Origin of the sequence: Frigoribacterium sp. CG_9.8 (assembly GCF_015751965.1) — a bacterium.
Lineage (GTDB): Bacteria > Actinomycetota > Actinomycetes > Actinomycetales > Microbacteriaceae > Lacisediminihabitans.
Genome location: NZ_JADOVH010000006.1, coordinates 1 through 56,767, shown reverse-complemented (window position 1 = coordinate 56,767; position 56,767 = coordinate 1). Strand labels below are relative to the sequence as shown.

Below are 56,767 nucleotides of genomic sequence, written 5' to 3'. Positions count from 1 at the left end.
GGGGCGGCGATCGTGTAGATCAGCACCAGGTTGTAGTCGAACGCCGTCCCTGAGCCGCTGAGCCGATCCATCCGATCTGCGATTAGAAAAATGGTGAGCACCCCGGCTGAGACGAACGCGACACTGAGTGCCAAGAGGCTGGCGAGGTAGGGATCGAAACGCCGAGCAATGCGAGGCTGCTGCCCGGGGATGCCTCCCACGGCAAGTGGCCACTCGTCGACTGTGACCGAACCCGCCGGATCCTGCGGAAGCGGATGCTCAATCAGCTCCGGTGCGGAGGTCCGGTTCGCAACGGAAGGCGGCTGCGGCTGCACGTTCGAATCCTGCGCGTTCGAATCCTGCACGCTCGGCTCGCGCAACCTGGGGTCATAACCGGGCTGGAAAGCCGGATTGAAGCGGGGGTCGAACCGGCCGCCGGTGGGGGAATCCGTCATGGTGACACTGATCCTAAGCTCCCCATAATCCAGCGGGTCCGAATCGCAGGACTTTAGACCCGCGAGGCCTCGAATCGCAGATGTTAGGGTTGCCTAAGTTGGGCCTGCAAAAACACGCTGGTCCTGTTACCGAAGGGGTTCACGCAGATGGGCTACGTCAAATCCGCACTCCTCGATGAGAAGGGCTACGTCATCCTCGATGCGTATGACCAGGCCGCGGATCCGCAGGAGTGGACGGATATCGAGTACGTCGACTGGAAGTCATCCGGCGTCACCCGTTTCGCACCCCTGGCCAGCGCGTTCGGCAACATCGAGGTCAACGGATTCTGGAACCACACCCCGCCGCGCACCGACAAGGACGGCGTCTGGATCGACTCCCAGGTCGCTAAGGCCCCGCGACTTGCCGCTCGCGCACTCGAGCCCGGGGCCAACGTCGGTCGCTGCCGCGTGATCGAACTGCAGCCGAACGTCTACTCCGACACGCTCTACAACCTCCACCAGGACGACAACAATCGACTGAACCCGGATGGCTCGGGCTGGATCGTGCGCGGATTCTTCAACCTCAGCGACGATGCCGAGTCGTTTATGACGTTGCGCGAAGACCGTTTCGACCCGACCAACGAGGTGCGCATCGCGCTGCCAGCGGGGGCACAGATCATCGTCGACACCCAGCGGTTCTGGCACGCGGTCTGGCACAAGGGACCGGAGCCGCGATACTGCCTCATCACCTCATGGGAATCCGGCCCGCAGCTCGATTCCTATATCGAGAAGCACCACGGCACCAACGTGCACGAGAACCCGTACCTCGCCCCCGAGGTAATCGCATCCGCCCAGGCAGACGTGCAGCGCCGACTTGCCGAGCGTGCTGCGGCACTTGCCACACGGGGTGCACACGAGAGCGAGCTCGACGACGGCTCGATCGATCCCGAAGCTTAACGGCTACGGCGATCACTGGAGGACACCGGATGCTGCCACTCGCCGCGCTCGACGGTCAGGTCTCGAGTTGGCTCGACCTGTTCGGCCCGATCCTCTTCTACGCGATCGTCTGGGGACTCGTCTTCGCGGGCACCGGACTGTTCGTCGGCGTATTCATCCCCTTCATCACCGGGGACTCCCTGCTCTTCGCCGCGGGCATCCTCTCGGCCGGACACGGTGGGGTCAACATCTGGGTGCTCGCAATCGGCGTGGGAATTGCGGCCTTCCTCGGCGACCAGGTCGGATTTTTGCTCGGCCGCCACTACGGGCGCCCCTACCTGGATCGGCGCACCGGAGCGTGGGTGCAGCGCAGCATCCGCCGCGCGGAGAAGTTCTACACCGATCTCGGATGGTGGGCGGTGGTCGTGGGGCGGTTCATCCCGTGGGGCCGAGTGCTTGTACCGCCGATCGCGGGAATTGCGCGCATGGACTATCTCAAGTTCGTCGCGGCCAATCTGGTCGGTGCGCTCGTCTGGGGAGTCCTGCTCACCGTGACCGGGTATTTCGCCGCGAGCATCCCCGTGGTCAAGTCAGCCGCCTATCTGATCGGGGGCGCTTTCATCCTCGGCGCGATCATTGCCGGAATCATCTCGTGGCGACGCAACCGGGCAGCCTTACGATTCCAGTGAGAGAAAAAAGCAGTTTTTGACCGTTTTTGTGCAGTGAAATGCAGCTTCCGATCGTGGTGCTCTCCTCGTTGCGGCTTGTGCCGCGCAAAGTCGAGGTACACACGGGATAATGAAAGCGAGGGGAGGTGCGCAATGGAGAAGCTGGTTTACGCAAACGCGGTGGAGTACGAGATTCCCGAGTCTCTCGGATCCCTGTCAGGGCCATCGGCCGGTGTCATTGAGCTGCCCCGTTCGCTCTATTGGGGACCCGAGAAAACTGTTGACCTGGCGAATCCGCCGGACGTGCAGCGCATGTACCAGGCAGTTGTGCGCATCGGAACAACGCAGCAGCAGGCCGAGTGGCTGAATCGCGACATCCTTCTCACCTCATGGCACTACCTCGTTCTTCCGGTGCGTTGCCTTGCACTTTGGGAGACGGCATTCCCTGAGTTGACGAGTCGCTAGAGGTGGCGCTGACCGAGTCACAACGGGCGGTAATAGTATCTGGTCTTGGCGCAGCGCGAGGGTTCGGTTTCGCCCTGGCGGGACCTGGAGCTCTCATCGAGCACGGGATCGCCTCCCGCCCAACAGATGATGCTGATTGGTTCAGCACCATGGAACACGCCGGATTCTTCGACTTGGCAGTGGAGGCGGTGACAGAGAGATTGCAAGAGGATGGGTTTGCCCTCCTTCCCGTGAAGCGGTCTAGCACATTCTTCAAATTCAATGTGAGCACCCCTGGCGGCGAGGTCGTCGAAGTGGACATGAGTCTTGATTGGCGCAGGTACAACCCGGCGGAAATCGCTATCGGTCCAGTCCTCGATATTCAGGATGCAGCGGCTGCGAAGGTTGCGACGATATTTTCTCGCGGCGAAGCCCGTGACTTCATCGATCTGTGGTGTATCCGGAAGACAGGCCTGTGGTCAGACACCGAGCTCTTCGCTATGGCCCAGGATCGCGATGATCGTATCAACGTCCCGATGTTCCGCACGATGTTGGCTGAAGTCGGGAGGTCTCGGGACCAGCGGTTTGCTGACTATGGACTCACCCTCGACCAAATAGCTGATATTCGCAGTGCGGCGACCGAGTTCAGCGCGCATATCGAAGACGCCGAGCCGGGCGATTTCATTCTCCCCGACCACACGGGGGCGGTTCACGTCAAAGCCCATGCAAATGGTCGGGGCGGTTTCACCCGCCATCACTGGCGGACGCTACCTCCCCGGAATTAGACCTTTCCCGTTCCCGCACCGCTACTCTCCGTGCTTGGGCCTCACGGATCGCGACCCGTGCCTGGACACCCCAGAGGCTAGTGAATTGCTGGGTTCCGGCCTCATCGAACTGTGAGTCGTATGCCTCGCGGTAGCTTCGCTCGGGTCTGCCATTGTGTGGTTCGAGGTAGCGGCGGATGTCCGTGGAGTAGCCGGCGACCCGGTGCACCTTCTGATGTAAAAGCCGCATCAGTTCGAGCAGATTGTTGAGCCGGACCTCCCTCTGTCTACCTGCGTAAAGTTGCGTCCAGGTGCTACCGCAGAGCCTGCGGCAGCAGGGCGATGACGACGAACGCTGCCGAGAGAATTCCGGTTACCACCACGGCGATGCCCAGGCGAATGAGATGCGGATCGCGCCAGGCGATGACGGCTCCAGCGAGCAGGGTCAGAGCCGCGACCAGCACAGCCGGATAAAACGTGAAATAGCTGAGCACCGCACCGGCATCGCCAATCAGGCCGATCTCCGGGTTGACCGTGGCGAGGATCACCGCCAGCGCGGTGAACCCCAAATCTGCTGCAGCAAGCACCGCTAGCGCGAGAACGGCTCTGGTTGCGACGGTCGCTATGGTTGCGATGGTCGATGCCGATACCGATGCCGATGCCGATATCGATACCGAGCGCCGACGCGGAGCGCGGAGTGCTGTCACTGTGCCATGCCATCCACGGCTATGGTCTCCACCGCCGCGGCATTCACCGCCACGGTACCCACAGCCACTGTACCCACAGCCGTGTTCAGCATCAGAGAGCTCACCGCCCCCGAGGCTTGCGGGGGCGTGAACGCTGCGATGCGCGCGTTTTTGCTGTGGCGACGTTACGTTTGGTATCCGATTTCGGTCGCGGCGTCTTGGGGGTCGGAATCGCGCGGGAACTGGCCTGGGTGCGACCACGCACAATACCGACGAACTCGTCGATCTGGGCGGTCGTGCGGTCCTCGAGCCAAGCGATCGCGATGGTTGTGACCGCGGCATCCGTCACCGCACGCGCGACGACGTCCTTGCGCGCGTGCATGCGGGCGATCGACTGCGGCAGGATCACGATGCCACCTCCGACGGCGACCAGTTCGATAGCATCCGGGGCAGACAGAGCATCGGGCACCCGGTCCTCTCCCGCCAGATCGGCGAGAATCACGCTGTCGACCGCAGACAGCGGATGCTCCTTCGGCACGATCACGACGGCGATCTCGTCGTACAACGGGATGATGCTCAGATGTTCCCGGACAACGGGGAGCCGAACAAAACTGACATCCGCGAGACCCTCGTGCAGCGCGGAAACCTGGTTCGCATCATCCGTCTGGAGAAAAGCGAGAGGGATACGGCGCTGACGCTGCTGCCAGGCACGGGTCCAACGCGTGAGGGTGACACCTGCCGCGAAGGCAATGGTGAAGTCGGCGGGAGCGTCGTCCACGGGCACCTCCCTTCGCTTGCGGGCTCACACGCAGCGGAGCGCTGCAGGCGTCTCAGGCTATACGCTGGGCGCATGACTCCGGCGAAATCCTCCCTGTCGACGAAAAACCCGCAGACCATGAAACCTGCCACGGCGGCCCAGAAACTCGGGGTCTATCTGCCCGCTACGCCCGAATCCTTCCAGGCCGAGCCCGTCTCCCGCCAACAGCTCAACCAGTGGATCGCCGATCCGCCCGAGTGGCTGGTGGAGTTGCGCAAGACTGGGCCGCACCCGCGTCCCGTTGTCGCCCACAAGCTCGGCGTCTCCAACGCCGGACTCGCCCGCGGCGACGTCACCGAGCCCCTCACCACTGATGAGATCTCCGCACTGCTGCAAAAGCCGCCGGCGTGGCTGGTGCGCGAGCGCGCTACCCATGCCGAGGTCAACGAAGAGAACGCCCGCGTGAAGGCCCTCAGGGCGTACAAGCGCTCCCAGCGCGACGAGGGTGCCGCGCGCGCCTAAAGTGCTCGCTCGCCTGCAGCACCGCAACGTTACGCGGGCGGCAAGGCGACCATGCGGCCGTTCATCAGCCATGCGGGCCAACGTCGGACGGCATGGCTGACAAAGAGGCGCGCGGATCCGGGTGGAGTTACGGGCGCGGAGCCGGGGCATTGGCGAAAGCCGCCAATAGCTCACCGATGCGGTGGTCGCTGTCCAACGGATGGCGCAGGGGCATGGCGGTATTCAGTAGATAACTGTTGCGGCGACCTTCGCGGACGCGATCAAGATAGCCGGCATCCTCGAGCTCGGTGACGATGCGTTGAGCGGCGCGCTCAGTGATGCCCACCATTTCGGCGATGTCTCGCAACCTGGCGTTCGGGTTTTCCGCCACGCACAGCAGAACGTGGGCGTGATTGGTCAGGAATGTCCAGTGCGCCATGGCGACACTCTACCGTTCACGGCGAGATATCTCCCTAAATGCATCTCGCGACTTCTTTAACGTGCTACGTTTTTCCTGTATTAAAATACGGGTTATAGAAAAGGTGCGTATGGTCGAAACGATGCTCGCGGTGGGTGCGCTCGCGGCCACCGTTTTCGCGGCGATCGGTGGAGCCGTAGTGGGACGCTGGTCCGCGGATCTGGGGTCGCGAATCGCCGTGTATCTCACCGCAATTGGCTGGATTGCCGCGATCTGTCTCGCTCTGCTGCGCATAGTGACACCCGGCGTGAAAGGTACCGCCGGGGTGGCGCTGCCCGGTCTCACTATCGACCGGTTGGCGGTGCTGATGCTGGTGCTGGTGTTGGGGCTGAGCACCCTGATCCAGTTCTTCGCCGTGCGTTATCTTCGAGGAGACCCCCGCCAGGTGTGGTTCGTCGTCACCGCCAACCTGGTGACAGCCGCAACCGCACTGATGGTCTGCGCCAGTACCGTCCTCGGATTCGGTCTGGCCTGGATCGCCGCGGGTGCCAGCCTCATCGCATTGTTGGCTACTTACTCACACCTGCCCCAGGCTCGCGACGGAGTACGCCGCACCGCCATCCGCTTCGCCGTGGGTGACCTGCCGCTGATTGTGGTCGTGGTCGTGTTGTTGGTGATAGCGGGCGGGGATGTGGCCTTCGCCGATCTCGGCAGATCGATGGCCGCACTGCCCCCCGCCCTGGCCACTGCGCTCGCGATCCTGCTGGTAGTTCCGGCACTGGCCCGATCCAGCCAGGTGCCGTTCCACGGCTGGCTGCCGGCGACACTGGCCGCACCGACTCCGGTGTCAGCGCTGATGCACGCCGGAGTTGTCAACGCCGGCGCCATCCTCATACTGCGTTTCTCCCCCGCGATCGGCGAGTCCGTCATCGCGATGGCAGTGGTCTTCTGCGCTGGCGCACTGACGCTGGGGTTCGCATCCGCCGTGCGATTGGTGAAGCCGGACGTGAAGGGTCGCCTGGTCTTCTCGACCATGGCGCAGATGGGCTTCATGATGCTCGCCTGCGGGATGGGCGCGTTCGCAGCGGCCGTGTTCCATCTCATCGCCCACGGCCTCTTCAAATCCACACTCTTTCTCAGTGCCGGATCCGGGATCGCACGAGACGCACAGCAGCGGGCCTGGCCCAGCCGTCAACGTGTGCGCTGGCCTCAGGCGACCGCGTCGCTCGCACTGGCGGTGGCGGTGCCAATCGGGTCGATTATCGGGGCCCGCGTACTTCTCGGTATCCAGTTGACACCCGCAAGTCAGGCGCTTCAGATCTTCGTGGTTTTCACCGCCGCGGTGGCACTCGGAACTACCCTCCTGGCACATTTTTCGACGACAACGGCAACCCTGGGGAGCCTGGGGATTGTCATGTTGACTTTCGGATACACGGCTCTCATCAGTGTTTTCGATTCCACCCTGAGGTTTGCGCCTGCACCGGCCGCGGTGAATGCCTGGTGGCTGATTGTGCCGGGCGGAGCGCTGCTCGTGTTGCAGCTGCTGCAACACGTGCGATCGGGTACCCGCATCAGCCACCGCCTCTATGCCCGCGCTCTCGCCGCTGGCACCCCCATCACCGGTGCGAGCCGGCACCCGATCAACAGCCCTGAAGGAGCGTTGTTATGAGTCTCGAAATCCGGGCGGCAGTGGCCCGCGCCACCCGCACGGTCACTCCGTTGTGGCCGCTGTCATCGTTTATTGCTGTCAACCCGTTGGGCGCCCACGAATCGGAAGACTTTGCGCTGGCCACGGTGGCGCGGCCGCGAGCCGCATTCCTTGCTGACTATGACCGGGGACGCATCACCGACGCTGACCTGATCGCTGCGGTACTCGAGCGTGTTCCCGAATTGGCCGGCGCAGCAGCTGTCACTCTCGGTCCCCGCGTCTGGACCGCAGCCGAGCTCGTCGCGTTCGAGCTGGTTCAGGCCGACCATTCCAGGCTGCCAGCACCGTCGGCACCGGAGCCAGACCTCGTGGATGAGCTGGTCTCGAAATGGGTCGCCGCGTACCTCGATCCGCACCCGCTCTGGCAGATGCCACACCGCGACCGGGGGCCCTGGGCCGCCTGGACCGCGCTGGCCCGTTACGATCCCCACCTCCCATCGGCGGCACGGCGACGACTGCATGATCTCCCACCTACTGCCGATGACGGGCTCGCCATCGCGCTCGTGCGACTCGGTGTGCACGAAGGAGATTCCGAGCTGGTTCTACAGCGGGAAGCGCAGCGATTGCCCGGGTGGGTGGCCCACATCAAGTGGCGTGCCGGCCACGTCGGAGACATCGACATGACCTCTTACCTGGCGATCCGCATCACCCTGCGATGGTCACTCGGCCTGCCATTACCGCTGCCGCTCCCACTACCGCTGGCTCTGGCTCTGCCGATACCGCTGCGGGGGACCGAGCCAACAGCCGACCCAGCCGGCGCCCGGGAGCGGGCCGCGACACTCATCTTGACGCTGTCGGGGCATCCCGGACCCTCTGACACGGTCGCGCGGGTGGCGCGGATCCTCGCGCTGCACCCCCCGCAACTGCACGCGTTCGCGTGGCAGAGCGCCTACGACGAGCACTATCGGCGGGAGCTCGTGACGGCGCTGGCCCGCACCACGGCTGTCATGACCACCACCGAAACCAGCACCGAAACCACCATTCCGAGCCTGCAGGTGGTGATGTGCATAGACCCGCGCTCAGAGGGAATGCGCCGCCACCTCGAAGCCGACCCCACCGTCGAGACCTACGGTTTTGCCGGATTCTTCGGTGTGCCGATCCGCTTTGCCAATTACCAGGCTCGAGGCAGTATTGACTCGCTGCCGGCACTGCTTTCCGCCCGCCATTCGGTGACTGAGGTCCCGACCGATGCACGTCAAGCCAAGCGGCACACGACCGCCCTCCGGGTTCGGGATGCTTTCGCTGCCGGCTTGCACGCGAGCGAAACCACCCCGGCTGCACCGTTTGCGCTGGCCGAGACACTCGGCTGGTTCCACGGTGCGACTTCGCTCCTGCGCACGCTCTGGCCAGATAGCATCCGAATTTCCGAGCGGTTGCGGCGAAGCACCACGCCCGAGCTCACCACAGAGGTGACGATCGCCGATGCCTTCTCCCTCGGCGAGCGCGCCGCGCTCGCCGAAACCGGCATCCGCATGATGGGCTTGGATCGCTGCGCTCCCCTCATCATCCTGACCGGTCACGGATCGACCAGTGCGAACAACCTGTATCAGTCAGCTCTGGACTGCGGAGCCTGCGGCGGAAACCCGGGTGCAGCCAACGCGAGAGCCGCTGCCGCAATCTTCAACGACCCTCAGGTGCGCCGCATCCTTGCCGAGCGGGGGCTCCCCATCCCTTCGACGACTCTCTTCGTGGCGGCAGAGCACAACACGGTGTCCGACCGCATCGAAATTCTTGACCGGCAGATGATTCCCGACAGCCATTCGATCGCTATCACCGAATTTCTGCATACCCAGATTATCGCAGCGGATCGACTGGTGCGGGAGCGGGCAACCCAGCTGCCCGGTGCTCAGCGACACTCTCTCAAGCGGCTGCGCCAGCGCGCAACCGACTGGGCGGAGGTGTATCCCGAACTCGGTCTCGTCGGTAACGCCGCGATGATCATCGGGCCTCGAGAGATGTCGAGGGGAGTGGATCTGGAGCGCCGTGTTTTCCTGCACTCCTACCGACCCGAATCTGATCCCGATGGATCCGCGCTGGAAACGATCATGACCGCTCCCCTGGTTGTCGCCCAGTGGATTAATCACCAATACTATTTCTCCACCGTCGACCAGAAGCGATGGGGGGCAGGCACCAAGACCATCCACAATGCCATCGGGACGATCGGTGTGATCTCCGGTCACACTGGCGACCTCAAGCGTGGGCTGCCTCTTCAATCGGTGGCCGTCGGCAACCGAGACCTACACGAAGCGATGCGGCTCAGCGTGCTGATCCAGGCACCACTCGAGCGAATAGGAGCGATAGTCTCCCGCAACCAGGTTCTTCGACACCTGTTCGACAACAACTGGATCACCCTCACCGCGCGCGACGAACCGAACAGCCCCTGGTACCGATACGGCTCTTACGGGTGGACTCCGGATCTGCAGCTCGGCACAACCCAACAAGGAGAATAACTATGGATCCGCTCACCAAGATGACCCGAATCGAGATCGTCATCCCCGGCCGCGAGGCTCAGCCGGTGAGGGAACTCATCGTCTCCGCAGGAGCCACCGGCTACACGTCCGTCTCCGGTGTCTCGGGAATCGGGCACCACGGACCACACTCTGGCGCCCTGCTGTTCAACGAGTACGACACCCTGACGATGCTCATCACCGTGCTGCCACCCGACAAAGCACCCGACCTCATCGGTGCAATCAGGAGGCTGCTCGACGGTGGTCCCGGCGTGATGTTCGTCGCCGACACGTATGTCAGCAGGCCCGAATACTTCGCATGAGAACCCATCCCTACACGGGGGCAACGGTTGCGTTCGCAACCATGCACGGCAAGCAATATCTCGCCCAGCAGGCATTTCACGAGATCCTTGACGCCGACGTTATCGCCCCGGCAGGGCTGGACACGGACCAGTTCGGCACCTTCTCCGGAGAAATTACCCGCACCCTCAGTCCGCGCACAGCGGCCCAGGTGAAGGCACGCCTCGGTATCCAATTAGCGGGCACTCCCTACGGGCTCGCCTCCGAGGGCAGCTTCAATTCTGGATTCGGATTCCTGGTCGAGCACCACGAAGTACTGCTGTTCATTGACCAATCCCGCGGCATCGAACTGGTCGAAGGTGTCATCGCCACATCCCCACTACCCCCCGCACGAGAGATCAGCACTGTGGATGACGCGCTCGGCTACGCGGCGGCCGTCGGACACCCTGAACAGGGCCTGATGCTCCGCGGCGGTGCGGTCGGGGAGTTGATCGAGAAGGATCTCATCTCCGTCGAGTCACTACCGGGCGTCGTCGAACGGACGCTTCGCCTCAGTGCCGGCTACCCGCTCACCATCGCGCCTGACTATCGAGCACACCGCTGCCCCTCCCGTGCCGACGTGATCACCACACTCGCCTACCGGATGGCGAGACGGCTGGCTACTGCCTGCCCGGAGTGCCATACCCCGGGATTCGGGCAGCTCGACGTCGAGCGCGGACTGCGCTGCTCCGACTGCGGGCAACCCACCCGGGTCATTGCAGCCGACATCCACGGCTGCGGTCTCTGCCCCCACACCGTTCGCATCCTCCGACCGGACCGGGTCGCGGCACCCCAGTGGTGCGACTATTGCAACCCCTGATCACTCGGATCACGGGCGTTGCAACGACCTCACGCATAGACTTTCATCTATGAATTTCGCAGACTCTCCGACCGAGCATCCCCGTCTCGATCGTGCAGCAGCCGAGCGGATCGCGCGCGGGCTGCGAGCGATGGCCGACGCGACGCGAGTGCAGATTCTGAGCCGGATCGTCGACGCACCAGCGGGGCGTCGGGCGGTCACCGAACTCGCCGCCGAACTCGGCCTCAGCCAACCCACGGTAAGCCATCATCTCCGCCTGCTGTCCGATGCCGGCATCCTCGAGAGCACGCAGGACGGACGTCTGGTCTGGTATTCGATCGTGCCGGCGAAGCTGGTCGACGTGTTCGATTCCGTGCAGGGTGATCCGATCGCGGGTGTCATCGCACCGCCGATTCTCAAGCGAATCTCCCGGGACCTTGCGACTCGATTCGCTGGAACCTTCTCGCCACAGACCGTCTCGGACTATGTGCACGACAGCTACCAGCTACTGGCCGAGCGTGCTCGAATCACCCGCTACCTGCCCTCGCTCACCTCGAGATTCGCCGCCGACCGGCTGCGGTCGCTGGCGGATGCCGACGGCATCCGCCGCGATTCGATACCGGATGTTCTCTTCGTCTGCGTGCAGAACGCGGGGCGTTCCCAACTCGCGTCTGCGATCCTGCGCTCACTTGCCGGCGATCGGGTGCGAGTTCTCACCGCCGGATCCGAACCTGCCGGTTCAATAAACCCCAAAATCGTCGCAACACTCGACGAGATCGGCGTCTCGATCGACGGCGAATATCCCAAACCGCTGACCGACGAGGTAGTGCGGGGTGCGGACTACGTCATCACGATGGGCTGCGGCGATGCCTGCCCGATCTATGCGGGACGCCGCTATCTGGACTGGGACCTGCCCGACCCCGCCGGGATGTCACCGGAACAGGTGCGGGCCGTGCGAGATGACATCGACGCCCGCGTGCGTGAACTCCTTGCCGATATCGACGCTGCGAACGCGGCCTGACGCGGCCTGACACGAACCATGACCGCGCCGGGCAGGTCGTCCCACCAATGGACAGACCACGGGTCGATCCATTGGGAAAGCAGGGCAGGTGACGACCGAACTACCCCGTGGCTTTGGTGACCGAGTTCGAGAACACGCTGTCACCCTGCGCTGTGCGTGCCGCAACCTGAAACTGGTACAGCGTGCGTGAGCGCAGGCCCGACACCGTGATGCCCGTGGTTGCCTTCGCGGTGTGCGCAAACGTGGTCCAGGCTAAGCTGCCGCTGATGCGGAACTGGACAACATAATCCGTGGTGATGCCACCGTTCAGTGTGAGTGGCGCCGTCCACACCAGGGCTACCGCCGACTTCGTTGCCGTTCCAGCTGACAGGATCCGCGGCGCGCTCGTGATGCCCGTCAGCGTCGGCACCGTGACTGTCGACGAGAAAGCACTGTCACCCTGCGCCGTTCGCGCAGCGACCTGAAAGTCGTAGCTTGTGCCTGGCATGAGGCCCGACACTGTCTGGCCGGTCGTCGCTGTCGCGGTGTGGGCAAAGGTCGACCAATTTGACATGCCCGACACGCGGTACTGCACCAGGTAATCCAGGATGGTGGCGCCATTGAGCGTGCTGGGCTGCACCCACGTCAACGGCATAGTCGTTGTCGTGGACGAGCCAGCGGCCAGGCTCCGGGGTTCGGTGGGGACACCGGTCTGCACATTCAGAAATGAAATGTTGAGAAGCAGGTTGGGCGTGCGGGTGGCACGGCTGGACGGATATCCGGCAATATACCGAGGCCAGAATTGGTCGGCATACTGCACCTTGTTTTTCGCAGCGCTATCGACAACTGCGCTCTGAACCTCCGCAGGCCGTGCCGACGGATGCGTCGCGAGATAAAGCGCCGCAGCACCGGCCACGAGCGGCGTCGCCATGGAGGTTCCACTGAGCGTTCGGGATCCCGTGCCGGCAAAGTCGAGGGACGGGATCGCCGCGCCCGGAGCGAGGATGTCGACGCAGGTGCCGTAGTTCGAGAAATACGTTTCGAGATCTTGCGTGTACCCGGACGGTGCAGCCCCAGATCCGTCATCGTAACCAGTCGCACCCACCGTGATTGCGTCGACGACACGGGCAGGCGATGTTCCGTTCTCAAAGACGCCCTGGGAGTTGGTCGACCCCAAGCACGCATCGTCGCCGAAGCCGTCCGCGCCACCGTTACCCGCGGCCACGACGACGGTGATGCCCGCATTGATCGCAGCCTGGGTGGCACTGTCGACGAGAGTGTCGCCGCCGATGGCGCCAAGACTCATGTTGATCACCGCGCCACCGCTGGAGGGTCTGTTCGCGATCACCCACTCGATTCCGGCCACGATCGTGGACGAATAGGTGCTCCCGCTGCAGTCGAACACTCGCACTGGAACAATTCGGGCGAGCTTGGCAACCCCATACGTCGTGGAGGCCACCGTTCCCGCGACATGGGTTCCATGTCCGTTGCAGTCTTTGGTGCTGGTGTCGTCGCTCAAGTCCATAGGCGTGCCATGGTCTCCACCGGCCAAGTCGACGCCGGGTGCGACGCGCCCATCGAGTTCAGAATTCTGTCGGATAAACCCCGAATCGAGAATAAAGACCGTCGCACCCGCACCGGCGGAGCTCGGATAGGTGTAACTTCGCGCAGTGCCACTCGGCGTGTAGTCAACCTGATCGATCCGATCGAGATTCCACGGCGCAGGATTCTCGGTCTGGGTATCGAAGAGTACGACCAGGGAATCCACCGAGACGGCGGCCGCTGGGATACGCGCTCGAATCGCGGCGAGCTGCTCCTGAGTCACCGTCACTGCGGCCGCGGACGCGACGGTGGTGAACTCCTCCGTGACGGACACACCCAGGGCATTCAGCTGGCTCACGAGCGCGCGGGTATTCCCGGGCTGCGTCGTGATGACGAGTTTCTGTGTTCCCTCAAAGGAGTCAGCGACGGTCTTTCCCGACGGTGCTGCCGTCTTCGCCGGTACCGGTGTCGCTGTCGGCGCTGGTGTCGGCGCTGGTGTCGGCGCTGCTGTCGGCGTAGCTGCCGCTGTCGCTGTCGCTGTCACTTCGAGTTGCGACGCACCCATCTGCCGCGCAGGCGAGGGGTCGATCGCCCGGGCGGGCGATGAAGCGGCTGCATCACCGAAGACCAGCGAACCAGCCAGAGCAGCCGCGACGAAGGCGGCCACTACGGCCGCACCACCAGCAACACCAGCAACACTGCGACGCATCTCAAGGCTCCTTGGCAACGCTCTTCAGACCGCCACCACAGAGCGACCCGACAACTATCAGTGGCAGTCGACCCTGTGAAGGTCATTCTTTATACTGTTTGACCACGTGCCGATCCGCTGAAAATTTATCTGCGCCCTCAACACCGCCACCGCAGGGCGAAACCCGGGCACCGGCGTCGTATTGACCATCACAGCTTCGCGTCGACGTGCCAGCCTAAGATGCTCAAATCGCCGATCATGGCGCAACATCGTGGGCCGGCGAAATCACAGTGCGACACCACACACTGTCCGCTCGCTGCTTGCCCCGCCGGCCACCCACAGAAGAGACCTTTCATGCGCTTTCGCTCGATCGCCGTAGTTGTGCTGCTGTTCGCTTCCTTCATGGATCTTCTCGACACCACAATCGTCAACGTCGCCCTACCGTCGATTGAAAAGGATCTGAACGCCACCTCGGCTCAGCTCGAGTGGATCGTGTCTGGCTACGTTCTCTCCTTCGCGGTGCTCATCATCACCGGCGGCCGGCTCGGTGACATCTACGGTCGCAAGCGGCTGTTCCTGATCGGTGTCGCCGGGTTCACCCTCGCGTCGGCGTCCTGTGCGGCCGCAACCAGCGGCGATATGCTCGTCGTCTCCCGCGTGGTCCAGGGGATCTTCGGTGCGATCATGATCCCCCAGGTGCTTTCGATCATCCAGGTGCTGTTCGCTCCTAAAGAACGCGCGGGGGTTTTTGGAGCGCTCGGTGCGATCTCCGGACTCGCCGCCGTCGCCGGACCGCTCGTCGGTGGCATCCTCGTCACCCAAAATGCTTTCGATCTTGGCTGGCGCAGCGTGTTCATCATCAATGTGCCCGTGGGCGTCGCGTTGTTCATCACCTCAGCCTTCTGCATTCCCGAGTCGCGGGCGACCCAACGTGTGCGGCTCGACGTGCTCGGAGTAATCCTGATTTCAGCGGTTCTGTTACTGCTCGTCTTCGGGCTGATCGAGGGCCGCGCGCTCGGCTGGCCAATCGGGATCTGGATCATGATGGGCGCCAGCCCCGTGCTGCTCGCGGTCTTCATCTGGTACCAGAGCCGACGCGATAAGAAGACCGGCTCCGCCCTCGTGCCGCCCTCGCTGTTCCACAGCCGTGGCTACTCTGCCGGCGCGCTCACCCAGTTCTCGTTCAGTGCCTCCATCGGCGCTTTCTTCCTGATCCTCGTGTTGTACCTGCAAATCGGACTCGGCTTTTCTGCGATCGAGGCCGGGCTCACCACCCTGCCATTCAGCCTCGGTGCTCTTCTCGGCAGTGGCATCGCGGTGCCTCTCGGCCCGCGCCTTGGCAAGGGTCTGATTCTGCTCGGTGCTCTCGCCCAGATCGGCGGCTACCTGTGGATTGCGCGCGTTGTGGATGCCCAGTCCAACGCTCTCATCGGAGCGGATCTGATCGCGCCGATGGCGCTGGCCGGTCTCGGGCTCACCCTCCTCGTCGTGCCACTGACCGACGTATCGCTTGCCCAGACATCCGTCGCGAACGCCGGGGCGGCATCCGGAGTGCTCGGCACGTTCCAGCAGGTTGGCTCCGCGATCGGGGTCGCTGTGGTGGGGGTCGTCTTCTTCGGCGTCGTCGGCGATAAGTTCTCGCCAGGCGCGTTGCGTGACGCCTTCCTCGCGGGAATGTGGATCCCGATCACGGCCCTCACGCTGGCCGCGTTGCTCTGCTTTCTGCTCCCGAGCGTGAGTCAGGTCGCCACGCACAAAACTGAGAGTGAGCTCGCCGACACCGAGATCCCGTCAACAGAGGATGCGATCCCCGCCTGATCCTGGCCTGATCCCGGCTACGCCGCGCTGGCTGCCGGCACCTCGCTGAGACGCCCGGTCGTCACGTCGTAGATATAGCCGTAGACGGGGATTGTGCTCGGCACCAGCGGGTGCGCCTTGATGCGTGTGACATCTTCGAGCACGCTTGCAGCCTGGTCGGAGATGGTCAGCCAGTCGATGTACTGCGCTTCAGCGGAACCCGGCCCGGTGCCGACTTCGTAGAACCCGGCATCGCCAAGCGCTGCAGTCTCCAGGCTGTTCGCCAGCAGTCCACGAATGACCCCGTCGGTGAAGAACTCCATTCCGCAATTCGTGTGGTGAATGACGAACCATTCCTTCGTGCCCAGGAGCTTGTGGGAGATGACCAGCGAGCGGATGGCATCGTCGGATGCCCGACCGCCCGCATTGCGGATGACGTGTGCGTCCCCCTCGCTCAGACCGGCATACTTGGCCGGGTCGAGGCGGGCATCCATGCAGGTGAGGATTGCGAAGCCGCGGGCAGGAGGCAGCGCGAGCTCGGACTTGCTGCCAAAGTCTGCTGCGTACGCGGTGTTTGCGGAGAGAACTTCGTCGAGCACTGACATGGCAGATTCCTTCAAGGTCGATACCGTTGGACTTCGTGGCCACGGTGCTTTCAGCCTACGGATCGCCTGCAGCGGGATCGCGAATGTTGCGTAATGTTCCGTCAGATTGGGAGCGCCGCGAGTGTGCCGATGGGGTGGTCCACGTGACAGTGCCGTGAGGGTTCTCCCGGCTGGGCCGTTGCGTCAAGGCCTGGGGGTCGTTCCGACCTAACTCGCGGCCCGACAACGACCTGAAACAGCATTTTATTGGCGGAACCGGTGGGATTTGAACCCACGGTGGGCTCTCACCCACACAACTTTTCGAGAGTTGCACCTTCGGCCGCTCGGACACGGTTCCGTCGTTGATTCTAGTACACCGTCGAGATCGGTCACGGGACACGGTACCTAAAATGGGGTGGTGGACGCATTGCCGTGGATTGGTGCCGGAGCCCTGGTCGTGGTCTCAGCCTCTGTCGTGGTCTCAGCCTCTGTCGTGGTCTCAGCCTCTGTCGTGGTCTCAGCCTCTGTCGTGGTCTCAGCTTCGGCCGTGGTCCTCATCCGCTCCCTTGTGCTTCGCCGTCAGCGCGGAGGAGCGGACCGGCTGGCGCGAACCCTGCACCTCAATGCCCGCTGGTGGCAAGAGCAGCGGACCAGCCATGGCGAGTTACTCTATGTGGCAATCGGGGACTCGGCAGCTCAGGGAGTTGGCGCGAGCCAGCCGGGCCGCAGCTACGTGGGACTGATTGCGCAGCATCTGCATAAACAAACCGGGCTCTCGGTGCGGGTAGTGAATCTGAGCAGTTCCGGCGCCCGCGTGCGCGAGGCAATATCACTGCAGCTCGCACCGCTGCGACTGCTCGCCCCCGACATCGTCACGGTCGCGATCGGCGCGAACGATATGGCGACCTTCGAGCAGGATCGCTTCACCCGCGAGCTCACGGAGCTCTACGACTGCCTCCCGCCCGGCTCGATCGTCGCTGAAGTGCCCTCCTTTTATCTCGGCCCCTCCGAAAAAAACGTGCGGTTGGCCAACTCGATAGTGCATCACCTTGCCGCCGCGCGAGGCTTCGAAGTCGCACCCCTCTATGCAACGACCCGGCGTCAGGGTGCTGCGCTCTACGCGCTCAACCGGGTGGCAGCCGACTTCTTCCACCCCAACGACCGCGGCTACCGGGTGTGGGCATCCGCATTCCTCCCCCTCATCGATCGGATTGTGCTCTCCACCGGTGATGACCGGCCGAACCGCAGTGACGGCGGCCTCGCCTAGGCTGTCGAGCATGGCACGAGTCCAGTCCAATTTCCGCTGCACGGAGTGTGGCTGGACCACCCCGAAATGGGCTGGTCGCTGCGCAGAATGCCAAGCCTGGGGCACGATTGCGGATGCTGCGGACTCACCGTCCCCTGGCGGCCGCGGTCTGCGTGCCATCACCCTGAGCGAGGATCGCGTTGCTAAGTCGATCGTTGCGATCAGCGCTGACGAGGTAGCTCATCGGCCGAGCGGTATCGCCGAATTCGACCGGGTGCTCGGCGGTGGAATCGTTCCTGGCGCCACCATCCTGCTGAGCGGCGAGCCGGGGGTCGGCAAATCCACGCTGCTGCTCGAAGTCGCGTCGAAAGCCGCTGCGAATGGCATGCGCGTGCTCTACGTGACCGCCGAAGAATCCGTGAGCCAGGTGCGACTTCGCGCCCAGCGCACCGGTGCGCTGCAGCCACTGCTGTTCCTCGCCGCAGAGGTGGACCTCGCCACCGTGCTCGGACAGATCGACCAGGTGAAGCCCGACCTGCTCATCGTCGACTCAGTGCAGACCGTGGCATCATCGCTCGTTGATGGGCTGGCCGGTGGTCCGTCCCAAGTTCGGGAAGTGGCATCCACTCTCATCCGTGTGTCGAAGGACCGCAACCTGCCCGTGCTGCTCGTCGGTCATGTGACCAAGGACGGCTCGATCGCCGGCCCCCGACTGCTCGAGCACCTGGTGGATGTCGTGTGCCAGTTCGAAGGCGACCGTCAGACCTCGCTGCGCTTCATCCGTGCCCATAAGAATCGCTTCGGACCGACGGATGAGGTGGGCTGCTTCGAGATGACCGGCGACGGTATCGCCGAAGTCGCCGACCCGAGCGGGCTGTTTCTCTCCCGCGGCACAGTGGCCGTCAGCGGCACGTGCGTCACGGTCGCGGTCGAGGGGCGCCGTGCGCTCCCCGTGGAGGTGCAGGCACTGATCGTGAAATCCAGTGCACCGAATCCCCGACGGGTCACCAACGGGGTCGACTCCTCCCGGGTGGCGATGTTGCTCGCGGTGCTCGAACGTCGCGCGGCCCTCACACTCAGTGAGTGCGATGTGTATGTCTCGACGGTCGGCGGCATCACGCTCACCGAGCCCTCCGCGGATCTCGCCATCGCGCTGGCTATCGCCAGCGCATTCAGCAACCTGGCTCTCCCTGGTTCGCTCACCGCCGTCGGGGAGATCAGCCTTGCCGGCGAGATCAGGGCGGTGTCACAGGCGAAGCAGCGCATCGCGGAAGCACGGCGGCTCGGCTACACGACGGTGATCGATGCCGAGCACGGGCTGTTGCGCGAGGCCATGCGCAAGGCGTTTGACCTCGCCGGCACCCAGCAGCCGGACGTTCCCGCGTTCTGAATCGCAGTGGCCTGCCCGCCGGACACTAGTTGAGCAGGAACTGTGCCGTCACCTTGGAGCTGAGCGATCCCACCTTCACTCCGAGGTGGTAGCTCGCGCCACCGGCGGTCACCGGTGGACGGCTCGCGTCACAGGTGCTCGTGGCGGAGCGCGTGCGGTCCCAACCAATCGCCGGGGTCGTGCGCACCTCGCCGGCCTTCAATGTGACCGGGGTGTCAACGGCCGCCGTCTGGCAATCCTTCGAATTCCAGATGGTTTCCGAACCGCTCGTGATGATCAGTTCCTGCTGGGTCGAGCCGAGGTTCATCGTGCACGCCACGGTGCCGGTATTGGTGATCGACATGCTGATCTTCGGCTGTTCGGTCGAGGCGTAGGTCGTTTTATCGGTCACAGCAAGGAGTGTGATTCTGGCCGGGACGCAGGCCGCTCCCGCCGCGGGGACCGACGCAGCAGTGCTCGGCTTCACCGAGGGTGATGAGCCGGGCTTCGTCGTGTCTGCGGGCGTTGGACTCCCCGAACCCGGCCGTACGACGATGAGGATGATGATCACGATCACTGCGAGCACGCCAAGACCGAGGATCAGGCGGCGGCGCCAGTACACCCTCGGTGACTGCGGGCCGACAGGGGTTCGAAACGTCGACATGGCCTAAGAGTAGCCAGCGCACTCGGTTTTCCCCGGTATTTGCGGGGGTGTTCCCAGCGACATTCTAGAAACCGGGCACCGGTGAATTCAGGGGGCTACACCACACGGGATCCTAGGCACCAGGCATCCCAAAATTAGGCCCGCGACGGAAACGATCATGCTCTCCATCACCGCCATGCCTTACGCTGCCGACGGTCGGAAGGTCGAGACCGATGATGACCGGATCGTGATCGCTCGACCGATACGGGCTCACCTCATAGAGGTTCGTGAGGTTGGCGTTGAACCGGCTGTACTCCAGGCCAACCGACTCGACTGAGTTGATGTTCCAGACATCCGCCCCCGAGACACTGCTGTTGGCCGCCGACGAAGCCAACACGTGGTCGAGCGAACCAACCATGCCACCGAAGGCATAGGTCTGCTTGCCCGTCTTGGCAACCTGGTCGATGTACCCGGCGGCGGCAATCGTGAGGATCGGGTCCTCCTGCCCATAGGAGTTGAAGTCACCGACAAGGACCACCCGGTCGGTCGTCGCCGCGGTCTTTTGCTGGTCGGCAAACGCGAGCAGCGCCTTCGCCTGCCGAGTGCGATCCCCGTTGTATGCGCCCTGGCCGGCATCCACGTTATCGCCGGTGGCGCCTCCCGGACTCTTTGACTTGAAGTGGTTAGCGATCACGAGAACAGTGGATCCCGCGACGGCCCGCACCGGCTGAAAGGCTTGCGCAAGCGGCTCGCGGGCGTTGGTGAAGTCAGGTGACCCGATGAGGATCGTCGACGCCCCGACCGGCTTCGCGGTGGCCGTGCGGTAGATGAAGGCGGTGCGGATGACATCCTCATCAGCTGTTGCCGGCACCGCTGACGGCGAGCGCACATAGTCCCAGACAGGCGCCGTCATTTTCCGGTCGGCGTTCTTCTGATCGGCGTTCTTCTGATCGGCATTCTTCTGGGCAGCAGCATTTTGATCGGCATTGAGGGCGGCAACGAGAGTCGCGACCGCGGCATCCCGATTCTGGCCGAGCCGTGCCGAGTTCTCGATTTCTTCGAGTGACACTACGTCGGCACCGAGTGCGCCGATTGCCGAGACGATCTTGGCCTGCTGCCGTTGGAAGCTCGCCTCATTGGCCGCACCCCGCACACCACAGCCGGGATCGTTGCTGTTGTTGACCGTGATGGGAACGCCCGCACGGTCGGTGTAATAGGTGCAACCGGTGCGTTTCTCCCCCGTGGTGGGAAAGTAGTTGAGCACGTTGAAGGTGGCTATTGACAGCGTGCCGCCGACCTCTTGCGGTGCGGCTGTGCGGGTGCTCGCGAAAGTGGCTGGCTGCACGGTCGACGCATTCGCCGGGGTCAGCTCCGTGGTTGGCTGCAGCTTCCACGAACTGTTGCGGAAGTCGAGAATCACCGGCCGGGTGAAGGATACCGGCGCTCCGATTCGTAGGGGTACCGCCAGGCTCAACCAGGGCAGCGGCTTCGAGGTGTTTGCCGACGCGAGAAAATTGGTGCTCGCCCCATCGTCGAGAGCCACGCGGATCGCCGCATTCTTGGCGATTACGGCCTGGTAGCCGGGCGAACCGACCGGTGCAACCGAAGTGGGCTGCTGCAGTGGTTTTGTGTCGTGGGCCAGCCCAATCTGGCCGTATTGATTCGTCGAATAATTATCGGTCACCGTATAGGCCCCCTGCGGGGCCACCAGCATGCCCTCGAGTGATTCGCGCGCGGCATCCGTCGCCGGAAAACCGACAGTGGCCGGCAGCGGCGCGACGACACCCGTGCGATCGAGCTCGGTAAGCCCGGCGGCGGATGTGACGGAGAGCTCGGTGAGGTTGCTGAACTCGCTCACCGCGCCGGTGACCCTCACGTAGTCGCCGATCGTCACGGATGCCACGGTGCTCGGGGAGTAGACGAAGATGCCATCCGACGCGGTGTGGGTGTCAAGGTCAAGTGCTCCCCCGGTGCCAGCGGTTTGCAGATAGAACCCGGCGAACCCGCCCGTGGGGTAGGCCGCGGTCACTACGCCAGTGGTCTCCACTGTGTTGCCGACTTGCGGGCTGACATCCGTCGTGCCCTGGATCTGGGCAATCAACAGTGCAGGCGGTGAACCGACGGTGCCCGAGGCGTGCGCCTCACTCGATAGCGGAGCCAGCGGTGCGGCCACGAGGGCAGCCACCGCCAGGAATCCGATTCCGGTCCGTCGAATGAATCCCGGTATTGCAGTCATAATTACCCTCTCCGAGTGAACACAGCAGCGTGGTCAACGCACGCGACGCCCAGCCAACGATCCTCTGATGACAGGAACAGGGCGTGAAAGCGAACGCAGGGTAAAGACTAGGTGACCACCCTCATTCGGGGGCAGAATTTACAGTATTTTAATCATCCTCGTGTTGCCGAGGGTGTTGGGTTTCACCCGGGCGAGATCGAGGAACTCGGCAACCCCCTCGTCGGGCGAGCGCACAAGCTCGAGGTACACCGCCGGGTCGATCGGCTCCTCAGTCATCGGCTCGAAGCCGTGCCTGGTGAAGAACGGCACTTCGAAGGTGAGGCAGAACAGTCGGCTGAGACCCAGATTGCGAGCATCCGCCTCCAGCTGCTCCAGCAGGGCATGGCCCACACCCCGGTGCAGCCAGTCATCGGTGACGGCGAGGGTGCGCACTTCGGCAAGATCCTGCCAGATCACGTGCAGAGCACCACAGCCGATGGCTCTACCGGCCGCGTCTTCGGCAATGCGGAATTCCTGGATCGCCGCATAGAACACAACAGAATCCTTGCCGAGCAGGATGCGCCGCTGCACGAGCGGTTCGACGAGGGCCTGGATGAACGGCACGTCACTGGTACGCGCTGCTCGAACTGAAAAGGTCATCCGTAGAGTTTAAACGCACAATCGAGCCTGCCAAAATTCCGACAGGCTCGATTGGTGATGTGCGTCTTAGGCTTCCAATGCCGCGATCTCCGCTTCGAGCGACTCGCGACCCGGCTGGCGCCCGGTCGTGAAGACGAATGCCCCATCGACATAATCGACATGCACGTGGTCGCCCGCGTTCAGGTCACCGGTGAGGATGCGCTCGCTCAGCTGGTCTTCAACCTCGTGCTGGATGGCACGGCGCAACGGCCGGGCTCCGAGCGAGGGGTCGAATCCGACCTTGATCAGCTGTTCCTTGGCGGGAACCGCGATCTCCACGGTCATGTCTCGATCCAACAGGCGCTCGGAGAGACGCTTGATGAACAGGTCCACGATCTGCAGCAGTTCGTCCTTGGTCAGCTGCGGGAAGACGATCGTCTCATCGACCCGGTTGAGGAACTCCGGCTTGAAGTTCTTCTTCAGCTCTTCGACAACCTTGCCGCGCATCCGGTCGTACCCGGTGGCAGTGTCGGCGGAGGAGGTGAAGCCGAGCGGTGTGCCCGAGATGTCCCGCGTTCCGAGGTTGGTGGTCATGATGATCACCGTGTTCTTGAAGTCGACGACGCGACCCTGGCCATCCGTCAGACGTCCCTCTTCCAAAATCTGGAGGAGCGAGTTGAAGATGTCGGGGTGAGCCTTCTCGATCTCATCGAACAGCACCACGGAGAACGGCTTGCGACGCACCTTTTCGGTGAGCTGGCCGCCCTCTTCGAAGCCGACGAACCCGGGAGGGGCACCGAACAGTCGAGAAACCGTGTGCTTCTCGCCGTACTCCGACATGTCGAGCGCGATCAGCGCGTTCTCGTCGTCGAAGAGGAACTCGGCAAGTGCCTTCGCGAGCTCCGTCTTACCCACACCGGTCGGACCGGCGAAGATGAACGAACCGCTCGGGCGCTTCGGGTCCTTGAGTCCGGCGCGGGTGCGACGGATGGTCTTGGACAGGGCCGAGATGGCCTCTTCCTGACCGATGACGCGCTGGTGCAGTGCCTTCTCCATGAAGACGAGACGGCTGGTCTCCTCCTCGGTGAGCTTGAACACCGGGATGCCGGTGGCCGCAGCAAGGACTTCGGCGATGATGCCTTCATCCACTGTGCCTGTCGATCCGGCCTCGCCGCTCTTCCACTTCTTCTCCAGGCGCAGGCGCTCTCCGAGCAGCTTCTTCTCTTCGTCACGAAGGGATGCAGCCTTCTCGAAGTCCTGGTCTTCGATCGCACCTTCCTTGAACCCACGCACCACGGCGATCTTGTCGTCGAACTCGCGCAGCTCCGGCGGAGCCGAAAGGATCGACAGCCGAAGGCGTGCGCCGGCCTCGTCGATCAGGTCGATCGCCTTGTCCGGTAGGAAACGGTCGGCCACATAGCGATCGGCCAGGTTCGCGGCCGCGACGATAGCGCCATCCGTGATGGAGACCTTGTGGAACGACTCGTACTTGTCGCGGAGTCCCTTGAGGATATTGATCGTGTGCGCGATGGAGGGCTCGTGCACCTGAACGGGCTGGAAGCGGCGCTCGAGTGCGGCATCCTTCTCGAAGTGCTTGCGGTACTCGTCGATTGTGGTGGCTCCGATGGTCTGGAGCTCACCGCGCGCGAGCAGCGGCTTGAGGATGGATGCGGCATCGATCGCGCCCTCGGCAGCTCCCGCACCGACGAGGGTGTGGATCTCGTCGATGAAGGTGATGATGTCACCGCGGGTGCGGATCTCCTTCGTCACCTTTTTCAGACGTTCCTCGAAGTCACCGCGGTAGCGGCTCCCAGCGATGAGCGAGCCCAGGTCGAGCGTGTAGAGCTGCTTGTCTTTCAGCGTCTCCGGCACGTCACCGCGCACGATGGCTTGGGCGAGTCCCTCAACGACAGCCGTCTTTCCGACGCCGGGCTCACCGATCAGCACGGGATTGTTCTTGGAGCGGCGGGACAGGATCTGCATGACCCGCTCCATCTCCTTCTCGCGCCCGATCACCGGGTCGAGCTTGCCGTCGCGCGCCGCTTGGGTGAGGTTGCGCCCGAACTGGTCGAGGATCTGGCTCCCGCCCTGGGCTGCAGCCTGGGTATCACCGCCGACGGAGACCTGCTCTTTGCCCTGGTATCCGGAGAGCAGCTGGATGACCTGCTGGCGCACCCGGTTGAGGTCGGCACCCAGCTTCACGAGCACCTGGGCTGCGACACCTTCGCCCTCGCGGATGAGACCGAGCAGGATGTGCTCGGTGCCGATGTAGTTGTGACCGAGCTGCAGCGCTTCACGAAGCGAGAGCTCGAGTACCTTCTTTGCGCGGGGCGTGAAGGGGATGTGGCCGGTCGGCTGCTGCTGACCCTGGCCGATGATGTCTTGGACCTGCTCGCGCACGGCGTCAAGCGAGATGTTGAGCGACTCGAGCGCCTTGGCTGCGACGCCCTCACCCTCATGGATGAGACCCAGCAGGATGTGCTCGGTGCCGATGTAGTTGTGGTTCAGCATCTTGGCTTCTTCTTGCGCCAAGACGACGACCCGGCGGGCTCGGTCGGTAAATCGTTCGAACATGTTTACTCCTCTGGCACCTATGCAGGTGCGGTGCCGTTATAGAGAGAATAACCAGCGAACCCTGCGATTACTGCCCCTGTTCGCCGCAGGCGTGACGAGTTTTGCCGCCGGGTGCGTGAGGGCATCCGAATCCTCATTTCCGGGCTGGACGACGGATGCGTGACCTACGGCTCCGTCCCCAGTGAGATTAACGGTGGTGGTCGTTGTCGATTTTCGTTATGAGGCCGGATGTAGCAGGCCAACCAACTCACCGGGAATCGGTCGCTGGTGCGAATCGCTCGCGCGGCGGCGGCGGTGTTGATCGCGTTTCGACACCGACGGGCTCACCTGATCGTCGGTGACGAAGACTCTGGCATCCGCTGCAGGCTCGATGAGCTGCTCGAGGCGCGTGGGATGACGCTGACCCGGCTGAGCGAGCTGGTGGGCGTGAGCATCGTCAACCTCAGCGTGCTGAAGAACAACCGGGCGCGCGCCATCCGCTATTCGACGCTCGCCGCCATCTGTCGGGCGCGGTCGCGCTCTTGAGTGCGAGGTGGGAGAGCTGCTCGTCGTCGACTGACGCTGCGAGTCACCCGTGACTGGCGCGGGGGTCGTGGACGATCATCGATGCCCGCACGACTTTGATTCAGACTTTTTGCAGACTATGAAAGAATGCACTCATGAATGAGTTGCCGGATGCAGGAATCCGGGAGCGCAAACGAGCCGCTACTTTCCGCACCATCTTTGTGGCGGCTGCCGAGCTCGCTCTCGAGGTCGGACTCGAACACGCGACCGTTGACGCCATCAGCGACCGGGCGAACGTGTCATCCCGGACCTTTTTCAACTACTTCGCATCCAAGGAGGATGCCGTGCTCGGCATCGACTCGCGCGGCGCAAGTGACCCGGCGATCGAGCACCTGTCCACGCATCGCAGCGGCGACGTGCTGCACGACGTGGCGTCCCTCGTCTATTCCGTGATCGCCGACTCGAGCATCATCGAAGAGTCCCGCGACCTACGAAAACTCGTGCTCGAGAAGTACCCCCAGCTTCTCACCCGACAGATTCTGCGGGTGAGCGCAATGGAGGATCGTCTCGACGCTGTGGTCGCCGACTGGCTGAGGACCGAACCGAATTTTGCGACCGACACCGACGAGCAGCGCGAGGAAGCCGCACAAATCCTGCTCGGCGTCTGCCTGTCGGCGATGCGGGTCGCGATGAAGAATTGGCCGCATTCCAGCTCGCGTGATCCACGCGAGAACTACACCAAGGCGGTGGATCTGCTTCGCTCGGTGATGGCGGGAGTTTCGTAACGACCGCCCCAGTTGGCCTCCTCTCGAGAGACCATCTCCCGTTTTTGCGACCACCCCCCTGTCGATACCGGTGGGTGGTCGGAAAAACGGGAGATGGTCGCGCGGGAGATGGTCGCGCGGGAGGGGGTCGCGCGGGAAGGGGGGTCAGGCGGGAGGGGTGCGGGCGGGTGGCACTGGTGGGTGCGCACGCTCGGCCGCCGCACCCTCAGCCGCCGCACCCTCAGCCGCCGTTCGCTTGGCCACCGTTCGCTTGGCCACCTTCTACTTGGCCACCGTTCGCTTGGCCACCTTCTACTCGGCCGCCGTTCGCTCGGCCACCGTTCGCTCGGCCACCGTTCGCTCGGCCACCGTCTGCTCAGCCGCCGTCTGCTCAGCCGCCGTCTGCTCAGCCGCAAAGCGGGCGCGCTCTTCTACCTCGATTGCGGCATAGACCGTGCGCTCGGTGCGGTCTGCGCGGAAGATCGCGCGCATCATGAGCCAGAAGATCAGCCCCACCAGCAGCGTGGGAATCAACGAGTACGCCGCGTTGGCCCAAAAGTTTTCGATCACCGGTCAAGACTACGACTCACGGCTGGGCGAACGGCGGCCGAGCTGTTGGATGCCGATAGCGCGCTGATCAGGCTGGGCACCCTTCTTCTTAGCGACCGGAGACTCCCTATTTGACCAGGGGAAAGAGGATTGTCTCGCGCACACCGAGCCCGGACAGGGCCATGAGCAGGCGATCGACACCCATCCCCATACCCCCGGATGGTGGCATCCCGTACTCGAGGGCGCGCAGGAATTCCTCGTCCAGACGCATGGCCTCTGGATCGCCCGCAGCGGCGAGTTTTGCCTGCTCGACGAACCGCTCACGCTGGATCACGGGATCCACCAGTTCGGAATAGCCGGTCGCGAGCTCGAAGCCGCGCACATAGAGATCCCACTTCTCGACGAGACCGGGCTCGGTGCGGTGGTCGCGTACGAGAGGCGAGGTGTCCACCGGGAAGTCCATGACGAAAGTGGGGCGGGTGAGGCCAGGCTTCACGAAATGCTCCCACAGCTCCTCGATGAATTTGCCCGGGGTCGGCTGGCCGACCTCCACACCCACGGAGTCGGCATAGCCGCGCAGCTCGTCGAGGGGGGTGTGCGCGGTGATCTGCCAGCCGGATGCCGCATTCAGCGAGCCGAGCATGGTGATGCGATCCCACTCACCGCCGAAGTTGTACTCGGTACCGTCGGCGAGCGTCACGGCCAGACTGTCGCCGATGGAGAGCGCGGCCTTCTGGATCATCTCCTGGGTGAGATCCGCCATCTGGTTGTAATCGCCGTAGGCCTGGTAGGCCTCCACCATGGCGAACTCGGGCGAGTGCGTGGAGTCCGCACCCTCGTTGCGAAAGTTCCTGTTGATCTCGAACACCCGCTCGATACCACCGACGACGGCGCGTTTGAGGAACAGCTCGGGGGCGATACGCAAGAAGAGTTCGGTGTCGAACGCGTTGCTGTGGGTGACGAAGGGCCGTGCGGATGCCCCGCCGTGCATGGTCTGCAACATCGGGGTCTCCACCTCGATGTAGCCGTGCTCATCGAAGGTCTTACGCAGGGAGGCGACGGCGGCCGAACGGTCGCGCACCATGCGGCGCGCACCCTCCCGCGCTATCAGGTCGAGGTAGCGGGCGCGCACCCGGGTCTCCTCATTGAGCTCCACATGAAGGTTGGGCAGCGGGCGCAGCGTCTTCGCTGCGATCTTCCATTCCTTCACAAGCACACTCAGCTCGCCTCGGCGGCTGGAGATCACCTCTCCAGAAACGAAGAGGTGGTCGCCGAGATCGACGAGATCCTTCCACTTCAGGAGCGACTCCTCACCCACCTCGGCGAGCGAGACCATGGCTTGGATGCGCGATCCGTCGCCGGACTGCAGCGACGCGAAACAGAGCTTGCCCGTGTTGCGGAGGTGCACTACGCGGCCAGCCAGTCCCACGGTGACGCCGGTGACGGCATCCGTTTCCAGGTGCTGGTACTCAGCCCGCACGGCGGGAATCGTGGTGGTGATCGGCAGCCCGACGGGATAGGCCTCGGCGCCGGAGGAGATCAGGCGCTCACGCTTGCCGAGGCGCACCCGGGTCTGCTCGGACAGCTCTTCTTCCGTCGGTTCTGGCGGCGTGGTCTGCTCGGTCATGCGGGTGTACTCCTGAAGGTAGCGGCTCGCCCAAGCTTACGGTCGCACGGTCGAACGCTTTCGCGGGGGCGGGAGGAGTCCTGCCCATACACCATGGCGGTGGGATGCCTCGGCGTCAGGGCTTCCCCGCGTCGCGCACCAGCCACGGCGGGCGTATACGGACAATCCGGGGCAGCTTGCCGACCCGGATTGTCCGTATACGCCCGGGGTGGGGCGGGGCGAGGCGGGGGGTGGGGCGGCAAGAGGTGGGGGCGGAAGGAGGCCCCGGCGCTAGGACCGCGCGGTTGCGAGGAAGATCGCCGCGTTATCGATGAGACGCGTTGAGCCGACACGCGCCGCGACCAGCACGATCGCTCGCCCCTGATAAACATCGTCGACCGGGAGGAAGGTCTGGGGGTCGACCACCGCGAGATAGTCGAGCTGCACGAGGTGCTCCCCCATCAGCACCGACTGCGCGGCGGCGAGAACCGCATCGATGCCCCGGTCAGCGGATGACTCGGCCGCCTCGAGCGCGATGGATAGCCCCCGTGCGGCCCGCTTCTCCTTCACGTCAAGAAACCGGTTGCGACTCGAGAGGGCGAGACCGCCGTCTTCGCGCACCGTCGGCACGATCTCGACCGCGACGGGCAGGTTGAGGTCAACGATCATCCGCTTCACGAGGAATACCTGCTGGGCATCCTTCTGCCCGAACAGCACGACCGCGGGTTGGGCGACGTTCAGGAGTTTCGACACCACCGTGAGCACGCCGTCGAAATGTCCCGAGCGGGTGTGACCCTCGTAGAGCGAGCCGACCCGACCGGCAGTGACACGGGTGTCGCTCGAGCCCGTCGGGTACATCTCGGCAACACTCGGGGCGAAGACCGCGCTGACGCCGAACGGCTCCAGCTGCTTCAAGTCTTCCAGCAGGGTACGCGGATAGCGGTCGATGTCCTCGGTGGGACCGAACTGCATCGGGTTGACGAAGATGGAGACGATCACCAGGTCGGCGATCTCGCATGCCCGCTGGGCGAGCGCGAGATGGCCCGCGTGAAGTGCACCCATCGTGGGCACGAGGGCTATGCGTTTTCCTGCAAATCGGGCTTCAGCGGTTATCTCTCGCAGCTCGGAAATTGTCTCGGCTACGGCTATCGGCATCCCTCGATGCTAGTGCCACGAGTGTGCAGCCAGCAGATGTCGCTGCCCATTACACGTGTTGTCAGTTGAGACCTGTGTCAGTGCGAACGGCGCAGCGCGTTCTCCACCGATGACCGCACAAGCGGCCCGAGCACAGCCCCTGGCGATTCGATGCCGATCGAGGCAAGCAGGCTCGTGGCCTGGTCAACGATGGCGCTCGAGAAGCTCGTCGCCGTCGCGATCGCCTCCGCGTAGGCGGGGCGATCCTCCTCCGCGATGATGATTGGCTCGCCGCCCATCTCGACAACGAGCGCCTGCCCGATCGGCTGCACCGGGCCCGGCGCGGTCACCGCGAAGTATGCTCCGACAAGTTGCGCGATATCGATGGTGGTACCCGTGAATGATACGGCTGGATGAATGGCAAGCGGAATAACGCCGGCCGCGATAGCGGGAGCGAGCACGGCCGTGCCGTACTCGGCCGCCGTGTGCAGCACGAGCTGCCCCGGCTGCCACGCGCCCGTTGACGCGAGCCCAGCAACCAGCGCCGGGAGCTCAGCGGCGGGCACCGCAAGGATCACCAGTTCGCTGCGCTCGATGATCGCCGGTACATCGAGGATCGGCACACCGTGGAGCATCGCCTCCGCACGTTCGCGACTGGATGCCGAAATCGCGGAGATGCCGACAACCGCATGTCCGGCACCGGCGAGGGCGGCCCCGAGCACCGGGCCGACGCGGCCGGCACCGACGATCCCCACTCCGAGGCGGCCTGAGCGGCGGCGGGCATCCTCCTCGCGGTCAGAGGCGGGCCGGGAATCAAAGGTCATGCGGAAAGCTCCCCAGAACGCCAGCGGTGAGAGGTGTCAGCGTAGCCGGAGCGCACTGCGACCTCGGCCACTTCGGTAAAGAATGCCAGAGCGGCAACCTGATCCACGGCTCCGAGGTTTGCCGTGATTGGCCCGTGCACCGTATGCAGTTGAATCGAGGCGAGGCGCAGTCGGCGCAGAAGCGGCCCCTGGTGCAGCCCGACGCTCTGCAGTCGCGGCTGCGGCACGATGATCAGGCGTCGCCAGATGGCTCCCTTGCGAAGCAGCAGCGAGCCGGGAACGATTGCGAATCCATTGCGACGCCAGGACAACGGCCGCAGCCAGATCGCGCGACGGGGCGAGTTGGTGAAGCCGTCAGAACCACCCGAGGTCATTCCGCTTTCGATGAACGAGCTCGCCTCCTCGCCGACGAATTCCGGCAGTATGAGCTTCAGCACGGCCGTGACATCCGCTAAATTACCCACCGGAAGGATGGTCGTGTTCGCCTGGTTTGCCGAACCCCGACTCGAGGTCTGGCTGGCGCGATTGACCCGAATCTGCCACCAGCCGGCCGGGCGCCAGAGCAGCGACTGGCTGACCTCGATCGAGTGAATACGTCCGGGCGGCAGCGTCTCGTTGCTGGTGGACAAGAGGCCGAAACCGATGCGTACGCCATCCGGTGTGCCCGCGATCGTGTAGCGCAGCGACTTGGAGAACCGGCGCACGTAATAGCCGCCGAACCCGATAATGCTCGGAAGCGCGAACACCAGCACGAACAAGCGGCCGGTCACTGAAATCCAGATCGCGGCCCCAATGATGACCAGCACTGCGATCACAGTGCCGGTACCGAGGAACATCGACCCGAACAGTCGACCGAGATGGATCTTCACCACGGACTCGGGCGGTGCGGCATCCGGATCCAGTTCGGGCGCGCGGAATTCGGTTATCCGCCGGTCCAGCAGCGTGCCCGTTGGTGCTACCGCGGGCTGATCGATAGCGGACTGGGCGATAGCCGACTGGTCGACAGCGGACTGGGCAACAGCAGACTGGGCAACAGCGGCACTCCCGGTCGCTGACTGCCCCGCCGTTGATGCCTCTGTGACGCGGGTTCCGGATGCCCGGCGCAGTATCTCGCGGCGCAATTCATCGGCCGCAACCGAGCTGAGATAGGAGAGCTGCACATTCGCGTCGTGACCGGCCTGGCTGATCTCCAGCTTCGCCGCACCGAAGAGCCGGGCGATGAATGGCCGCACGATGTTGATGCCCTGGATTCGGTCGAGCTGCGCCTTGCGATTGGTACGAAAGAGCACGCCGGACCGCACCTCGACCACTTCGCTGGTGATGCGAAAGGTGTGCATCCGCCAGGAGACAAAGAAGCCGCCGATCAAGACGACCAACAGCAGCGCGAGCACCCCGAGCACCTGCAGAATGATGCCGTTTCGCACGACGTAGTCCACGGGATCCCCGCCGTTGTCAAACCGCGGAAGAAACAGCCCGAGCAGCCGCTCGCGCAGGTTGCTTGCGACGTAGCCAAGCACGACGATGAGCGCGAAACCACCCTTCAGCAGCGGGGTGGCGGGGTGGAGTCGATGCCACTCGCCGTCGGTGAGATGCGCGACGACCTTCGGCACCCCGACCAGCCCCGAAGCGGGAACAGAGGCTGGCACGGAAGCGGGCCCAGTAGCAGGAGTCGAGGGCTCGGTCACAGTCCCGCCCGACGACTCTCCGCAACCGACACAAGGTGGTCACGCAATTCTTCGGCTTCCGCCTCGGTAAGGCCGGGGATCGTCACTCCGGCAGCAGCCGCAGCCGTGACGAACTTCAGTTCGCTCAGCCCAAGCCCGCGGGCGATCGGGCCGCGATTGATGTCCACAAGTTGCATGCGTCCGTAGGGCACCGCGACAAAGCGCTGCCACATGATGCCGCGACGAAACAGCAGGTCATCCCCTCGCAACTGGTAGCCGATGGAACGCACCCGTCGAGGGGTGAGCGCGAGGTTCACGATCGAGACGAGTGCGAGGACGGCGAGCACCACCACGGCAATCCAGACCTGAAGCAGAAACATCACCACTCCTGCGGCAAGCAGTACCACGAGGGATCCGGCGCCGCCCGCCAGTTCGACCCAGACCAGCCGCGGAGAAACGCGACGCCAGGTCACCCCGGGCAGTTCGAGCCGATTCATGCTGGTCCTCGCCATCCTCACCGTGTCACTGCTGTACCGGCACGGCCCGATTGCCCGAGCCTTCGTCATCGTCCGGCGGGATGCTGCACATATTTTCGGCTATCAACCCACCGACCAGCAGGCCTGCCGCCCCGACGAGCGTCACCACCACCTGCAGAACCGAGCCTACTGCGGGCATGACGGAGCGGCTGAGAAGGTAGACGAGCACGCCAGCGCCAAAGCCGGCAATAAGCGAACCACCCAGTGCGCTTGCCTTGGCGAGCACGAGCACTCGCGTCGAGTAGTACGGATCGATCGGGTGCACGGTTTTGCCACGAGTCAGTCGGCGGATCGGCAGTGCGAGCACCACGACCATGACTCCGATGGCCAGAAGCGCGAGTCCGAGGGTGAGCGGTGGCAGCACGATTCGGCGCCCGGATGTAGCGAGTGCGGCTTCCAGAAATCCGCCGCCGACGCCGCCGATCAGGGCGAGCAGCACGGGAGTCAGGACGCTCGTGCGCTTCATCTGCGTGGCCGTTTCAACTGCGCCGCCGTTTCAACTGCGCTGTGCGTTTCATGGCCGCGTCCACAGTGGCGCCGCTTCGAACAGCCAGACCTCATCGGAGAACGCGACCGTGAGCGAATCGATGCGGCCATGCCCGCGGATCTCGGCATCCGGATCCACTTGCAGCCAGGGCACAATCACGAAAGCGCGCTTAGCAGCGAGCGGATGCGGGAGGGTGAGGTCGACCGTCTCCCGCAGCAGCCCGGCGAAGTCGATGATGTCGAGATCGAGCGTACGATCACCCCACCGTTCAACCCGCACACGACCGTGGTCGGCTTCGATGCGATTCAGCTCCGGAAGAAGGTCTTCGGGATCCAGCGCACTCTGCACGAGCATCACCGCGTTGAGGTAGGCAGGCGCCTCGGCATCCGTCCCCGTTGTTTTGACCGCGTGAGACTGCACAATTGCCGAGGCCGCAGTCACCGTGACATCAGCGAGCGCGTCGATATCTCGAACGGCGGCCCGCAGGTTCTCTTCGCGGTCACCAAGATTCGACCCGAGCGCGATGACGGCCGGGAGCACAATCCGGCGTCTCACGCGCTCGGGTGAGGCGCTCGGCCGCGCGTGATCGTCACCGAGACGTCGCCGAAGGGCACCGTGATCGGCGCAGAGGGCTTGTGGATGGTGACGGTCGTCCGCACGGCGCGCTCGTAACCCAGCGCGATTGCAGCGACCCGCTCGGCCACGGTCTCGATCAGGTCGACCGTATTTTCCTGCACCGCGGCATAGATCGCCTCGGCCAACTCTCCATAGTGGATCGTCTTGGTCACGTCGTCGGAGGATGCAGCCGGTGCGAGGTCGATCACGATCTCAAGATCGATAATGAACTCTTGGCCGTTCTCGCGCTCGAAATCCAGCACACCATGGTGAGCGAAGATGCGCAGCCCGGTGAGGCGGATGTTATCGACCGGAATGACTTCACCCGTCGCGACCCCGTTCGCGACCCCGTTCGAGACTCCATCTTTTGCCACTGTGTCGCTCATGGTTGCATCGCCTCCCAGACGTCGAGGGCGTCCCGTGTGACCGCCACATTGTGAACACGTACGCCCCAGACCCCGGCCTGAGCGGCCAGGGCACTGATCGTTGCGGTGGCGGGGTCCCGCGCCGAGGTGGGAGCATCCGGCGCGACGAGAGCTCCGAGGAAGCGCTTGCGGGATGCCCCGATCAGGATCGGATAGCCGATCGCGTTGAGGGCTGCGATGTTGGAGAGCAGCTGCCAGTTCTGCTCGGCCGTCTTGGCGAACCCGATGCCGGGATCGAGGATGATTCGATCCGGACGCACCCCGCTCACAATGAGCTCGGCCACCCGGTTCCTCAAATCGTTGCGCACATCACACAGCACATTTTTATCGTGGGTGCTCGGTCGGCCCGCATCGCCCGACGCATTCGGCCCGCGCCAGTGGCTGGCCCTCCAGTGGCTTGCGACGAAATGCAGGCCGGTCTCAGCGGCAACCTTCGCCATGGCGGAATCGGCGAGTCCGGCCGACACATCGTTGATGATCACCGCACCGAGTTGCGCCGCCGCCCGCGCGGTGGATGCATTCATGGTGTCGACACTCACCGAAATTTTACGATCGACCAGCGCTTCGATCACCGGGAGCACACGGCGCTGCTCCTCGATCGCTGCCACCCGTTTCGCCCCCGGACGGGTCGATTCTCCCCCGACATCCACGAGCTGGGCGCCGGCGGCCACGAGCTCTTCTGCGTGTGCCACGGCGGCATCCACCTCGAGGTAATCGCCGCCGTCGCTGAATGAATCCGGCGTCACGTTGACGATCCCCATGATGCGCGGGCGGATGAGGCCGATCGGACGATCGGGCCCACGGGGGGCACGTTCGTCATTCACGGCGTGACCCCGATCAAAACCATGATCTCGGCGCGTTCGACGGGGCGGGAGAGGATGCCGCGGCTCGCGAGCGTGACGATGGAGCTGCGCGTCTGCCGGCTACCCCGCGCGGTCACACAGCCCTGCGTTGCATCGAGCACCACGAGAACACCACGAGCATCGAGGCCGGTCTCGAGGGCATCCGCGATCTCCTCGGTGAGGCGCTCCTGCAGTTGCGGACGCGATGCAAGCGTCTCCACCACCCGGGGAAGAGCGCCGAGCCCGACGATGCGATCGTCCGGGAGGTAGGCGATGTGCGCAACCCCGGTGAATGGCAGGAGGTGGTGTTCGCACATGGACCGGAATTCGATGTCCCGCACGAGCACAAGCTCACCGATCTCGGACGAATCGGGTACGAAGTCCACACTCGGCGCGAGATGATCGAGCGGATCCTCTGCGAGCCCGGCAAAGAACTCGCCGTACGACTGCGCGATCCGCTTCGGGGTACTCGACAGTCCCGCCCGGGCCGGATCCTCGCCGATGGCGGCGAGGATCTCGAGCACGGCCGCTTCGATCCGTGCGGTGTCGATGGTCACGGTAGCGAGCGCACGGGGACTAGGCGGTGGCGATGTCGGGACTCTTGCGCGGACGAGGCGTGCGGGCCTTCTTCACCGGTTCCGAGGTCACGCCACCGTCGACCACTCCAGCATCGATTGGCGCCTTCTGAGGCACGACCACGGGCGGCAGAGCCGACACCGGACGGTTGGTGCTCGACAGCCACTGGGGCCGTTCCGGCATCTTTTTCACGTCCTTGAAAATCTCAGCGAGCTCGGTGTGATCGAGCGTCTCCTTCTCGAGCAGAGCCGTAGCGAGCTTGTCGAGAATGTCGCGGTTCTCGTTGAGAACCTCCCACGCCTCGTTGTGCGCGTTCTCAATGAGGGTGCGCACCTCGGCATCCACCTGCTCAGAAAGTCGCTCGGAATAGTCGCGCTGGCTGCCCATATCGCGGCCGAGGAACATCTCGCCCGATCCGGAACCCAGTTTGACCGATCCGATGTTCGATGACATCCCAAACTCGGTGACCATCTTGCGCGCGGTCGAGGTGGCTTTCTCGATGTCGTTGGAGGCCCCGGTGGTCGGATCGTGGAACACCACCTCTTCCGCCACGCGCCCACCCATTGCGTAGGCGAGCTGGTCGAGGAGCTCGTTGCGGCTGATCGAGTAGCGATCCTCGAGCGGGAGCACCATCGTGTAGCCGAGGGCGCGCCCGCGGGGCAGGATGGTGACCTTCGTCACCGGGTCGGTGTTGCGCATGGCGGTCGCGACGAGCGCGTGCCCGCCCTCGTGATAGGCCGTGATGAGCTTCTCGTGGTCGCGCATCACCCGGGACCGTCGCTGCGGACCGGCCATCACGCGGTCGACGGCCTCATCCAGCGCCCGGTTGTCGATGAGCTGGGCGTTAGAGCGGGCGGTGAGCAGTGCAGCCTCGTTGAGCACATTGGCGAGATCGGCGCCGGTGAACCCGGGCGTCTTGCGTGCGAGCACTTCGAGGTCGACTCCGGCGGCCAGTGGCTTGCCTTTACCGTGCACCTCGAGAATCTTCTTGCGGCCGAGCAGGTCGGGAGCGTCCACTCCGATCTGGCGGTCGAAACGGCCGGGTCGCAAGAGTGCCGGGTCGAGAATGTCGGGACGGTTGGTCGCCGCGATCAGGATGACGTTCGTCTTGACGTCGAATCCGTCCATCTCGACCAGGAGCTGGTTGAGGGTCTGCTCGCGCTCGTCGTGCCCGCCCCCCATACCGGATCCACGGTGGCGTCCGACCGCATCGATCTCGTCGACGAAGATGATGGCCGGGGAGTTCTCTTTGGCCTGTGAGAAGAGGTCCCGCACGCGGCTCGCGCCGACGCCGACGAACATCTCGACGAAGTCCGATCCGCTGATCGCGTAGAACGGTACGTTCGCTTCGCCGGCCACCGCGCGAGCGAGCAGGGTCTTGCCGGTGCCGGGAGGGCCGTAGAGCAGCACGCCCTTCGGGATGCGCGCGCCGACGGCGAGGAACTTGGCCGGATCCTTCAGGAAGTCCTTGATCTCCTCGAGCTCTTCGATCGCCTCATCAGCACCCGCAACATCAGCGAACGTGACTTTCGGGCTCTCCTTCGACACAAGCTTCGCCTTCGACTTTCCGAACTGCATCACCTTGGAGCCGCCGCCCTGCATGCTCGAGAGCAGGAACCAGAAGATCAGACCGATGATGATGAACGGGATGACGAGGCCGAGGAGCGACGACAGCCAGTTGCCCTTGTCGACCTGGTCGTCGAACTTCGTGCCTGAGGCGTCGACCGCTTTCACGATGTCGGCGCCGCGGGCCGTCGCATAATAGAACTGCACTTGCTTGCCATCGGCACCTGCCGTGGCGAGCGTGAGGTCGACGCGCTGTTCGGCATCGACGATCTTCGCGGAGGAGACTCTGTTGTCCTGAAGGAGGGCGAGACCGTCCTTGGTCGTGATCTCCTTGAATCCGGATCCGCTCAGAAGGCTGAAACCGACTGATACGACGATGACCGCCAAAAGTACATAAATGAGGGGGCCGCGGAGAAATCGCTTGAAATCCATAGTGTTCCGGAGGTTAATCCCGGCACCTTTCTGACGAAGAATTGTGTCTGAAGGCTACCCGAGGGGCACTGGGTGGCTGCTGCATGTTTGCCGTAGGCGTAATCCACGCCGCGGGTCTCGAGACCCGCCTACGCGTAGACGTGCGGCGCCAACACGCCGATGTCCCGATAGTTGCGGTATTTTTCCGCATAGTCGAGCCCGTAACCCACCACGAAGGCGTTCGGGATCTCGAATCCGACGTACCGCACTTCAACGGCCAGCTTGGCCGCGCCCGGCTTGCGCAGCAGCGCGCAGATCTCCACCGAATCCGCTCCGCGCGTGCCGAGGTTTGCCCGGAGCCAGGTGAGCGTGAGTCCCGAGTCGATGATGTCTTCGACGATGAGCACCTTGCGACCATGCAGGTCGGTGTCGAGATCCTTGAGAATACGCACAACACCGGATGACTCGGTGCCGGAGCCGTATGACGAGACAGCCATCCAGTCCATCTCGATCGGCAGGGCGAGCTCCCTCGCAAGATCTGCCATCACCATCACTGCGCCGCGAAGCACTCCGACAAGCAGCAGCCGCTCCCCGGCGTAGTCCACCTCGATTCGGCGGGCGAGTTCGGCGATCTTGTCGCGAATCTCCTGCTCGGTGATCAGCACACTCTCGAGGTCATCGGCGATATCGCTGTATTCCATGGAGACATTCTTTCATCGGCGGGGCAGGTCGTCGGCACCCTCTTCGGCCCGACTCACCCCCGGGTCGAACGAAAGTGAAGCAGTCCGCCGACTCTCTCAACGCAGATACCCGGGAGGTCGACGCCAGCCTGTCCATGCCAGTCGATCACCAACCGGCCCACCTCGAGCGTCTGCGATCTGGTGAGACTCACACCGAACTCCGCAAGCACCGTGGCGCGGATGATCCGCTGCCGTAGCGCCGGCGGATTGTGCTCGAGCGCCCGGGCCGCGAGCGAGATACCAGCCTCGGCATGATCGGCCAACTCTTCGAGTTGATCTGCTGCGAACCGGTCGAGTGCGTCACTATCTTCCCTGGCGAGGTCGGCCGTGCGGGCAAGCGCCTCGGCGAAACCGGGACCAAGCTCTCGTTCGAGCAGCGGCAGCACGCTCTGACGAACGCGCACCCGGGCGAATCGCTCGTCATAATTTTGCGGGTCGTCCCACGGCTGCAGCCCGGAATCGGCGCAGAACTGAACGGTCGTCGCCCGAGCGACAGCGAGGAGCGGACGACAGTAAATGCCGCTCTGGGCCGCCATCCCCTTGATGCTCCCGAGCCCGCTGCCGCGTGCCAGCCCGAGTAACACGGACTCGGCCTGATCGTCTCTGGTGTGGCCGAGCAGCACCCGGACCGCGCCGGTCTCGTGCGCCGCGGCGGCAAGGGCGGAGTATCGCGCGATGCGGGCGGCGGATTCCGGTCCACCCTCGGCCCCGACGATGACCGCCGTCACGATCACCGGGTCGAGCCCGAGAGCGCGCGCCTGGCGTGCTGCCCGTGCCGCGACATCCGCAGAGTCAGACTGGAGGCCGTGATCGACGATCACCGCACCGGCTCGGATGCCCGAGCGCGGTGCCTCGAAAGCGGTGGCGGCGGCGAGCGCGAGCGAATCGGGTCCACCGCTGAGTGCCACGAGCACCAGAACATCCGCGGATGGCAGGAACGCTGGTGTGAAAGAGGACAGACCTGCGCGCACCGCAGAGCGCACGGAAGCAATTGCGGGAGTCAGTCGAGGTCGTGTGCTCATCCGATAACGTTATTGCGTTATCCACCGAACTCTAGGAGCGCCCCATATGGCCAGCTACGACGCGATCATCGAGATCCCCAAGGGCAGCAAGAACAAATACGAGGTGGATCACGTCACCGGCCGCGTCTACCTGGATCGGGTGCTTTTCACCGGCTTCGTCTACCCGACCGACTACGGCTTCTTCGAGAACACCCTCGGCCTCGACGGCGACCCGGTGGACGTGCTCGTGCTTCTCGACCACCCGCTCTTCCCGGGCGTCGGCGTGAAGGTGCGACCGGTCGGCGTCTTCAACATGACGGATGACGGTGGATCTGACGCCAAGGTGATCGCCGTGCAGGCGAAGGATCCGCGCTGGTCGTGGATTCAGGATGTCGATGACATTCCGGAATACACCCGCAAGGAAATCGAGCACTTCTTCGAGCACTATAAGGATCTTGAGCCCGGCAAGTGGGTCAAGACCGAGGGCTGGGGCAATGCCGCCGAAGCCGAAGCGATCATCCAGGCCGGCATCACGAAGCTCGCCGAAGAGGGCGCGCACTAACCATCCGAGGTTGTGGGCCTGTCGAGATCGAAACTCGCCGGGCCCTCGTGGTCGGACTATCGGCCGCTCGGCGAAGCGGATGCCGGGCTAAGACTCGCTTAGAACCCGACACCCCGTGCTGCCATGAACGGCGCGGGATCAATCGGTACTCCGCCTGGGCGCACCTCGAAGTGCAAGTGGCAGCCGGTGGAGTTGCCCGTACTGCCTACCTTCGCAATCTGCTGGCCCGCTTGCACCTGCTGGCCGGGACGCACGAGGATTCCCCCGGCGACGATGTGACCGTAGCCGGTCGATACGCCGTCGCCGTTATTCATGAGGATGAAGTTGCCGTAGCCGCCACTGGGACCGGTAAAGGTGATCGTGCCGGAGTGTGCCGCGAAGATCGGGGCGTAGCAGCCGGGAGCCAGGTCGATTCCGCCGTGCAGAGCCTCGTATCCGGTATAGGGATTGACGCGCCAGCCAAAGGGACTGCTGACCCGACCGGCCGACGGACGCACCCATCCGCTCGGGCTTGCACTCGAACCACCTCCGCCGCTGCCGCCCGACGACGGTGGATGCGCCGCGGCCCATTCCGCGGCGGCCTTCGCGGCTGCGGCTTCCTGGGCGGCCTTGAGCTTTCTTGCCTCCTCAGCGCGGTATTCGACGCCCTCGTTGTAGCCGGCTTCGGTGGTGGTCGAGTTGGTCGCGAGAATCTCGCGCTGGGCCTCGAGTCGACCCTTGTTGGCCTCCTGCTCCGTGAGAGCGGCGGCAGCCCGTTCGGACGCGGCATTCGCTTCTTCGAGAGCCGTCTGCGCTGCAGCCTCGAGCACTTTCAGAGCCGCCTTCGCGACAGTGGCCTGGTCGGTGAGCGCCTGTGCGGAATTCTGATCCTGAGTAGCCTTGTCGTACAGACCAGCCGACTGGTCCTTCACCATGCTGGCCAGCCCGAGCTGGGAGAGCAGGCTCTGTGACTCGCTGCCATTGAAGAACAAGCGGGCGGAGAGATCACTGCCGCCGGCGCGGGCGAGGCGGGCGGCAAGCTGGCCGGCCTGCTGCTTGGACTTTGCGGCCTTCGCCTCGGCGACATCCGCCTGCCGCTGAAGCTCATCAGTGCGGAACGACGCTTCATCGAACTTCTGCCGGGCATCCAGCCACTCGGTGCCCTTTTGTTCGGCAATCATCCGGGTGGATTCCACCTGTGACTGCAGCGCGATGAGGAACGCGTCGAGCTTTTTGATCTGCGCTTCCTTGGCTGCGACACTGTTACGGGCGGCCTGCACATCGGCCCAGGTGGGATATTCCGCCGCGAAGGCAGACTGGGTGGACTGACCGAGAACAGTGGCCGCGACCGCGACGGCGAGCGCGGTGAAAAGCGCCGTGCCACGGGTGCGGCGAGTGCGACCGATACCGACCGTGGATCGCGGGTCACGCCGGTCTGCCGCAATGCGGCCAGTCGCGTTGGCCGCTCGGCGTGCGAGCAAAGTCGATTTCATCAGTCCCCGAGTCGTACCGCAGATCCTCCGCGGCCACCTAAGAAGTCACATTGGTAACACTGTTAACACCAGAAACAGTAGCAACTGGGCGCACTTGGCGCCAGCCCCGGGCACATCGGGCGCCCTCAGCCGCTCAAGTGCGGATTCAATTGGCCAGTTCGACGCCCATCGAACGCATGAACGGTATCGGATCCTGGGTTCCGCCGTTGTGATGAATCTCGAAGTGCAAATGGCACCCCGTCGACATGCCGGTGCTCCCGACGCGGGCGATATTCTGGCCGACTTGCACCCGCTGCCCGACGCTGACGAGAATTCCACCGTCGACGATGTGCCCGTAGGCCGTCTCGAAGCTGCTGTCGCCATCATTTTGAATGCGGATGTAGTTGCCATACCCCCCGTAGGGTCCGGCCAGCACGACTGTGCCGCTGTGCGCGGCATAGATCGGGGAGCCACAGCCGGCGGCCAGGTCGGTGCCGGCATGAAGGGCATATGCGCCGGTATAGGGATCGATGCGGTAACCGTAGGGGCTCGAAATGTATCCACCGGCCGGACGCGCCCATCCTCCGGACGACACCTGCCCTGCCGGGGGTGCCGCGGCGCGCTGAGCAGCAAGGGCTGCCGCCGCCGCCTGGCGGGCAGCCTCGACACCTGCCGCGTAGTCGGACTCTGTCTGGTTGGTGTTGGTCACCAGAATCGCGAGCTGGGTAGTGAGCTGAATCTGGTGCGCCCGCTGCTCGGTGAGAGCGGCGGCGGCAGCCACTGCGGCAGCGGCAGCGGCTTGGGCGGCTTTCTCTGCCTCGGCCGCAAGGTTCTTCAACGCTTCTTTTGCGACATCAGCTTGGTCGGTGAGCGCTCGTGCCACGTTCTGGCTCTGGGTAGCTTTCTGGTAGACACCCGCGGATTGGTCTTTGACCATGCTCGCAAGACCGAGCTCGGAGAGCAGGATCTTCGCATCACCGCTGTTGAAAAACAGGGTGCTGCTGAGGTCGCTGCCGCCGGAACGCGCGAGTCGGGCGGCAAGCTGCCCCGCCTCCTGCCTGGCATGATGTGCGCGAGCCTGGGCATCATCCGCCTGGCCCTTCAACTTGAGCGCCTTCGCCGCGGCGTCATCGTAATTCTGCTGTGCTGCCTGAGCTGTCGCGCCCCTCTGCACGGCCTCGGCCTGGGTCGAATCGACGGAAGACTGGAGCGTCGCGAGAATTTGGTTGAGCGTGGCGATCTCCGCCTTCTTCGCCGCTTCGCTGCTCCGCGCGTTCTGCACATCGGTATAACTCGGATAGGTGGTGGCGAGGGCCCCGGAGGCCGAGCCGACGACGCAGCCGCTCACCAGCACGCAGATCACCGAGAGGATCGCCATCCAACGGCGTGGGCCACCGCGCAGCCAAGTACTGCGCCCCGCGCGTCGTGAAGTGCCGCCGTTGACGAGCGCCATCAATTTCCGATCTCGTCACATACGTCTCCTTTGGTCACTCTGGTAACAGGAACAACATACGTGACATTAGCGACCTCGGTCTGGGATATCCAGTGTCCGCCCATGGTGACTGCATTCGCCGCCTTACCGCCGCGACCGCGCTGCCGTTCGTCAGCCATGCTGCCGAACATGTGCCCGCATGGCTGACATTCGGGCGCATGGTCGCGGGCGCGGCTGGCCGACATTCGGGCAGCAACAGTCCAACCAAGCCGAATGGCCAACCAGACTGAATGGGCACGCCTCAGTTCGCGAGTTCAATGCCGTTGTTGCGCATGAACGGCACCGGATCGGTGGCGTTGCCGCCCTGCCGCACCTCGTAGTGCAGGTGGCATCCGGTGGAGTGACCGGTGCTCCCGACTGCCGCAATCGGCTGACCGGGGCCCACAGGCTGGCCAACGCTCACATGGATACCGCCGTTGACGATATGGCCATAGCCAGTAGTGGTGCCGTCGCCGTTATCGATCTGCACGAAGTTGCCGTAGCCACCGTTCGGACCAGCGTAGACAACTGTTCCCCCGTGGGCGGCGAAAATCGGGGAGTTGCAATTGGCGGCGAGGTCGGTGCCTGCATGGAACGCGTACGCGTGGGTGAATGGGTTGATCCGAAAGCCGAAGGGGCTGGAGATGTGCCCCCCAGAGGGACGCACCCATCCGGTACTCGAGATCTTGCCGGCCCCGAGCCCGGCGAGTTCGCCCCACAGAGCTTTGATCCCGTCCACGTATTCGGACTCGAGGTGATCCACGTTCGTGGTGAGGGTGGCGAGTTGCGCCTTGAGGCGAGCCGAGTTGTCGCTCTGTTCGGTGAAAGCGGATGTCGCGGCCGCCGCCGCTGTGATCGCCTCGGCGAGTGCCTTCTGCGCGATATCCGCGAGGCGCTTGAGGGCCGCTTTGGCAACATCCGCCTGGTCGGTCAGGGATTGGGCGGTGTTCTGGTCCTGGATGGCCTTCTCGTAGATGCCAGCGGACTGGTCTTTCACCATGCTTTGGAGGCCGAGCTGGGCGAGGTAGGCCTTGGAGTCTCCCCCGCTGAAGAACAGACGGGTGGAGAAGTCGGTTCCGGCGGAGCGGCTGAGCTGGGCGGCAAGCTGACCGGCCTGCTGCTTGGACTTCGCGGCTTTGGTCTGGGCGGCATCCGCCTGGCGCAGCAGCTCGGCGGCCTTGACAGCCGCCTCGTCGTACTTTTGCTGCGCCGCCTGATATTCGTCGCCCTTGTTGAGCGCAACAGCCTGGGTCGCATCGACGGCAGCCTGCAACCCAGCGAGTAACCCCTGCACACGGGTGACCTCGGCCTGAGTTGCGTCCTTATTCTGGCGAGCCGCCTGCACGTCGTCCCAGCTGGGGTACTCGGCCGCGAACGCGGAGGTTCCCGACCCGCTGAGAATTGACCCGGCCGCCAGCACCGCAAGCAGAGCAAGCAGCGCTACTGAACGCCTACCGCGCATGCCACGTGCAGAACGGACACGCAGCCCGCCGTCGCTCCCAAATGCCATTTTTCCCCGAAGTCTCGACAACACTCAGAACCTATATCTGCGGGCCACCGAATGCCGGCATCCGCGCGGAGTGGCGAACGGATGCTTTCTGCATGCGTTTGCACCCTGTTGTGGTTTGGTAATGGGGCTGGGCTCCCCTATGCTTATCCCTCGGCAGCTATGAAGGATCTTTCTTCACGGCCCCATCGTTTAGTGGCCTAGGACGGCGCCCTTTCACGGCGTTAACACGGGTTCGAATCCCGTTGGGGTCACAAAACATAGCTTGGCCCTGTAGCGCAGTTGGTTAGCGCGCCGCCCTGTCACGGCGGAGGTCGCCGGTTCAAGTCCGGTCAGGGTCGCAAGGCACGGTCATCTCTCGCCAGAAGGCCGTGCCTTATTTTGTATCCCGCTCTAGTCTGATCTGAGTGCGATGCACGGCTCTGTAGCTCAGTTGGTAGAGCGTTCGACTGAAAATCGAAAGGTCACGGGATCGACGCCCGTCGGAGCCACTGGCCCTATTTCCTGAGCTTCTGCGGGGAGTAGGGCCTTTTTTACGGCTTCTTAAACTCGCTCTCGGGATCTGTTGAACACATTTTGAGCACAACTGCCGCTGGCACTACGAGGTTCAGAGCCTCTGCCAGAGCGTCGAGGTCGTCGTCAAACAGGTCTGCGTAGACATCCAACGTGATAGCGGCAGATGCATGTCCCAACATCCTCTGCACTGCTTTCACATTCGCACCAGCGGAAACAGCAAGCGAAGCGGCCGTATGACGGAGGTCGTGAAGGGTCACTCGCGTTATCGACGAGTCACTCTTGATGGCCGAGGCGACGGCCGCGTCGAAAACACGGTTTCGGAAATTTCCCGCCCGAAGCACGGCCCCCGCAGAACCGACGAAAACAAGGTCATCAGGATGTTTCCCCTCACAACGAAGCCGAAGGCGGGGGGTCAAGAATTCCGGGAACGGTACCGATCGCCGTTCGTGCGACTTTGGAGTAACCCAGGTGATCAACCCACGGGGTTCGGAGACAGCTTCGGCGATCTCGACTCTGCGCCGGGAGATATCTACTCGATCGGCCTTTAACGCGGCCATCTCCCCCCAACGCACTCCTGTGTACGCAAGGAACAACACGATATCGGCGCTCTGCCCGCACCGCTCGGCTACCTGCGCAAGTTGTTCGTGGGTCAAATACCCTCGTCGTGTTTTCACTATTCGAGGAAGGCGAACATCTTCGGAGGGATTCCGCACAAGCCGGCCATCTCGAACGGCAAGCGTTGAAAACGCCAGAGAGCACAAGATGTTGTTGCCGCACCATTGACGGGCCGAGTTTGTTGGTGAGCTCCGATACCCACCGCTGCACCTCAGAGTGGGATACTTCGCTCAGGCGGATATCCCCCCATGCAGGCAGTACATGCTTGTCGAGAGCGTGACGGTAGCCAACTCTGGTCGTCGGCTTGATCTGCAATTGCGCCGCAAATCACATTTCCGCGGCCTCTCGAACGCTCATTCGCGATCGGGTTGCATCGATCCACTCTCCACGCATTTTCGACACCTCAACCGTGGCAAGGTGTTGCTGCGCATCCCTTTTGGTCGTGAATCCTCTCTTCATCGTCTGACGGCGGTCTGGAGTTCGATATCGCACCAAATACCGTTTGCCCGAGGCAGTCTCGTAAGGCTCCACTGTTCCCAATTCGACTCCTAATCGCCCATCCAACTTTTAGACGTGCGGCCCACCTATCGCGATTGAAGTTCGAGGTCGCCGTATACCCATCCCGTGACTTCCGCCTCCTGCCTAAGTCAACGGCACAATCTCGATGTGATGAAATTCAATGACCACATGGCTATCGTTCCATGGCAAGAGAAAATCGGGACGCCTGTCGATCTGATGGATTCGACCGTGGGACAAGGGCACCGCCACGGCCACCTATAGCCGGGGGGTTCGTTCCACCAACCACCAGCAGCGCCGTGAACGGATCCTCGACCCGGCGGAGCTTGCAGCACTCCCTTGGGGACGGGCGGTGATCCTGTCTTCGGGTGCCCGTGCTGCCCTGATTCAGACTGTGCCGTGGATGGTCGGCCGTCACGCCGCCGCAGTGCGTTCATCGATCGCCGCCCACGACCCCGGCTCAGCAGCATGTGCGCCACTGCCCCCCGTGAACACGCCGCCATTGACCACAGGGCCGGTGGTCGCGGCGCCGGTGGCCACGGTCGACCCGGATGTGAATCCGGACCAGCTCTGATGAGCGGCGACGTCGCGGAGTGGGACGAGGAAGCTGTTAACGCCAACTGAAAATGGGGCCATTTCTGCCAACTGAAAATAGTGCCACTTTCGTGTAGTTCTAGTGTGCCGTAGTTGCGGCGGGTTGATGTTGCTTGAGTCGGTAACTGTTGCCTTTGAGGCTGATGACGTCGGCGTGGTGAACGATGCGGTCGATCGTGGCGGAGGCGATGGTGAGGTCTCCTAATACGTCACCTCAACGAGCGAACGGCAGGTTGCTCGTCAAGATCAGAGACGCGTGTTCGTAACGCGAGGACACCAGTTGGAAGAACAGGTTCGCGGCGTCTTGGTCGAAGGGGATGTAGCCGACCTCGTCGACGATAAGCAGTCTGTAGCGGCGTAGCCGGGTCAATTCGGCGGCGAGTTTGCCACGCGAGTGGGCCTCTTGAAGTCGGGCGACCCAGCCCGTCGCCGTATCGAAGAGGACCCGATGGCCAGCCTTGGCGGCCTTGATCCCGATGCCGACAGCGAGGTGCGTTTTCCCCGTTCCGGGAGGGCCGAGCAGGACAACGTTCTTCGCTTCGGTGAGGAACACACTCGTGCCCAGGTGCGCGATCAGGTTTCGGTCAGCGGAGGGCTGGTGCTCAAAGTTGAAGTCCTCAAGCGTCTTGAACCCCGGGGACCTCGCCGCCCTGATCCGCATTCCGGCACCGAAAGCTTCGCGTTCGGATACTTCTTTAGAAAGAACCTCAGCGAGGTATTCCTCGTGGGACCACCCCGCGTCGCGGGCCTGGTCGCCGAGGCGGCGGAACGCTTCGCTGATCCTGGGTGCTCTTAAAGCTCGGGCGTAGTATTCGATCTGCGATGCCGCTTCCGGACCGATCATGACGCGACCGCCAGCACGGATGGTGCCGGTTCAAGGTCGACGTTGAAAAGTTCGTCGTAGCGGCTCAACGATGCGATCTCGACGGTGGTTGTGCTCGGGGACCGGCGGGCGCGTTGAGCTTGGAACGGGGCACGCAACTCGGCCGCGCGCAGGACGTGGGCAGGGTCTGTGACGGTGAGCTGCCGAGCCCACTTCCGGCGGTGTGAGGCGATGAGGACGCCATCATGGTGGACGATGACACGGTCAAGGCTCGCCGCCACGTCGACGACTCGGCCGATCATGGCGGGGTCGACGGAGTAGTCGTTGCTGAAGGCGCGAACGTAGTAATCGCGTGGCAGTCGGACGCTGTTGCGAAACATGACCTCCGGTGCCATCGGCGGGAGCCCGCGCATCGCGGCCCGGTCTCTGCTGATGAGGTCACTGGGTCGACCTCGGCGGGACCGGGAGAGACGGTTGTTTGCCACGGGTAACCACGCGGCGAGCTGCTCGTTGAAGTCATCGGTGGAGGTGAAGACGCGGCCTGACATGAATCGGCTCCGAAAGAACCGATTCATTCGTTCGACCATGCCCTTGGACTCTGGATCGCGAGCTTTGAGCAGTTTGATCTGGGTGCCGAGGGTCCCAGCGAAAGCGGCAGCGGGCTCGGTGAGTTTTCCACGGCCAATGCCCGTCTCGTTGTCCCACGTCAACCGGGTCGGGACTGCTTCAGCTTCTTGCAACAGGGACCACATCCCGCCGAGTAGGTCCGCGGTCGTCCGCAACGGCAACATGCGCGCTTGGATGAACCCCGAGAACGTCGACGTCATCACCAGAACCGGTGGCGCCGCAGCCCGGTCATGTCCCAGCGGCAGGTCCTCGTGAGGGAACCAGAGATCGCACTGGGTCTGGAATCCGGCAGGATGCACCAGCCGATCCGCAGGATCTGGAACCGCATACTCCGGTCGGAGCTCAGCGACCTTGGCCCGAAACAACGATGGAGACCCCGACCAGCCCACCCGTTCGGCTGCGGTCGCGGCCGGCATAGTCGGCGTGGCCGCGAGAAGCACCCGCACCTGACTAGCGAACGCATCAAAACTCGACCCCGTCGACTCCCGCTGATACATCGGAGATCTGTCCACGGCCAACACCCGATCGACCGTCCCCCGAGCCACCCGACCAGTCGTGCTATCTCCCGTTTCGAATGCTTCCCCGTCGAATAGAGGTGGCGAATTTCAGCCCAATCGTCCAATTTGATCACCTTCCATAATGGTTGGTGGCCCTATTTTCAGTTGGCGTTAATGACCCTATTTTCGGTCGGCGTCATCAGGCCGGTTCTTCGATCGCTCCCTGAGTTTCGATGCTGTCTCACTCCCTTGGGCCGAATGAGTTGGTCAGAGACGGCAGAGCGTGTCCGGAATTTCGAGATCGACAGCCACAGTGGAACACGAACAGCAGGGTGGCGCAGGTCACCGTGCGTAACTGGCCATTGCCTTGCTGCTCGCACACACCGACACACGCACAACTACGGCGGCGTAACCTTCTGTTGTTGCTCTAGATCCTGGCGGCGGGCTGTATCCGTGCTCTGTCAAGGAAGAACAATGATGGTTTCCCTCAAACGGCCACTACTCACCAGTACCCGCGAGGGGTGGTTGAAAACGCCGTTGGTGCCTGGCACTGTCAGTCGCCGCTGGCATCTCGGACCACACACTGTCAGTGTGATGTGCGACGCGGCCCGGTCCTGGTGGCTTCGATGAGCACATCAATCACCGCCTCATCTGACACACCTCCCGTGATAGCCGCGGGAGGTCATCGGTTTGCGCCCGTCGCGGCCCGTGATGAAGTCGGACTGACCGAGCAAACACGAAGCGACGCGGTAGTCAGCGTTCTCCGCGACTGGGTCCACAATCCGGGCAGAAACTACGTCGAAGGGATCTCCAATGGGTCAACTCGTTTACAGTAACGCCAACCCGGGAATCGAATTCCACGACCGAACCCTCGCCCATCTCCAGATCGTGATCATGATCATGATCATGATCATGATCAAACTGCGTCGCGGCGAATCGTTCGGATTCTGCTTCGACCATGGAGCCAGCGCGGGCAGCGGCCGGACCACAATATGGCTCTCCCCCGCCATCCCACTGCAATTCATCTATCTAGGCAGCAGAGATCCCTCGATCAACAAACTGTAGCTCGAGGCTCTGGCCGCCTCCTCGAACAGCGCGGCAGGCCTTCGCGTGATCGTCGAACCACCCCAGCAACTTGACCTCTAAACAAAAGCAGTACCGCCGCTTCGAACCCAGCGGGAGGACCACCGGGTGGAGTTTCCCGCCCTCGTGAGAGCACTCTTTAGAACATTTTTGGGCCGGAAGGGCCGCCCGCAAGCGGAACCACCATCGGGCGGCTGATGCTAAACATGGTGGGCACCCTGTAGCGATCGGTGTGTTCGAAGCGTAAAGTTTGAGTGTTGCTCCAGATCTTGGCGGCGGATCACATCCGTTTTCGAACCAGGAGGAGCTATGACACTTTCGACCGCCGGACCCAACCCCGCGAGTGTGGTGGAACAAAGTCAGGATCAGGACGTCCATTCATCAGCGGATGTCAGCAGCCACAATGATGACTCAATCCTGGTCCAACAAACATCCCGGAAAAGCTGGGTCGTGCGACACACACCGGCCCCGGATTGCGTGGGGAGTCTTATCGGGTGCGTCAAAGAACGAGACGGCCTTTATGAGGTGATGCGCATCAATGACGGGTTCCAGTGGTACAACTTCATGACCCTCGACAACGCTATCCGAAACCTCGCCCGACTGGCGCATACCCGGGCTACTTCCTCACCAGCCGACCTGTTCTCACCCCGGCTATGAACGCTCCCCGACACACCCCAGTGGTTCCTGCGCGGCCGCTGCCGGTATCGGACAAATCATTCCTACCCCGACCTGCCCACGGTGAAGTGCTCAGTGGAGCGCTGGTGGGCGTCCTTCACGACTGGCTGGACAACCCCAGAACAAACGTCAAGGAAGGCCCTGGGAAAGTAGCGTATTGAGTTCCACCTGGCGAGTTGCCGCCCGATAGCGGGACGTCCGAATCTCATCGTCGACGATTCCAAGTCCATGTCGAAGGCGAAAAGTGGCCAAGGCTCGGGACCATGCGCGTTGAGCCAGGAGGAAGCCATATTCTGGCTGCCGAATTTGTGCTGGACGTAGTCGAGCAAATCATCGCCGTAGATAATCACGTCGGTCTGGTACATCGAAAACACGGGTGCGGAAGGTCGGATGGGATCAGCCGGAAAAACCGGTGGCCGTACAACGGAACAAGCTTCGTCCATTTGGCCGGCGGCTGCTCTTAGGGCGTGTTCATCCCACCGTTCACGTTGAGGGTCTCCCCGACGACGAAGCTGGATTCTGCGGAAGCGAGAAACACGTACGCCGGCGCCAGCTCGGCCGGTTGCGCGGCTCGTCCCATCGACGTCTCGCTGGATCCGAACTCGGGGAGCGTCTCTGGGTCCACGCCGCACGTGACCTGCAGCGCGGTCCAGGTCGGCCCCGGTGCGACAACATTGACTCGGATGCCGTGCGGGATGAGCTGCTGGGCCAACCCCTTCGAGAGGTTGTTGATTGCGCCTTTGGTGCTCGCGTAGTCCAATCGATCCGGTGAGGGGGTGTAGGCCTCGAGCGACGCGGTGTTGATGATCGTCGAACCGGGTTCGAGGTGGGGCAGAGCCGCCTTGACGATCCAGAAGAGTGCGAAGACGTTCGTCGCGTAGGTCTGCTCGAACTGCTCATCGCTGAGCTCCGCGAGCGTGGGTTGCCACACCTGCTTGCCGGCGACGTTGACGACCGCGTCGAGTCCGCCCATGGCGCTCACCGCTGTGTCGACGAGCGCTCGGCAGTAGGCCGGGTCGGTGAGATCGCCCGGCACCAGCGTCGCGGTCCGACCAGCCCGCTTGATGACGTCGGCAATGTGACGCGCATCCGACTCCTCTTCTGGGCGGTACGACATCGTGATGTCGGCTCCCTCGCGGGCGAAGGCGATGGCCACTGCGCCGCCGATGCCGGAGTCTGCTCCCGTGATCAAGGCACGCCGGCCGGTGAGTCGGCCGGTTCCGCGGTACGTCGCCTCACCGAGGTCGGGGACCGGTGTCATCTGCGACTGGATGCCGGGCTCGTCTTGCTGCTGGACGGGTGGGCTGATGACGGGGTAGCGGGTGCGCGGATCGCCGAAGGTGTACTGGTCTGGCTTCGCGGGGGCGGGTGTTGCGGTGGGCTTTGTCATTTCTGTCTCCTTGCCGAGCGGGATGCGCCGTCGGCACCCGAGAGCTCTTCGATGGTGATGGCCGCGTTGATCAGCCCGATGTGGCTGAGGCCCTGGGGCAGATTGCCGAGGAACGAGCGATCGCTCGGCTCGATCATCTCGGCGAGAAGGCCCACGTCGTTCGAGAGCTGGACGAGTTCGTCCATGAGCGCCGTGGCCTCGTCATGGCGACCCACGCAGGCCAATGCGCTCGCCATCCAGAAGGAGCAGGCGACGAAGGCTCCCTCCTCCTGATCGGCTCCGCTGTAGCGATAGAGCAGCGGGCCCCTGCCCAACTCGTTCCGGATGGCGTCGATGGTCGACGACATGCGGGGCCCGCGGTCGAAGCCGCTCGTAGCGTGCAGCAGTACCGAGGCATCCAGGCTTTCGTCTCCGGCGTGGGCGACGTAGGCCTGGAGCGCATCAGACCAACAGTGCTCGTCGATCCAAGTTCGGATCTCGTCACATTCGGCTCGCCATCGCTTCGCATCGCCGGGCATGTGGCCGGCCTCGCACAGCTGGGCCGCAGCATCCAGCGCCTGCCAGCAGCCCATCTTCGAGGAGGTATTGTGGTGCTGCTCCTCGAGCTCCCACATCCCCGCGTCTTCCTGTCGCCAGGTTCCAGCGGTGCGTTCGGCGAAGGATTCCAGCAGCCGGCCCGTCTCCACGTCCAGCACGTTACCGGCGTTGACGTAGATGCGAATCACGTCGAAGAGGTCGCCGAAGACGCTGAGTTGCACCTGATCGGTCGCCCGGTTTCCCGAGACCACCGGGCCGATTCCCCGCCACCCGGGTACCTGGTGCGTGGTGACCTCCCCCGGGAGCTCACCGCTGAGTGTGTAGAAGATCCGCAGTTCGGGACCGTGATCCTTGAGCGCCCGGAGCAGCCAGGCCACCGCCGATTGCGTCTCCTCCCGCAGACCGAACCGCACCAACGAGTGGACGGTATAGGCGAGATCACGCACCCACGCGTAGCGGTAGTCCCAATTCTTGCCCCCGCGCAGGCTCTCAGGCAGCGAGGTCGTCGGCGCCGCAGCGATCGAACCGGTCGAGGCGAACATGAGGAGCTTCAGTGCGAGCGCGCTGCGCTGCACGTGGGGCGCCCAGGGGCCGTCGTAGCTGAAATCCTTCGACCAGGCGCGCCACGCGCTGATGGAGCGGTCGACGGCGGCATCCGTATATTTTCCAACCGGAATGGGAAGCGGGCCATCCGATGTTCCTGCGACGACAAGCAGGTGTCGCGACCCCTTCGACGTCGTGAATCCACCCGCTATCGCGCGATCGCCGCCGCCGCGCGGCCCGTGCTGGATGCCTCGCACGGTGAGGTTGACCGTGTCGATTCGCAGGATCTTGCCGAGAGGGCCGTCTTCGACCCACGGCGACGACGAGGCGAAACGGGTGCCCGGCGCGACCTTCCAGCGGAACTTCACGGCGCCCCGGATCCCCTCGATACGACGCGCCAACTCGACCCACGGCAGGCGTCCGGCGAGGCCCGTGACCAGCGCGTCCGTGACGCGGGCGACCCCGGACTCCGTGGTGAATGTCGTCCGCAGCACGTTCGTCCCGCTGAGGTAGCTGCGTCGCACGGTGTAAGGCTCGGTCGGCGCGAGTTCGATCTGACCGCCGCCCTCGGCATCCAGCAACCGGGCGAACACCGGGGTGGAATCCATATCGGGAATGGGGAGCCAGTCGACGCTGCCATCCCGGGCGATGAGCGCAACCGTTCGGCCGTCCCCGATCGCGGCATAATCCCGCAGATCGACATAGCCGTCGGTGCGGGCTTTCGTGGCGACCATGTGGCAACCTACCGCGCTGCCCTGAGGATGGCATCCGCGGTGCGGAGCGAAAGTGCCATCATCGTGAGGCCCGGGTTCGCGCTCAGCGAGCTCGGGAACACCGAGGTGTCACAGATCCAGAGATTGGGGATATCGAAGCTCCGACCGTCGGCGTCAACCACCCCGACGTCGGCCGTCTCGCCCAGCCGGCAGGTCCCGAGCGTGTGAGCAGATCGCGGCAGAACCAGGATGCCACCGCCACCCGCCGCCGACACGATGTTGGTCATCATCGTGACCGCGTGAGCCTCGATCGCCTTCTCGTTCTCGCCCGCAGTGAAGGTCACGTGCGCCTTGGGCACGCCGAGCTTGTCGACCTCGTCAGAAAGGGTGAGCCGATTCGCGTCGGAAGGCAGGCATTCCGCGTTGATCCCCAGACCGGCCATGTACGGGTACCGCTCGAGCGCCTCGGTGAGTTCCGGACCCCACAGTGAGCTGCCCCGGATCAGCGTCGTCGCGAAGGTCAACGGCATCGCCCCGAGGCTCTGCATCAGGTAGCCGCCCACGAAAGCGGCGTCAGGCGGGCGCACCATGTCTTCCGAGATAATCGACGACGGATAGCCGCGATACGACCGCATCAGCTGGTCGAATCGTCCCCAGACCTGCACGCCACCATGGGCCATGAAATTTCGGCCGACCTGGCCGGAGCTGTTCGCGAGTGCGTTGTGCAACAGCAGCCGCGGAGTCTCGATCCCGCCGGCGCTGAGTACCAACATCGCGCACCGTTGGCGGTGGTTGACACCATCACGTCGATAGATCACGGCGGTGACGGCGCCGGATTCGTCCGTTTCGATGGTGTGCACTGTCGAATCAGAGCGGATCTCGGCCCCGCGCGACAAAGCCGCCGGGAGGTAACTGGTGTCCATCGACACTTTCGCGCCGTTGCGGCATCCTTGGTGGCAGGCGCCGCAGTTGACGCACGCCTGGCGCAGTCCGAATCCCTCCTGCTGCCAGTCCTGGCTGACGACAGCGGCGGGCGCATCGGTCGCGCGGATGCCGAGCACCTCGCATCCACGCATCATCATCTCCGACGAGGCGTTGCGCGCAACCGGCGGCAGGGCGTAGCGCCGATCAGGGTCCCAGGGATAGTCGGATGGCCCGGAAACACCGAGGTACTGCTCGACGCGGGCGACATAGGGCATGAGTTCGGAGGGGGAGATTGGCCAGTCGACACCCTGACCCGTCTCGCGGAGGAACGACATGTCACGCGCGTCGGGGCGCGGCGTAAAGGCACCCCAATGCAACGTCGAACCGCCGACACCGCGGCCGCTGTTGTTGGGCCCGAAGGCGGTCGGTGTTTCGCCTCCGCTGAGCCGCTCATCCATCCAGATGATGTCGACTGCCTCGGTCTCGTCGGGCGTGTGGTCGCCGGGCTCGAAGTTCGGGCCGGCTTCCAGCACCACGACCCTCAACCCGGCCGACGCCAAGGACGCGGTCAGAGGGGCCCCACCAGCCCCTGACCCGACGACGATCACATCGACCTCGTCGGCGTTGTCGAACACGCGCATGCCGCTCAGGTTCATTCGGTGCCGCCGCCGCTCGGTTCCCAGGCTTCTCGGCGGCCGGCTTCGAGAAGGGTGAACCCGTGCTTGCGGACGCCGTCGCCACCGTTGCCGAAGCCGTCGTACTTGACGCGTGAGAAGGTCGCCGGGTGCGCCATCCACTGACGAGCCAGATCCACGCGAACGTCTTCGAACCAGAACTGCAGCTGCTTCGAGCTCATCGTCGAGGCCTCGGCGACGAAGCTGCCGTCGATCAGCTGCGCGATCATCTCGCCCTGTCGCTCCGGGGGGTGAACGCCGAATCCGATCAGCGCGTCGAGGCCGAGGCGATAGGCGTTCACGTCGGCGGGCAACGCCGCGTTCCGCCAACCGTCGCCGCCTCCGCGACCGAGCTGCTGGTCGACACGAGCGGCGAGGTCGATCGCGTCATCGCTCTGCGGCACAAGTCGCTCGCCGATGTCGCGCAGTGTCGCCAGTTGCTCGCTCGACAAGACCAAGGGTTGGTAACCAGGGTCATCCGCCAGCGCCCGCCGGGACAGGATGCCGCGAGTTCGCTCGCTCGTCCGTTCCGACGCGATGACCCGGCCGGTGCTTAGGGGAACCCCCGGAGACGTTCCTGCATGGTCACGCCAGAAGGTCAGGATCGCGGCGGCGACCTCCTGAGGACGCTCGATCGGCAGAAGATGGGCGGCATGCTCGATCGTCACGAACTTCGCCGCCAGGTAGGTCGCCCCGTTGAGGCGGCGCTGCGCGGGGTCCCCCAGCTCCCCATCCTGGGCGCCCGAGACGATGAGAGCTGGCACTGCCAGGTCCCCGACTTCTGAAGACCAGTCTTCGCGACTACCCCTCTCCAGCCAGGCGCGCCAAGCCAGCGGGTCCGTGCGCCGCACGCCCGACACCGCACTTGCCATGTCCGTCTTGGCGAGTGGCTCGGCGATGTTGGCCTCGACGAACTCGCGTGCCGATTCGTCGCTCAAGTGGCCGTCGGAAGACAAGTGGCTTTCTGAAGCCCAGCCGATCATCAACTCGCGGCGGTCCTCTGCCATCGGCTCGGACGTCACGGGAGATGCGGCCAGCAACACGACGCCGGCTAGGCCGAAAAGGGGCGCCCGACCAGACAGAGTCCACGCGGCGATGATCGAGGCGATTTTTCCGCCCATGCTGTGGCCGACGAGCATCCATCGCGCAGCACCATGCGCACGGATCCGGCGGATGACGAACTCGACCGTCTCCTCCACCGAGGCCCCGTCGACCCACGCCGTGTCACCGAACCCGGGCAGATCGATGGCGACTACCTCGATCTCACCAGCCAAGGCATCCCGAAGGTGAGCGAACTCGGCAGAACTCGCGCCCATGGCATGAAGGCAGAACGCCACCGGCCGCGCGGATGGCCGGGCGCTGTTGCTTGACATGACACCAGCTTGCCGGAAGACCGCCGATACTCCAAGGTCTTGACAAGGACCGCCGAGCGGTGAGCCGAGAATATTTACCGAGTGAAGCATTTAAGCAACGGCTCGATTGGCGAGGCCGACCGGACAGGTGCCGTCCTCCCCGGCAGTGCTGGTCCACGCAATCCGATCGTTGGCAAGTTGCTCAGTGATGACGGTGTCAAATTGGCGACTATCGCCGGCGACACTCATACGCCAGTGGTGGTGGGTGGCATCGAT

At 63.8% G+C, this 56,767-nt stretch carries 52 protein-coding genes, 4 tRNA genes and 3 pseudogenes (1 of these 59 cut by a window edge); 22 read left to right on the top strand and 37 right to left on the bottom strand.

The annotated features are described in order from the left end of the window. Positions 1-434, bottom strand: the 5' portion of a protein-coding gene (locus IWX88_RS12265; protein WP_196830732.1) for a hypothetical protein. It extends 70 nt beyond the left edge of the window; only the first 434 of its 504 coding nucleotides appear in the window; the start codon lies at positions 432-434; its stop codon lies beyond the left edge, outside the window. Between the two features lie 147 nt (positions 435-581). Between IWX88_RS12265 and IWX88_RS12260 the strand changes: the two genes are divergently transcribed. The 4 genes from IWX88_RS12260 (at position 582) to IWX88_RS12245 (ending at position 3,246) form a co-directional block, all read left to right on the top strand. Then, a complete protein-coding gene (locus IWX88_RS12260) occupies positions 582-1,370 on the top strand; it encodes a hypothetical protein (protein ID WP_196830731.1) in 789 nt (262 codons plus the stop codon). A gap of 29 nt (positions 1,371-1,399) precedes the next feature. Then, on the top strand, positions 1,400-2,038 hold the full coding sequence (locus IWX88_RS12255) for a DedA family protein (protein WP_196830730.1): 639 nt from the start codon (positions 1,400-1,402) through the stop codon (positions 2,036-2,038). A gap of 132 nt (positions 2,039-2,170) precedes the next feature. After that, positions 2,171-2,482 carry a hypothetical protein gene (locus IWX88_RS12250; protein ID WP_196830729.1) on the top strand — a complete coding sequence of 104 codons (312 nt, stop codon included), beginning with the start codon at positions 2,171-2,173 and terminating at the stop codon, positions 2,480-2,482. 2 nt (positions 2,483-2,484) lie between these two features. Beyond that, complete coding sequence (locus IWX88_RS12245) at positions 2,485-3,246, top strand: nucleotidyl transferase AbiEii/AbiGii toxin family protein (RefSeq protein WP_370568357.1); 762 nt, start codon at positions 2,485-2,487, stop codon at positions 3,244-3,246. A 293-nt stretch (positions 3,247-3,539) separates the two neighbouring features. Here IWX88_RS12245 and IWX88_RS12240 read toward each other — a convergent pair whose 3' ends face one another. After that, positions 3,540-3,932 carry a hypothetical protein gene (locus tag IWX88_RS12240; protein WP_196830727.1) on the bottom strand — a complete coding sequence of 131 codons (393 nt, stop codon included), beginning with the start codon at positions 3,930-3,932 and terminating at the stop codon, positions 3,540-3,542. A 100-nt stretch (positions 3,933-4,032) separates the two neighbouring features. Next, positions 4,033-4,689, bottom strand: a complete 657-nt coding sequence (locus IWX88_RS12235; protein WP_196830725.1) for a LysR substrate-binding domain-containing protein — start codon at positions 4,687-4,689, stop codon at positions 4,033-4,035. A 72-nt stretch (positions 4,690-4,761) separates the two neighbouring features. Here IWX88_RS12235 and IWX88_RS12230 point away from each other — a divergent pair, with 72 nt between their 5' ends. After that, complete coding sequence (locus tag IWX88_RS12230) at positions 4,762-5,190, top strand: DUF5997 family protein (protein ID WP_231369260.1); 429 nt, start codon at positions 4,762-4,764, stop codon at positions 5,188-5,190. A gap of 127 nt (positions 5,191-5,317) precedes the next feature. Here the strand turns inward: IWX88_RS12230 and IWX88_RS12225 are convergent, their stop codons facing one another. Beyond that, positions 5,318-5,608, bottom strand: coding sequence for a MarR family transcriptional regulator (locus IWX88_RS12225; RefSeq protein WP_196830723.1), 291 nt, complete (start codon positions 5,606-5,608; stop codon positions 5,318-5,320). 109 nt (positions 5,609-5,717) lie between these two features. On the opposite strand from IWX88_RS12225, the gene IWX88_RS12220 reads away from it, so the two are divergent. From IWX88_RS12220 to IWX88_RS12200, 5 genes are read left to right on the top strand one after another with little or no spacing between them, the layout of a single operon-like run. Then, a complete protein-coding gene (locus IWX88_RS12220) occupies positions 5,718-7,256 on the top strand; it encodes a proton-conducting transporter membrane subunit (protein ID WP_196830722.1) in 1,539 nt (512 codons plus the stop codon). Further along, a complete protein-coding gene (locus IWX88_RS12215) occupies positions 7,253-9,745 on the top strand; it encodes a putative inorganic carbon transporter subunit DabA (RefSeq protein ID WP_196830721.1) in 2,493 nt (830 codons plus the stop codon). Before IWX88_RS12220 ends, IWX88_RS12215 begins: the two co-directional genes overlap by 4 nt. Before the next feature lie 2 nt (positions 9,746-9,747). Next, on the top strand, positions 9,748-10,065 hold the full coding sequence (locus tag IWX88_RS12210; protein WP_196830720.1) for a transcriptional regulator: 318 nt from the start codon (positions 9,748-9,750) through the stop codon (positions 10,063-10,065). Continuing rightward, entirely contained in the window at positions 10,062-10,901 is an 840-nt protein-coding gene (locus tag IWX88_RS12205; RefSeq protein WP_196830719.1) for a DUF6671 family protein, read from the top strand. Before IWX88_RS12210 ends, IWX88_RS12205 begins: the two co-directional genes overlap by 4 nt. A gap of 49 nt (positions 10,902-10,950) precedes the next feature. After that, positions 10,951-11,901 (top strand): metalloregulator ArsR/SmtB family transcription factor, encoded by a 951-nt coding sequence (locus IWX88_RS12200; RefSeq protein ID WP_196830718.1) that lies wholly within the window; start codon positions 10,951-10,953, stop codon positions 11,899-11,901. Between the two features lie 100 nt (positions 11,902-12,001). Here the strand turns inward: IWX88_RS12200 and IWX88_RS12195 are convergent, their stop codons facing one another. Then, on the bottom strand, positions 12,002-14,131 hold the full coding sequence (locus tag IWX88_RS12195; protein WP_196830717.1) for a S8 family serine peptidase: 2,130 nt from the start codon (positions 14,129-14,131) through the stop codon (positions 12,002-12,004). Positions 14,132-14,464: 333 nt separating this feature from the next. Between IWX88_RS12195 and IWX88_RS12190 the strand changes: the two genes are divergently transcribed. Continuing rightward, positions 14,465-15,928, top strand: coding sequence for an MFS transporter (locus IWX88_RS12190; protein ID WP_196830715.1), 1,464 nt, complete (start codon positions 14,465-14,467; stop codon positions 15,926-15,928). A 17-nt stretch (positions 15,929-15,945) separates the two neighbouring features. Here the strand turns inward: IWX88_RS12190 and IWX88_RS12185 are convergent, their stop codons facing one another. Next, on the bottom strand, positions 15,946-16,512 hold the full coding sequence (locus tag IWX88_RS12185; RefSeq protein WP_196830713.1) for a carbonic anhydrase: 567 nt from the start codon (positions 16,510-16,512) through the stop codon (positions 15,946-15,948). A gap of 247 nt (positions 16,513-16,759) precedes the next feature. Continuing rightward, a tRNA-Ser gene (locus IWX88_RS12180) sits at positions 16,760-16,849 on the bottom strand. A gap of 60 nt (positions 16,850-16,909) precedes the next feature. Between IWX88_RS12180 and IWX88_RS12175 the strand changes: the two genes are divergently transcribed. Both IWX88_RS12175 and radA read left to right on the top strand, forming a co-directional pair. After that, complete coding sequence (locus tag IWX88_RS12175) at positions 16,910-17,758, top strand: SGNH/GDSL hydrolase family protein (RefSeq protein WP_196830711.1); 849 nt, start codon at positions 16,910-16,912, stop codon at positions 17,756-17,758. Positions 17,759-17,768: 10 nt separating this feature from the next. Next, entirely contained in the window at positions 17,769-19,127 is a 1,359-nt protein-coding gene (gene radA, locus IWX88_RS12170) for a DNA repair protein RadA (RefSeq protein ID WP_196830710.1), read from the top strand. 25 nt (positions 19,128-19,152) lie between these two features. On the opposite strand, the gene IWX88_RS12165 is transcribed toward radA, so the two are convergent. The 4 genes from IWX88_RS12165 to IWX88_RS12150 form a co-directional block, all read right to left on the bottom strand. Next, entirely contained in the window at positions 19,153-19,770 is a 618-nt protein-coding gene (locus IWX88_RS12165; protein ID WP_196830708.1) for a hypothetical protein, read from the bottom strand. A 112-nt stretch (positions 19,771-19,882) separates the two neighbouring features. Next, entirely contained in the window at positions 19,883-21,985 is a 2,103-nt protein-coding gene (locus IWX88_RS12160) for an ExeM/NucH family extracellular endonuclease (RefSeq protein WP_196830705.1), read from the bottom strand. Between the two features lie 138 nt (positions 21,986-22,123). Next, entirely contained in the window at positions 22,124-22,624 is a 501-nt protein-coding gene (locus IWX88_RS12155; protein WP_196830703.1) for an amino-acid N-acetyltransferase, read from the bottom strand. A 66-nt stretch (positions 22,625-22,690) separates the two neighbouring features. Continuing rightward, complete coding sequence (locus tag IWX88_RS12150; protein ID WP_196830701.1) at positions 22,691-25,177, bottom strand: ATP-dependent Clp protease ATP-binding subunit; 2,487 nt, start codon at positions 25,175-25,177, stop codon at positions 22,691-22,693. A gap of 327 nt (positions 25,178-25,504) precedes the next feature. On the opposite strand from IWX88_RS12150, the pseudogene IWX88_RS12145 reads away from it, so the two are divergent. Then, positions 25,505-25,736: pseudogene (locus IWX88_RS12145) on the top strand (helix-turn-helix domain-containing protein). 100 nt (positions 25,737-25,836) lie between these two features. Further along, entirely contained in the window at positions 25,837-26,466 is a 630-nt protein-coding gene (locus IWX88_RS12140) for a TetR/AcrR family transcriptional regulator (protein ID WP_196830699.1), read from the top strand. A gap of 291 nt (positions 26,467-26,757) precedes the next feature. On the opposite strand, the gene IWX88_RS12135 is transcribed toward IWX88_RS12140, so the two are convergent. From IWX88_RS12135 to tilS, 14 genes are all read right to left on the bottom strand, one after another. Next, the gene (locus IWX88_RS12135; protein ID WP_196830855.1) at positions 26,758-27,015 is read right to left on the bottom strand and encodes a hypothetical protein; all 258 of its coding nucleotides are present in this window, start codon (positions 27,013-27,015) and stop codon (positions 26,758-26,760) included. Between the two features lie 106 nt (positions 27,016-27,121). Beyond that, on the bottom strand, positions 27,122-28,621 hold the full coding sequence (gene lysS / locus IWX88_RS12130; RefSeq protein ID WP_196830697.1) for a lysine--tRNA ligase: 1,500 nt from the start codon (positions 28,619-28,621) through the stop codon (positions 27,122-27,124). 270 nt (positions 28,622-28,891) lie between these two features. Then, positions 28,892-29,755, bottom strand: a complete 864-nt coding sequence (gene panC / locus IWX88_RS12125; protein ID WP_196830694.1) for a pantoate--beta-alanine ligase — start codon at positions 29,753-29,755, stop codon at positions 28,892-28,894. Positions 29,756-29,832: 77 nt separating this feature from the next. Beyond that, positions 29,833-30,558, bottom strand: coding sequence for a Rossmann-like and DUF2520 domain-containing protein (locus tag IWX88_RS12120; protein ID WP_196830692.1), 726 nt, complete (start codon positions 30,556-30,558; stop codon positions 29,833-29,835). Further along, positions 30,555-32,204 (bottom strand): PH domain-containing protein, encoded by a 1,650-nt coding sequence (locus tag IWX88_RS12115; protein WP_370568351.1) that lies wholly within the window; start codon positions 32,202-32,204, stop codon positions 30,555-30,557. Before IWX88_RS12115 ends, IWX88_RS12120 begins: the two co-directional genes overlap by 4 nt. A gap of 35 nt (positions 32,205-32,239) precedes the next feature. Next, positions 32,240-32,719 (bottom strand): PH domain-containing protein, encoded by a 480-nt coding sequence (locus IWX88_RS12110; RefSeq protein ID WP_231369259.1) that lies wholly within the window; start codon positions 32,717-32,719, stop codon positions 32,240-32,242. 25 nt (positions 32,720-32,744) lie between these two features. After that, entirely contained in the window at positions 32,745-33,224 is a 480-nt protein-coding gene (locus tag IWX88_RS12105; protein WP_196830686.1) for a DUF3180 domain-containing protein, read from the bottom strand. A gap of 48 nt (positions 33,225-33,272) precedes the next feature. After that, a complete protein-coding gene (gene folK, locus IWX88_RS12100) occupies positions 33,273-33,800 on the bottom strand; it encodes a 2-amino-4-hydroxy-6-hydroxymethyldihydropteridine diphosphokinase (protein WP_196830684.1) in 528 nt (175 codons plus the stop codon). Continuing rightward, the gene (gene folB / locus IWX88_RS12095) at positions 33,797-34,246 is read right to left on the bottom strand and encodes a dihydroneopterin aldolase (protein WP_196830682.1); all 450 of its coding nucleotides are present in this window, start codon (positions 34,244-34,246) and stop codon (positions 33,797-33,799) included. The genes folK and folB overlap by 4 nt, the downstream gene beginning before the upstream one ends. Beyond that, a complete protein-coding gene (folP, locus tag IWX88_RS12090; protein WP_370568350.1) occupies positions 34,243-35,109 on the bottom strand; it encodes a dihydropteroate synthase in 867 nt (288 codons plus the stop codon). Before folP ends, folB begins: the two co-directional genes overlap by 4 nt. Further along, positions 35,106-35,684, bottom strand: a complete 579-nt coding sequence (gene folE, locus IWX88_RS12085; RefSeq protein WP_196830680.1) for a GTP cyclohydrolase I — start codon at positions 35,682-35,684, stop codon at positions 35,106-35,108. The genes folP and folE overlap by 4 nt, the downstream gene beginning before the upstream one ends. 19 nt (positions 35,685-35,703) lie before the next feature. Next, entirely contained in the window at positions 35,704-37,701 is a 1,998-nt protein-coding gene (ftsH, locus tag IWX88_RS12080; protein ID WP_196830678.1) for an ATP-dependent zinc metalloprotease FtsH, read from the bottom strand. A gap of 128 nt (positions 37,702-37,829) precedes the next feature. Then, positions 37,830-38,381, bottom strand: coding sequence for a hypoxanthine phosphoribosyltransferase (hpt, locus tag IWX88_RS12075; RefSeq protein ID WP_196830676.1), 552 nt, complete (start codon positions 38,379-38,381; stop codon positions 37,830-37,832). Between the two features lie 53 nt (positions 38,382-38,434). Further along, positions 38,435-39,442, bottom strand: a complete 1,008-nt coding sequence (tilS, locus tag IWX88_RS12070; RefSeq protein ID WP_196830673.1) for a tRNA lysidine(34) synthetase TilS — start codon at positions 39,440-39,442, stop codon at positions 38,435-38,437. Between the two features lie 46 nt (positions 39,443-39,488). On the opposite strand from tilS, the gene IWX88_RS12065 reads away from it, so the two are divergent. Then, entirely contained in the window at positions 39,489-39,983 is a 495-nt protein-coding gene (locus IWX88_RS12065; RefSeq protein ID WP_196830671.1) for an inorganic diphosphatase, read from the top strand. Positions 39,984-40,081: 98 nt separating this feature from the next. Here the strand turns inward: IWX88_RS12065 and IWX88_RS12060 are convergent, their stop codons facing one another. The 3 genes from IWX88_RS12060 to IWX88_RS12050 form a co-directional block, all read right to left on the bottom strand. Beyond that, positions 40,082-41,455: a M23 family metallopeptidase gene (locus IWX88_RS12060; RefSeq protein WP_196830668.1), complete on the bottom strand. Its 1,374-nt coding sequence runs from the start codon at positions 41,453-41,455 to the stop codon at positions 40,082-40,084. 145 nt (positions 41,456-41,600) lie between these two features. Further along, positions 41,601-42,887, bottom strand: coding sequence for a M23 family metallopeptidase (locus IWX88_RS12055; protein ID WP_196830666.1), 1,287 nt, complete (start codon positions 42,885-42,887; stop codon positions 41,601-41,603). A gap of 280 nt (positions 42,888-43,167) precedes the next feature. Continuing rightward, positions 43,168-44,415: a M23 family metallopeptidase gene (locus IWX88_RS12050; RefSeq protein WP_196830664.1), complete on the bottom strand. Its 1,248-nt coding sequence runs from the start codon at positions 44,413-44,415 to the stop codon at positions 43,168-43,170. Between the two features lie 178 nt (positions 44,416-44,593). On the opposite strand from IWX88_RS12050, the gene IWX88_RS12045 reads away from it, so the two are divergent. The 3 genes from IWX88_RS12045 (at position 44,594) to IWX88_RS12035 (ending at position 44,903) form a co-directional block, all read left to right on the top strand. Further along, a tRNA-Glu gene (locus IWX88_RS12045) sits at positions 44,594-44,666 on the top strand. Positions 44,667-44,679: 13 nt separating this feature from the next. Beyond that, a tRNA-Asp gene (locus tag IWX88_RS12040) sits at positions 44,680-44,753 on the top strand. A gap of 77 nt (positions 44,754-44,830) precedes the next feature. Then, a tRNA-Phe gene (locus IWX88_RS12035) sits at positions 44,831-44,903 on the top strand. Positions 44,904-44,945: 42 nt separating this feature from the next. Here the strand turns inward: IWX88_RS12035 and IWX88_RS12030 are convergent. From IWX88_RS12030 to IWX88_RS14315, 3 genes and pseudogenes are all read right to left on the bottom strand, one after another. Beyond that, entirely contained in the window at positions 44,946-45,602 is a 657-nt protein-coding gene (locus IWX88_RS12030) for a tyrosine-type recombinase/integrase (RefSeq protein WP_370568349.1), read from the bottom strand. 187 nt (positions 45,603-45,789) lie between these two features. Then, positions 45,790-45,858: pseudogene (locus tag IWX88_RS14320) on the bottom strand (hypothetical protein); the annotation flags it as partial. 12 nt (positions 45,859-45,870) lie between these two features. Beyond that, positions 45,871-46,002, bottom strand: a complete 132-nt coding sequence (locus IWX88_RS14315) for an Arm DNA-binding domain-containing protein (protein ID WP_196830659.1) — start codon at positions 46,000-46,002, stop codon at positions 45,871-45,873. Positions 46,003-46,411: 409 nt separating this feature from the next. On the opposite strand from IWX88_RS14315, the gene IWX88_RS12020 reads away from it, so the two are divergent. Further along, the gene (locus IWX88_RS12020; RefSeq protein WP_196830658.1) at positions 46,412-46,633 is read left to right on the top strand and encodes a hypothetical protein; all 222 of its coding nucleotides are present in this window, start codon (positions 46,412-46,414) and stop codon (positions 46,631-46,633) included. A gap of 99 nt (positions 46,634-46,732) precedes the next feature. On the opposite strand, the pseudogene istB reads toward IWX88_RS12020, so the two are convergent. Continuing rightward, positions 46,733-47,497: pseudogene (gene istB / locus IWX88_RS12015) on the bottom strand (IS21-like element helper ATPase IstB). Continuing rightward, complete coding sequence (locus IWX88_RS14310; RefSeq protein ID WP_196830657.1) at positions 47,494-48,615, bottom strand: integrase core domain-containing protein; 1,122 nt, start codon at positions 48,613-48,615, stop codon at positions 47,494-47,496. The pseudogene istB and the gene IWX88_RS14310 overlap by 4 nt, the downstream one beginning before the upstream one ends. A 798-nt stretch (positions 48,616-49,413) precedes the next feature. Here IWX88_RS14310 and IWX88_RS12005 point away from each other — a divergent pair. Together IWX88_RS12005 and IWX88_RS14115 are read left to right on the top strand one after the other, a co-directional pair. Further along, on the top strand, positions 49,414-49,665 hold the full coding sequence (locus IWX88_RS12005; protein ID WP_196830656.1) for an ATP-dependent DNA ligase: 252 nt from the start codon (positions 49,414-49,416) through the stop codon (positions 49,663-49,665). Positions 49,666-50,208: 543 nt separating this feature from the next. Continuing rightward, complete coding sequence (locus tag IWX88_RS14115) at positions 50,209-50,340, top strand: hypothetical protein (protein ID WP_255526087.1); 132 nt, start codon at positions 50,209-50,211, stop codon at positions 50,338-50,340. 478 nt (positions 50,341-50,818) lie between these two features. Here IWX88_RS14115 and IWX88_RS12000 read toward each other — a convergent pair whose 3' ends face one another. The 4 genes from IWX88_RS12000 to IWX88_RS11985 are packed head-to-tail and all read right to left on the bottom strand — an operon-like array spanning position 50,819 to position 56,512. Beyond that, complete coding sequence (locus IWX88_RS12000) at positions 50,819-51,748, bottom strand: SDR family oxidoreductase (RefSeq protein WP_196830655.1); 930 nt, start codon at positions 51,746-51,748, stop codon at positions 50,819-50,821. Next, positions 51,745-53,562, bottom strand: coding sequence for a glycoside hydrolase family 15 protein (locus IWX88_RS11995; protein ID WP_196830654.1), 1,818 nt, complete (start codon positions 53,560-53,562; stop codon positions 51,745-51,747). The genes IWX88_RS12000 and IWX88_RS11995 overlap by 4 nt, the downstream gene beginning before the upstream one ends. Positions 53,563-53,570: 8 nt before the next feature. Beyond that, a complete protein-coding gene (locus IWX88_RS11990; protein ID WP_231369258.1) occupies positions 53,571-55,106 on the bottom strand; it encodes a GMC family oxidoreductase in 1,536 nt (511 codons plus the stop codon). A gap of 11 nt (positions 55,107-55,117) precedes the next feature. Beyond that, positions 55,118-56,512: an alpha/beta hydrolase gene (locus tag IWX88_RS11985; protein WP_196830650.1), complete on the bottom strand. Its 1,395-nt coding sequence runs from the start codon at positions 56,510-56,512 to the stop codon at positions 55,118-55,120. Between the last annotated feature and the right edge of the window lie 255 nt (positions 56,513-56,767).

Excerpts from the sequence above, each read along its gene's own strand:
- IWX88_RS12260 (WP_196830731.1), top strand. The coding sequence starts at position 582 with ATGGGCTACGTCAAATCCGCACTCCTCGATGAGAAGGGCTACGTCATC.
- IWX88_RS12255 (WP_196830730.1), top strand. The coding sequence starts at position 1,400 with ATGCTGCCACTCGCCGCGCTCGACGGTCAGGTCTCGAGTTGGCTCGAC.
- IWX88_RS12250 (WP_196830729.1), top strand. The coding sequence starts at position 2,171 with ATGGAGAAGCTGGTTTACGCAAACGCGGTGGAGTACGAGATTCCCGAG.
- IWX88_RS12230 (WP_231369260.1), top strand. The coding sequence starts at position 4,762 with ATGACTCCGGCGAAATCCTCCCTGTCGACGAAAAACCCGCAGACCATG.
- IWX88_RS12225 (WP_196830723.1), bottom strand. The coding sequence starts at position 5,608 with ATGGCGCACTGGACATTCCTGACCAATCACGCCCACGTTCTGCTGTGC.
- IWX88_RS12220 (WP_196830722.1), top strand. The coding sequence starts at position 5,718 with ATGGTCGAAACGATGCTCGCGGTGGGTGCGCTCGCGGCCACCGTTTTC.
- IWX88_RS12215 (WP_196830721.1), top strand. The coding sequence starts at position 7,253 with ATGAGTCTCGAAATCCGGGCGGCAGTGGCCCGCGCCACCCGCACGGTC.
- IWX88_RS12210 (WP_196830720.1), top strand. The coding sequence starts at position 9,748 with ATGGATCCGCTCACCAAGATGACCCGAATCGAGATCGTCATCCCCGGC.
- IWX88_RS12205 (WP_196830719.1), top strand. The coding sequence starts at position 10,062 with ATGAGAACCCATCCCTACACGGGGGCAACGGTTGCGTTCGCAACCATG.
- IWX88_RS12200 (WP_196830718.1), top strand. The coding sequence starts at position 10,951 with ATGAATTTCGCAGACTCTCCGACCGAGCATCCCCGTCTCGATCGTGCA.
- IWX88_RS12195 (WP_196830717.1), bottom strand. The coding sequence starts at position 14,131 with ATGCGTCGCAGTGTTGCTGGTGTTGCTGGTGGTGCGGCCGTAGTGGCC.
- IWX88_RS12190 (WP_196830715.1), top strand. The coding sequence starts at position 14,465 with ATGCGCTTTCGCTCGATCGCCGTAGTTGTGCTGCTGTTCGCTTCCTTC.
- IWX88_RS12185 (WP_196830713.1), bottom strand. The coding sequence starts at position 16,512 with ATGTCAGTGCTCGACGAAGTTCTCTCCGCAAACACCGCGTACGCAGCA.
- radA (WP_196830710.1), top strand. The coding sequence starts at position 17,769 with ATGGCACGAGTCCAGTCCAATTTCCGCTGCACGGAGTGTGGCTGGACC.
- IWX88_RS12165 (WP_196830708.1), bottom strand. The coding sequence starts at position 19,770 with ATGTCGACGTTTCGAACCCCTGTCGGCCCGCAGTCACCGAGGGTGTAC.
- IWX88_RS12160 (WP_196830705.1), bottom strand. The coding sequence starts at position 21,985 with ATGACTGCAATACCGGGATTCATTCGACGGACCGGAATCGGATTCCTG.
- IWX88_RS12155 (WP_196830703.1), bottom strand. The coding sequence starts at position 22,624 with ATGACCTTTTCAGTTCGAGCAGCGCGTACCAGTGACGTGCCGTTCATC.
- IWX88_RS12150 (WP_196830701.1), bottom strand. The coding sequence starts at position 25,177 with ATGTTCGAACGATTTACCGACCGAGCCCGCCGGGTCGTCGTCTTGGCG.
- IWX88_RS12140 (WP_196830699.1), top strand. The coding sequence starts at position 25,837 with ATGAATGAGTTGCCGGATGCAGGAATCCGGGAGCGCAAACGAGCCGCT.
- lysS (WP_196830697.1), bottom strand. The coding sequence starts at position 28,621 with ATGACCGAGCAGACCACGCCGCCAGAACCGACGGAAGAAGAGCTGTCC.
- panC (WP_196830694.1), bottom strand. The coding sequence starts at position 29,755 with ATGCCGATAGCCGTAGCCGAGACAATTTCCGAGCTGCGAGAGATAACC.
- IWX88_RS12120 (WP_196830692.1), bottom strand. The coding sequence starts at position 30,558 with ATGACCTTTGATTCCCGGCCCGCCTCTGACCGCGAGGAGGATGCCCGC.
- IWX88_RS12110 (WP_231369259.1), bottom strand. The coding sequence starts at position 32,719 with ATGAATCGGCTCGAACTGCCCGGGGTGACCTGGCGTCGCGTTTCTCCG.
- IWX88_RS12105 (WP_196830686.1), bottom strand. The coding sequence starts at position 33,224 with ATGAAGCGCACGAGCGTCCTGACTCCCGTGCTGCTCGCCCTGATCGGC.
- folB (WP_196830682.1), bottom strand. The coding sequence starts at position 34,246 with ATGAGCGACACAGTGGCAAAAGATGGAGTCTCGAACGGGGTCGCGAAC.
- ftsH (WP_196830678.1), bottom strand. The coding sequence starts at position 37,701 with ATGGATTTCAAGCGATTTCTCCGCGGCCCCCTCATTTATGTACTTTTG.
- hpt (WP_196830676.1), bottom strand. The coding sequence starts at position 38,381 with ATGGAATACAGCGATATCGCCGATGACCTCGAGAGTGTGCTGATCACC.
- tilS (WP_196830673.1), bottom strand. The coding sequence starts at position 39,442 with ATGAGCACACGACCTCGACTGACTCCCGCAATTGCTTCCGTGCGCTCT.
- IWX88_RS12065 (WP_196830671.1), top strand. The coding sequence starts at position 39,489 with ATGGCCAGCTACGACGCGATCATCGAGATCCCCAAGGGCAGCAAGAAC.
- IWX88_RS12060 (WP_196830668.1), bottom strand. The coding sequence starts at position 41,455 with ATGAAATCGACTTTGCTCGCACGCCGAGCGGCCAACGCGACTGGCCGC.
- IWX88_RS12055 (WP_196830666.1), bottom strand. The coding sequence starts at position 42,887 with ATGGCGCTCGTCAACGGCGGCACTTCACGACGCGCGGGGCGCAGTACT.
- IWX88_RS12050 (WP_196830664.1), bottom strand. The coding sequence starts at position 44,415 with ATGGCATTTGGGAGCGACGGCGGGCTGCGTGTCCGTTCTGCACGTGGC.
- IWX88_RS14315 (WP_196830659.1), bottom strand. The coding sequence starts at position 46,002 with ATGAAGAGAGGATTCACGACCAAAAGGGATGCGCAGCAACACCTTGCC.
- IWX88_RS12005 (WP_196830656.1), top strand. The coding sequence starts at position 49,414 with ATGGGTCAACTCGTTTACAGTAACGCCAACCCGGGAATCGAATTCCAC.
- IWX88_RS12000 (WP_196830655.1), bottom strand. The coding sequence starts at position 51,748 with ATGACAAAGCCCACCGCAACACCCGCCCCCGCGAAGCCAGACCAGTAC.
- IWX88_RS11995 (WP_196830654.1), bottom strand. The coding sequence starts at position 53,562 with ATGGTCGCCACGAAAGCCCGCACCGACGGCTATGTCGATCTGCGGGAT.
- IWX88_RS11990 (WP_231369258.1), bottom strand. The coding sequence starts at position 55,106 with ATGCGCGTGTTCGACAACGCCGACGAGGTCGATGTGATCGTCGTCGGG.
- IWX88_RS11985 (WP_196830650.1), bottom strand. The coding sequence starts at position 56,512 with ATGTCAAGCAACAGCGCCCGGCCATCCGCGCGGCCGGTGGCGTTCTGC.